General features: G+C 58.9%; 42 protein-coding genes, 5 tRNA genes, 1 other RNA gene and 1 pseudogene (2 of these 49 running past the window's edge). 37 read left to right on the top strand and 12 right to left on the bottom strand.

Annotation, left to right across the window (positions count from 1 at the left end; all coding sequences use genetic code 11):
- The 4 genes and pseudogenes from ACP26L_RS20125 to ACP26L_RS20110 form a co-directional block, all read left to right on the top strand.
- Window positions 1–4,560, top strand: partial view of an amino acid adenylation domain-containing protein gene (locus ACP26L_RS20125; protein ID WP_426445765.1) — the 3' portion only. It extends 105 nt beyond the left edge of the window; 4,560 of the gene's 4,665 nt are visible here — the last part of the coding sequence; its start codon lies beyond the left edge, outside the window; the stop codon is at window positions 4,558–4,560.
- A 51-nt stretch (window positions 4,561–4,611) separates the two neighbouring features.
- Window positions 4,612–5,961: pseudogene (locus ACP26L_RS20120) on the top strand (condensation domain-containing protein); the annotation flags it as partial.
- Window positions 5,962–6,024: 63 nt separating this feature from the next.
- On the top strand, window positions 6,025–8,496 hold the full coding sequence (locus ACP26L_RS20115; RefSeq protein WP_426455021.1) for an amino acid adenylation domain-containing protein: 2,472 nt from the start codon (window positions 6,025–6,027) through the stop codon (window positions 8,494–8,496).
- 224 nt (window positions 8,497–8,720) lie between these two features.
- On the top strand, window positions 8,721–9,305 hold the full coding sequence (locus ACP26L_RS20110; RefSeq protein WP_426445764.1) for an NAD(P)H-dependent oxidoreductase: 585 nt from the start codon (window positions 8,721–8,723) through the stop codon (window positions 9,303–9,305).
- Between the two features lie 170 nt (window positions 9,306–9,475).
- On the opposite strand, the gene ACP26L_RS20105 is transcribed toward ACP26L_RS20110, so the two are convergent.
- On the bottom strand, window positions 9,476–10,888 hold the full coding sequence (locus tag ACP26L_RS20105; RefSeq protein WP_426445763.1) for a PLP-dependent aminotransferase family protein: 1,413 nt from the start codon (window positions 10,886–10,888) through the stop codon (window positions 9,476–9,478).
- Between the two features lie 112 nt (window positions 10,889–11,000).
- Here ACP26L_RS20105 and ACP26L_RS20100 point away from each other — a divergent pair, with 112 nt between their 5' ends.
- From ACP26L_RS20100 to ACP26L_RS20080, 5 genes are all read left to right on the top strand, one after another.
- A complete protein-coding gene (locus tag ACP26L_RS20100; protein WP_426445762.1) occupies window positions 11,001–12,005 on the top strand; it encodes an aldo/keto reductase in 1,005 nt (334 codons plus the stop codon).
- 179 nt (window positions 12,006–12,184) lie between these two features.
- Entirely contained in the window at window positions 12,185–12,523 is a 339-nt protein-coding gene (locus ACP26L_RS20095; RefSeq protein WP_426445760.1) for a VOC family protein, read from the top strand.
- Window positions 12,524–12,795: 272 nt separating this feature from the next.
- The gene (locus ACP26L_RS20090) at window positions 12,796–13,185 is read left to right on the top strand and encodes a hypothetical protein (protein ID WP_426445758.1); all 390 of its coding nucleotides are present in this window, start codon (window positions 12,796–12,798) and stop codon (window positions 13,183–13,185) included.
- Window positions 13,186–13,449: 264 nt separating this feature from the next.
- A complete protein-coding gene (locus ACP26L_RS20085; RefSeq protein ID WP_426445756.1) occupies window positions 13,450–15,501 on the top strand; it encodes a fibronectin type III domain-containing protein in 2,052 nt (683 codons plus the stop codon).
- 16 nt (window positions 15,502–15,517) lie between these two features.
- Window positions 15,518–15,832: a LysM peptidoglycan-binding domain-containing protein gene (locus ACP26L_RS20080; RefSeq protein ID WP_426445755.1), complete on the top strand. Its 315-nt coding sequence runs from the start codon at window positions 15,518–15,520 to the stop codon at window positions 15,830–15,832.
- 98 nt (window positions 15,833–15,930) lie between these two features.
- Here ACP26L_RS20080 and ACP26L_RS20075 read toward each other — a convergent pair whose 3' ends face one another.
- Window positions 15,931–16,314, bottom strand: a complete 384-nt coding sequence (locus tag ACP26L_RS20075; protein WP_426445753.1) for a DUF6463 family protein — start codon at window positions 16,312–16,314, stop codon at window positions 15,931–15,933.
- 14 nt (window positions 16,315–16,328) lie between these two features.
- A complete protein-coding gene (locus ACP26L_RS20070; RefSeq protein ID WP_426445751.1) occupies window positions 16,329–17,204 on the bottom strand; it encodes an AraC family transcriptional regulator in 876 nt (291 codons plus the stop codon).
- 205 nt (window positions 17,205–17,409) lie between these two features.
- Between ACP26L_RS20070 and ACP26L_RS20065 the strand changes: the two genes are divergently transcribed.
- The 4 genes from ACP26L_RS20065 (at window position 17,410) to ACP26L_RS20050 (ending at window position 22,316) form a co-directional block, all read left to right on the top strand.
- Window positions 17,410–18,309: a LysR family transcriptional regulator gene (locus tag ACP26L_RS20065; protein WP_426445749.1), complete on the top strand. Its 900-nt coding sequence runs from the start codon at window positions 17,410–17,412 to the stop codon at window positions 18,307–18,309.
- Window positions 18,310–18,438: 129 nt separating this feature from the next.
- Entirely contained in the window at window positions 18,439–20,724 is a 2,286-nt protein-coding gene (gene metE, locus ACP26L_RS20060) for a 5-methyltetrahydropteroyltriglutamate--homocysteine S-methyltransferase (RefSeq protein ID WP_426445747.1), read from the top strand.
- A gap of 192 nt (window positions 20,725–20,916) precedes the next feature.
- Complete coding sequence (locus tag ACP26L_RS20055) at window positions 20,917–21,837, top strand: MATE family efflux transporter (protein ID WP_426445746.1); 921 nt, start codon at window positions 20,917–20,919, stop codon at window positions 21,835–21,837.
- Window positions 21,834–22,316: an MATE family efflux transporter gene (locus tag ACP26L_RS20050; protein WP_426445744.1), complete on the top strand. Its 483-nt coding sequence runs from the start codon at window positions 21,834–21,836 to the stop codon at window positions 22,314–22,316. The genes ACP26L_RS20055 and ACP26L_RS20050 overlap by 4 nt, the downstream gene beginning before the upstream one ends.
- Here ACP26L_RS20050 and ACP26L_RS20045 read toward each other — a convergent pair.
- Both ACP26L_RS20045 and ACP26L_RS20040 read right to left on the bottom strand, forming a co-directional pair.
- Window positions 22,253–22,462 carry a hypothetical protein gene (locus ACP26L_RS20045; RefSeq protein ID WP_426455241.1) on the bottom strand — a complete coding sequence of 70 codons (210 nt, stop codon included), beginning with the start codon at window positions 22,460–22,462 and terminating at the stop codon, window positions 22,253–22,255. The two genes, ACP26L_RS20050 and ACP26L_RS20045, sit on opposite strands and share 64 nt — an antisense overlap.
- Window positions 22,381–22,551 carry a transcription termination/antitermination NusG family protein gene (locus ACP26L_RS20040; protein ID WP_426445743.1) on the bottom strand — a complete coding sequence of 57 codons (171 nt, stop codon included), beginning with the start codon at window positions 22,549–22,551 and terminating at the stop codon, window positions 22,381–22,383. Before ACP26L_RS20040 ends, ACP26L_RS20045 begins: the two co-directional genes overlap by 82 nt.
- A gap of 489 nt (window positions 22,552–23,040) precedes the next feature.
- On the opposite strand from ACP26L_RS20040, the gene ACP26L_RS20035 reads away from it, so the two are divergent.
- The gene (locus tag ACP26L_RS20035; RefSeq protein ID WP_426445741.1) at window positions 23,041–23,955 is read left to right on the top strand and encodes a hypothetical protein; all 915 of its coding nucleotides are present in this window, start codon (window positions 23,041–23,043) and stop codon (window positions 23,953–23,955) included.
- 365 nt (window positions 23,956–24,320) lie between these two features.
- Here the strand turns inward: ACP26L_RS20035 and ACP26L_RS20030 are convergent, their stop codons facing one another.
- On the bottom strand, window positions 24,321–24,560 hold the full coding sequence (locus ACP26L_RS20030; RefSeq protein ID WP_426445739.1) for a hypothetical protein: 240 nt from the start codon (window positions 24,558–24,560) through the stop codon (window positions 24,321–24,323).
- A 53-nt stretch (window positions 24,561–24,613) separates the two neighbouring features.
- Complete coding sequence (locus ACP26L_RS20025) at window positions 24,614–25,483, bottom strand: LysR family transcriptional regulator (RefSeq protein WP_426445737.1); 870 nt, start codon at window positions 25,481–25,483, stop codon at window positions 24,614–24,616.
- Window positions 25,484–25,673: 190 nt separating this feature from the next.
- Here ACP26L_RS20025 and ACP26L_RS20020 point away from each other — a divergent pair, with 190 nt between their 5' ends.
- On the top strand, window positions 25,674–26,591 hold the full coding sequence (locus tag ACP26L_RS20020) for an NADP-dependent oxidoreductase (RefSeq protein WP_426445735.1): 918 nt from the start codon (window positions 25,674–25,676) through the stop codon (window positions 26,589–26,591).
- A 13-nt stretch (window positions 26,592–26,604) separates the two neighbouring features.
- Window positions 26,605–27,063: a hypothetical protein gene (locus tag ACP26L_RS20015; RefSeq protein WP_426445733.1), complete on the top strand. Its 459-nt coding sequence runs from the start codon at window positions 26,605–26,607 to the stop codon at window positions 27,061–27,063.
- Between the two features lie 179 nt (window positions 27,064–27,242).
- On the opposite strand, the gene ACP26L_RS20010 is transcribed toward ACP26L_RS20015, so the two are convergent.
- Entirely contained in the window at window positions 27,243–27,668 is a 426-nt protein-coding gene (locus ACP26L_RS20010) for a VOC family protein (RefSeq protein WP_426445731.1), read from the bottom strand.
- Between the two features lie 231 nt (window positions 27,669–27,899).
- Here ACP26L_RS20010 and ACP26L_RS20005 point away from each other — a divergent pair, with 231 nt between their 5' ends.
- The 5 genes from ACP26L_RS20005 to ACP26L_RS19985 all read left to right on the top strand — a co-directional run bounded on the left by ACP26L_RS20005 (window position 27,900) and on the right by ACP26L_RS19985 (window position 34,105).
- Window positions 27,900–28,919, top strand: coding sequence for an ROK family protein (locus ACP26L_RS20005; protein WP_426445729.1), 1,020 nt, complete (start codon window positions 27,900–27,902; stop codon window positions 28,917–28,919).
- 28 nt (window positions 28,920–28,947) lie between these two features.
- Window positions 28,948–30,174 carry an MFS transporter gene (locus tag ACP26L_RS20000; protein WP_426445728.1) on the top strand — a complete coding sequence of 409 codons (1,227 nt, stop codon included), beginning with the start codon at window positions 28,948–28,950 and terminating at the stop codon, window positions 30,172–30,174.
- 136 nt (window positions 30,175–30,310) lie between these two features.
- The gene (locus ACP26L_RS19995) at window positions 30,311–31,789 is read left to right on the top strand and encodes a sensor histidine kinase (RefSeq protein WP_426445726.1); all 1,479 of its coding nucleotides are present in this window, start codon (window positions 30,311–30,313) and stop codon (window positions 31,787–31,789) included.
- 4 nt (window positions 31,790–31,793) lie between these two features.
- On the top strand, window positions 31,794–32,489 hold the full coding sequence (locus tag ACP26L_RS19990; protein ID WP_426445724.1) for a response regulator transcription factor: 696 nt from the start codon (window positions 31,794–31,796) through the stop codon (window positions 32,487–32,489).
- 146 nt (window positions 32,490–32,635) lie between these two features.
- On the top strand, window positions 32,636–34,105 hold the full coding sequence (locus tag ACP26L_RS19985) for an S-layer homology domain-containing protein (RefSeq protein ID WP_426445722.1): 1,470 nt from the start codon (window positions 32,636–32,638) through the stop codon (window positions 34,103–34,105).
- A gap of 149 nt (window positions 34,106–34,254) precedes the next feature.
- On the opposite strand, the gene ffs is transcribed toward ACP26L_RS19985, so the two are convergent.
- Window positions 34,255–34,334: signal recognition particle sRNA small type (gene ffs, locus ACP26L_RS19980), an RNA gene on the bottom strand.
- 169 nt (window positions 34,335–34,503) lie between these two features.
- On the opposite strand from ffs, the gene ACP26L_RS19975 reads away from it, so the two are divergent.
- The 6 genes from ACP26L_RS19975 to ACP26L_RS19950 all read left to right on the top strand — a co-directional run bounded on the left by ACP26L_RS19975 (window position 34,504) and on the right by ACP26L_RS19950 (window position 38,667).
- Window positions 34,504–34,593: transfer RNA gene (locus ACP26L_RS19975), tRNA-Ser, on the top strand.
- Between the two features lie 9 nt (window positions 34,594–34,602).
- A tRNA-Ser gene (locus ACP26L_RS19970) sits at window positions 34,603–34,690 on the top strand.
- Between the two features lie 25 nt (window positions 34,691–34,715).
- Window positions 34,716–34,789 (top strand) — tRNA-Met (locus tag ACP26L_RS19965).
- 11 nt (window positions 34,790–34,800) lie between these two features.
- Window positions 34,801–34,889: transfer RNA gene (locus ACP26L_RS19960), tRNA-Ser, on the top strand.
- Between the two features lie 38 nt (window positions 34,890–34,927).
- A tRNA-Leu gene (locus tag ACP26L_RS19955) sits at window positions 34,928–35,010 on the top strand.
- Window positions 35,011–36,666: 1,656 nt separating this feature from the next.
- Complete coding sequence (locus ACP26L_RS19950) at window positions 36,667–38,667, top strand: endonuclease MutS2 (RefSeq protein WP_426445720.1); 2,001 nt, start codon at window positions 36,667–36,669, stop codon at window positions 38,665–38,667.
- Window positions 38,668–38,772: 105 nt separating this feature from the next.
- On the opposite strand, the gene ACP26L_RS19945 is transcribed toward ACP26L_RS19950, so the two are convergent.
- The gene (locus ACP26L_RS19945; protein WP_426445718.1) at window positions 38,773–40,047 is read right to left on the bottom strand and encodes a stalk domain-containing protein; all 1,275 of its coding nucleotides are present in this window, start codon (window positions 40,045–40,047) and stop codon (window positions 38,773–38,775) included.
- Window positions 40,048–40,213: 166 nt separating this feature from the next.
- On the opposite strand from ACP26L_RS19945, the gene ACP26L_RS19940 reads away from it, so the two are divergent.
- The 6 genes from ACP26L_RS19940 to ACP26L_RS19915 all read left to right on the top strand — a co-directional run bounded on the left by ACP26L_RS19940 (window position 40,214) and on the right by ACP26L_RS19915 (window position 46,880).
- On the top strand, window positions 40,214–40,669 hold the full coding sequence (locus ACP26L_RS19940) for a macro domain-containing protein (RefSeq protein WP_426445716.1): 456 nt from the start codon (window positions 40,214–40,216) through the stop codon (window positions 40,667–40,669).
- Between the two features lie 335 nt (window positions 40,670–41,004).
- Window positions 41,005–42,657, top strand: a complete 1,653-nt coding sequence (locus tag ACP26L_RS19935) for a GMC oxidoreductase (protein ID WP_426445715.1) — start codon at window positions 41,005–41,007, stop codon at window positions 42,655–42,657.
- A 149-nt stretch (window positions 42,658–42,806) separates the two neighbouring features.
- Window positions 42,807–44,312 carry a spore germination protein gene (locus ACP26L_RS19930; protein WP_426445714.1) on the top strand — a complete coding sequence of 502 codons (1,506 nt, stop codon included), beginning with the start codon at window positions 42,807–42,809 and terminating at the stop codon, window positions 44,310–44,312.
- A 26-nt stretch (window positions 44,313–44,338) separates the two neighbouring features.
- A complete protein-coding gene (locus tag ACP26L_RS19925) occupies window positions 44,339–45,499 on the top strand; it encodes a Ger(x)C family spore germination protein (protein ID WP_426445712.1) in 1,161 nt (386 codons plus the stop codon).
- 11 nt (window positions 45,500–45,510) lie between these two features.
- Window positions 45,511–45,759, top strand: a complete 249-nt coding sequence (locus ACP26L_RS19920; RefSeq protein ID WP_426445711.1) for a hypothetical protein — start codon at window positions 45,511–45,513, stop codon at window positions 45,757–45,759.
- Window positions 45,760–45,782: 23 nt separating this feature from the next.
- Window positions 45,783–46,880 (top strand): GerAB/ArcD/ProY family transporter, encoded by a 1,098-nt coding sequence (locus ACP26L_RS19915; protein ID WP_426445709.1) that lies wholly within the window; start codon window positions 45,783–45,785, stop codon window positions 46,878–46,880.
- A gap of 123 nt (window positions 46,881–47,003) precedes the next feature.
- Here ACP26L_RS19915 and ACP26L_RS19910 read toward each other — a convergent pair whose 3' ends face one another.
- Window positions 47,004–48,644, bottom strand: coding sequence for a GMC oxidoreductase (locus ACP26L_RS19910; RefSeq protein ID WP_426455020.1), 1,641 nt, complete (start codon window positions 48,642–48,644; stop codon window positions 47,004–47,006).
- 111 nt (window positions 48,645–48,755) lie between these two features.
- Between ACP26L_RS19910 and ACP26L_RS19905 the strand changes: the two genes are divergently transcribed.
- A complete protein-coding gene (locus tag ACP26L_RS19905; protein ID WP_426445708.1) occupies window positions 48,756–49,508 on the top strand; it encodes a ThuA domain-containing protein in 753 nt (250 codons plus the stop codon).
- Between the two features lie 290 nt (window positions 49,509–49,798).
- The gene (locus ACP26L_RS19900; protein ID WP_426445706.1) at window positions 49,799–50,857 is read left to right on the top strand and encodes an anthranilate phosphoribosyltransferase; all 1,059 of its coding nucleotides are present in this window, start codon (window positions 49,799–49,801) and stop codon (window positions 50,855–50,857) included.
- A gap of 161 nt (window positions 50,858–51,018) precedes the next feature.
- Here the strand turns inward: ACP26L_RS19900 and yicI are convergent, their stop codons facing one another.
- Entirely contained in the window at window positions 51,019–53,343 is a 2,325-nt protein-coding gene (yicI, locus tag ACP26L_RS19895; protein ID WP_426445704.1) for an alpha-xylosidase, read from the bottom strand.
- 122 nt (window positions 53,344–53,465) lie between these two features.
- Here yicI and ACP26L_RS19890 point away from each other — a divergent pair, with 122 nt between their 5' ends.
- Together ACP26L_RS19890 and ACP26L_RS19885 are read left to right on the top strand one after the other, a co-directional pair.
- A complete protein-coding gene (locus ACP26L_RS19890; RefSeq protein WP_426445702.1) occupies window positions 53,466–54,338 on the top strand; it encodes an AraC family transcriptional regulator in 873 nt (290 codons plus the stop codon).
- 1,860 nt (window positions 54,339–56,198) lie between these two features.
- Window positions 56,199–57,671, top strand: the 5' portion of a protein-coding gene (locus ACP26L_RS19885; RefSeq protein WP_426445700.1) for a hypothetical protein. Its footprint extends 252 nt past the window's final position; 1,473 of the gene's 1,725 nt are visible here — the first part of the coding sequence; the start codon lies at window positions 56,199–56,201; its stop codon lies off the right edge, out of view.

Genomic DNA, 57,671 nt, shown 5'->3' with positions numbered 1-57,671 from the left:
CTGCAGCCTGCCATTCCAAGACGCAATCATAACCGGCCCAGCCCCTTGTCCTTCGACCAGGAGCGGCTGTGGTTTTTCAACCGGATGCATCCGGAGTCGTTTACTTACAATGTGTACGGCGCCGCACGCCTGAAGGGGATGCTTCATCTGTGGGCTCTGGAGCAGGGGATCAACGAGATTGTCCGGCGGCATGAGGCGTGGCGGACGGTCTTCGACCGGGTGGATCCGCTGCAGCGGGTGCTTCCCGAGCTGCAGGTTACTGTCCCTGTGGCGGATCTGTCCTCCTATCCGGTGGAAGAACGGGAGGCGCGTGCACAGGAAGGGCTCCGGGAGGAAGTGCAGCAGCTGTTCGATCTCGAGAAGGGGCCGCTGATCCGTTTCAAGCTCTTTATCCTCTCGGACACGGAATCCATGCTGGCGCTTACGATTCATCACATTGTCATTGACCGGATCACCTTCAGCATCTTCTTCGAGGAACTGATGGTCCACTACAAGGCGGCCCTGGAAGGGCGGACCGCCGAGCTGGCGGAGCTGCCGGTCCAGTATGCGGATTACGCGGAGTGGCAGCGGGAGTACCTGCAGGGAGAGAATAGGGAGCGGCTCCTGAGCTTCTGGAAGGAGCAGCTGAAGGACTGCGATACGATCCTGGACATCGAGACGGATTTTCCGCGGCCGCCGGCCATGACGTACCGGGGAGCGAGGGTGTTCCTGCGCACGCCGCAAGACATCTTGAACCGGCTGAAGGGGATCGCCAAGGGGGAGAACGCCACCGCCTTCATGATCCTGATGGCCGCCTTTCAGACGCTCCTCTTCCGGTACACGGGACAGGACGATATTCTCGTCGGCACGCCTCTGGCGAACCGTTCCCGTGTGGAGCTCGAGCGGGTAATGGGGTATTTCCTGACGATGGGCACCCTTCGCAGCCGGATGGACGGGCGCATGAATTTCCTGGAGCTGCTCCGCAGCGTGCGGGAGACGGCGCTGGCCGTGTACAAGCATGGGGATATGCCGATCGGCCTGCTGCTCGATGAGCTGCGCATTCCCGCCGATCCGAGCCGCAATCCACTGGTGCAGGCGGTGTTCGTCTACGTGGATGTGCCGGAAGAGAAATTCACGCTCCCGGGTCTTGAGGTCAGTACGGAGATGATCGACGGGGAGACGGCCAAATACGATGTGACGATCGGGTTGTCGGAGACGGAGCACGGGCTCGAAGGCTTCCTGGAATATTCGCCGGATTTGTTCCGCAAAGAAACCTTCGAACAGATGGCGGCTCATTGGGACCGCCTGCTGCGGAGCATCGCTGAACATCCGGAGCGGCCGCTCTGTGAGCTGGCCATGCTGGGGGAGGAGGAGCTCAAGGAGCTGACGGAAAACCGGCAGCGGAAAGCACGCGTGCCGGCGGCGGTCTGCCTGCACCACCGGTTCGAAGAGCAGGCGGCGCTGCATCCGGACCGGACCGCTGTCATCGACGGGGAGGTCTCGCTGACCTATGCGGAGCTGAACCGGAGGGCGAACCAGGTGGCTCACACCCTGAAGCGGTCGGGCGTCGGGGCCGAAACCCTGGTCGGCCTGCTCGTGAAGCGGTCTGCTCAGATGATCGCCGCCATCCTGGGCATTCTCAAGGCCGGCGGCGCGTACGTCGCGATGGATCCGGATTTTCCGCAGGAGCGGGTCTCGGGGATTGTTAACGGTTCGGGGATGCGGTATGCGGTGACGGACGACGCGGTCCGTCTCACTCACCCTACGCTCAGCTTCGTCCTGGAGCTGGATGGCGACTGGTCCTCAATCGATGCGGAGGAAGGCGGCAACCCGCCATCCGCCGCGGAGGGCGGCACACTCGCCTACGTGCTGTATACCTCAGGCTCCACGGGTGCCCCGAAGGGAGTGGCCATGGAGCACGCGGGCATCTGCAACGCGGTCGAGGAAGCGATGGGGCTGTTCGAACTGAAGGGCGCCCAGGACGGCGTGATGCTTCAGTTCGCCTCCCCGACGTTCGATGCGTCGGTCCTGGAGATGTTCTGCCCGCTCTCCTCCGGTGCTGCGCTGTGCCTCGTCTCCCCGGAAGCCCGCGCAGGGGGAGAAGCGCTGAGGGGGCTGCTTGAGCGGCACCGGGTGACAGCGGTCCTGTTGACGCCTCCGATCCTGTCCACCCTGAAGCCTACGGAGCTGCCGGCGGCACTGCGTACGGTTGCTGCCGGAGGTGAAGTGATTTCCTTCGATGTGAGCGGATGGCTGCTTGACGGAAGACGGATGCTCAATCTGTACGGACCGACCGAAACGGCCGTGTTCGTGACGGCCCACGAATTCACGCCGGAGGGCAAGCTGCACTGCATCGGTTCGCCGATCGCCAATACGCAGGTATACATTCTGGACGCACAGATGCAGCCCGTTCCGGAGGGCGTCAGGGGCGAGATGTATGTCGGCGGAGCCAATCTGGCCCGCGGGTATCTGGGGCTCGCGGAGGAGACCTCGAAGCGGTTCCCCGCTAACCCGTTCGGTGGCGGACGGCTGTACCGCACCGGCGATTATGCCAAATGGCTGCCGGACGGCACGATCGCCTATCTCGGTCGGAGGGACGACCAGCTCAAGATCAACGGCATCCGGGTGGAGAGAGGCGAGATCGAATGGATGCTGCAGCAGCATCCCCGCGTCATCAAGGCTGCCGTGGCCCCGTACCGGCGGTCTTCGGGCGGTACAGGGCTGTGTGCGTACTACACTTCCTACACGGAAATCGGCAGCGAGGAGCTCCGGGCGCTGTTGTTCGAGCGGCTGCCCTCCTACATGATTCCGGCCCATTATATCCGTGTGGAGCAGTTCCCGCTGACCACCAGCGGCAAGCTGGATCTGAAGCGCCTGCCGGAGCCTGCAGCGCTGGACCGGAATGCGGCTGCGTACGTTCCGCCGGAAAACGAGCTCGAGAAGCTCATGGCCTCCGTCTGGGAAGAGGTGCTGGGTGCACCGGACGTCGGCCTCCACGACAACTTTTTCTCGCTCGGGGGCGACTCGATCATGGCGATCGGCATTGCTTCCCGCCTGTACAAGTCGGGGTGGGAGATCGACATGAAGCAGCTCTTCATCCATCCGGTGCTGAAGGATCTCATCGCCCATATCCAGCCCGTCACGTCCTACGCCGATCAGCTCCCCGTCACCGGAGCGATCGCGGAGACGCCGATCACAAGCTGGTTCTTCGAGGAAGCGTTCGCCGAACCGGACCACTGGAATCAGGCGGTCATCATCCGGCGTGCGGACGGATTCGATGAGAATGCCCTGCGGCAGGCGATGATCAAGCTCGCCGAGCATCACGACATCCTGCGCTGTACCGTCCTCTCGAAGTGGGACAGGGGAGGGCCGGGGTTGTACAACCGGCCGGTGGAGGAATGGGAGCCGGAGCTTCATGTCATCCGGCTGCTCGGCAACCTGCCTCCAGAGCAGGAATTGGCCGTCCATGCCAACCGCCTGCACGAAAGCATGCAGCTCGAGCAGGGCTCTTTGTGGAAGGCGGCTCTGTTCCGTGCGGAGGACGGGGATCATCTCCTGTTGGTGGCCCATCACCTCGTCATGGACTGGGTCTCCTGGCGGATTCTGCTGGAGGATTTGGATGCGGTTTACGGACAGGCCGCAGAGGGCCGGGAGATCTGTCTGCCGGCCAAGACCGATTCCTTCCAGCGCTGGGCCCGGGAGCTGCAGAAGTATGCGAGAAGCAGTGAGCTGCTCAGGCAGATTCCTTATTGGAAGTCGGTGGAGGAAATTCCCTGCCGGCCGATCCCGGAGGATTACACAGGGATCGAGAATCTGGCCATAGATGAGCGCACGCTCAGCGCCCGGCTGACCGGGGAGGAGACCGAGGCTCTGCTGAAGGGGGTCCACCATGCTTACAAAACGGAGATCAACGACATTCTGCTGACGGCCGCCGGGCTCACCCTCAAGGAATGGACGGCATCCGGCCGGATTACGCTGGGGATGGAAGGGCACGGCAGGGAGCCGATCATCAAGGGCGTCAATGTGAACCGGACGGTCGGCTGGTTCACCTCGCAGTATCCAGTTGTGCTCGAGATCAGCCGGGAAGACGACCTATCCTACAGCATCCGGTCGGTCAAAGAACAGCTTCGTCAGGTGCCTAAGGGCGGTGTCGGCTATGGGATTCTCAAATATTTGACGCCCGACGAGCTGAAAGAAGGACTGGAGTGCCGGCTCCGGCCGCAGGTTTGCTTTAATTACCTGGGGCAGATCGGCCGGGACCTGCAGCGGGAGCACTTCGGCGCATCGGCGCTGCCAACCGGCCGGCTCACTTCACTGGAGTCCGAACGGACGGCGGTTGTGCTTATCACCGCTTATGTGCAAGAAGGCTGCCTGCACCTGCTTATGGATTACAACCGCCGGATTCACAAGGAAGAGACGATCGCAGCCCTGCTGGAGAAGCTAAGAGAGAACCTGCTGGCGGTCATCCGCCACTGCTCCGTGAAGCCGCACAGCGAGGAGACGCCGAGCGATCTCGGATACGCGTCCCTGTCCCTGGAAGAGCTGGATGGACTCTATGATCTTGTCGAATCCATTGAATAATGATTCACGGGGGCTGCAGGAGGCTGTCCCCGCAGAGAACAGGAGGCTGCGATGAAACCGAGGGATAAGATCAAGCGAATCGATCCGCTGACTCCGACGCAGGAAGGGATGTTCTATACCTCGCTGGCGGATAAGGAATCCCGGCTGTATTTTGTGGAGATTGAATTGAACCTGCTCGGGGAGCTGGATGTGCCGCTCCTCGAACGGAGCATGAACGAGCTGATCCGGCGCTACGACAGCTTGAGAACGGTCTTCGTCCAGCAGAACATGGCGCGCCCGGTACAGGTGGTGCTCCATTAGCGGCAGTTCCGCCTGCATTACGAGGATCTCGCGGAACTCGGGGCGGAGGAGCAGGAGCGCTTCCTGGCGCAGTGGAAGCAGGCGAACAAGGACCGCGACTTCGATCTGGCGAAGGATCTACTCCTTCGAATAACCGTCTTCCGGACGGGGGAGGCCGCTTACCGGTTCATCTTCAACAACCACCATATCATCATGGACGGCTGGTCGTTCTCCAATCTCTTCCGCGACCTACTGGAGGGATACCGCCTGCTGAGACAAGGCCAGGACATCCCGCTGCGCGAAGAAGTCCCGTACCGGCTCTATCTGGATTGGCTCCAGGAACGGCCCAGGGAAGCCTCGCTCCGTTATTGGAAGACCTATTTCGAAGGGTACCGGGCGGCCGAGGCGCTTCCCGCCGCCCCACAGGGCATCCTGAGATCCTCCGGCGCTGCAGCGGTCAAGGAGGTGCTGTTCGAGCTCGGCGCAGAGCGCAGCCGGGGACTCGAAGGGCTCGCACGCCGGCATGAGGTGACGGTCAACAGCGTCTTCCAAACCGTGTGGGCGCTGGTCATGAGGCGGTACACCCGCTCTGACGATATCGTATTCGGCTCGATCGTCTCCGGGCGGACGGCCCCGATCGAGGGGATTGAGCGGATGGTCGGACTCCTCATCAATACGATTCCGGTGCGGATCCGGTTGAACCCGGACGCAGCATTTGCCGAATGCCTGAAAGGAGTGCAGCAGCGTGCGCTGGAGTCGATGCCGCATGATTATGTCTCCTACCGGGACATCATGCAGGAAACGGATCTGAAGCATGCCCGGATCGATCACTTTCTCGTATTCGAGAACTTCCCGGTCGACCGCGAGTCTCTGAACCCGGAGGAATCCCGCAGGCATCTTGGCTTTGAGATCTCGGCGATTCATACGGAGGAAATCAATTATCACCTAACCGTTCATATTTATCCCGAGGAAGGACAGATCAAATTCAGCTATCATCCCGGGCTGCATGAGGATTGGTTTATCGAACAGCTGAAGGCGCAGCTGCTGCACACAATAGATGCGGCGGTGCTGCAGGAGCACGATCCCGTGAGTCGGATCGGCATTCTGACTCCGCGAGAGGAAGCAAGGCTGCTCCGGTCCTTCTTCCGTGAGCCTGTACCGGCGGAGGAGGCGAAGCCGCTGCATATGCTCTTCGACGAGCAGGTCCGCCGCACGCCGGACCTCCCGGCGCTGATCTTCGAAGGCAGGGGCGTGACCTACCGCGAGCTTCAGCAGCGGGCGGACCGGCTGGCCCTCCGTCTGCGAAGTGCAGGGGTGCGGTCCGAGGAGATCGTGGGCCTTCGTGCCGTGCGGTCTCCTGATCTGGTCGCCGGCATGCTGGCCGTCTGGAAGGCGGGCGGGGCTTTCGTCCCCATCGACCCGGATTATCCGGAAGAGCGCCAGCGGTATATGCTGGACGACAGCGGGGCGAAGCTGCTGCTGTCCGGCGGCGGCCTGTCCGGCAGCGATTGGAACGGCGTGACCCTGCTCCTGGAAGAGTCCTTGGAGGTAAGCGAAGAGGCGGAGGAGCTCCCGCCGCACAGTCGTCTCGGCGATCTGGCCTATGTGATCTACACCTCCGGCACGACCGGCCGTCCCAAAGGAGTGATGATCGAGCATCGGGGCGCCGTGAATACGATGCTGTGGCGCCGGAGGGAATTCGGCTTCCGTCCGGAGGACCGGGTGCTGCAGGTCTACTCCTTTGCCTTCGATGCGTTCCTGTCGTGTTTGCTCCCGCCCCTGCTCTCGGGCGCGGCGGTCGTGCTGGCGCCGGACCGGGCGGCGAAGGACCCGCTTGCGCTTCGCAAGCTGATTAAGGAACAGGGAGTGACCCATATCGAATGTGTGCCGAGCCTGTATGCCGTGCTGCTGGAATGCCTCGGGGAGGAAGAGGCGTCCTCGCTCCGGGTTGTTACCCTGGGCGGGGAGAAGCTGCCGCAGCGGCTGGTGGAGCGCAGCAGAGAGGTGTTCCCGCACATCGAGCTTGCCGACGAATACGGCCCTACGGAGAACAGCATCATTACGACCTGCGAGCGGCACATCGCGCCCGGCGGGAAGCTCTCCATCGGCCGGCCGATTCCCGGCGCCCGGATCTATATCCTGGATGAGCAGCTCAGGCTGCTGCCGGTCGGCGTGAAGGGGGACCTGTGGATCGCCGGAGCGGGGCTGGCCCGGGGGTATCTGAACCGGTCGGACTTGACGGCGGAAGCATTCGCCGCAGACCCGTTCCAATCGGGGGAGCGCATGTACCGCTCCGGGGATACCGCCCGGTGGCTGCCGGACGGCCGGCTGGAGTATACGGGACGCGGGGACGATCAGGTCAAAATCCGGGGGTACCGCATCGAGCCAGGTGAGATCGAAGAAGTGCTGCGGGCCAGCCGCCATGTCAGGGACGCGGCGGTAACCGCCTATGAGGCTGCCCCCGAGGACAAGCGGCTATGCGCCTATTACGTGCCGGCGGATGGCTCCGCAGCTGACGGCGAAGAACAGCTGCGGGACCACTGCTCTGCCCGGCTGCCGGTGTATATGATTCCCGCCCATTTCATCCGGCTGGACGCAATGCCGCTGTCGGCGAACGGCAAAATTGACCGCCATGCGCTTCCACAGCCCGAAGGGCTGCTCATCGAGCGGAAGAACACCGCCGCTAAGAACCAGTGGGAGCACCGCCTGTCGGCTCTCTGCCAGGAGCTGCTGGACCGGCGGATCGGGGTGACCGACGATTTTTTCGAAGCGGGGGGCACTTCCCTGAAGGCGATGATGCTCGTCTCCCGGATCCATCAGGATTTCGGTGTGGAGCTGCCGCTGGCGGTCATGATGGAATCGCCTTCTCCCCGGGGGATGGCTTCCTACTTGATGGGCCGGTACAAAACCGAGCCCAAGGCCATCATGCTCATGAATAAGAAGGACCGCACGCCGCTGTTCTGTTTTACACCGATGGGCGGGCTTGGCATGATCTATCATGAGCTCGGCCGGCAGCTGCAGGACATCTCGGTCTATTCCATCGATTATATCGACCATCCGCACCATATGGAGCATTATGTAGAGCTGATCACCGGCGTCCAGCGTGAAGGGCCCTATGTCCTGCTCGGCTATTCCTCCGGGGGGCACCTGGCTTTCGAGGCGGTCAAGGCGCTGGAGGCGGCCGGACATCCGGTGTCGCGCCTGATCCTGCTCGACTGCTACCGCAAGAAGGACGCGGGCATGCCGTCGGAAGAAGATCTCGAGCTGCTCTGCCGGCATTATATGAAGCATCCGGTGTTTCAGGATTATCAGTTCAAGGAGAAAGATAAAGACCGGCTGAAGGGGTTCCTCACGTACTTTTACATGCTCGAGAACAGCGGAAGCGTGCACGCCGACATTCATCTGCTCCGCTCGACCGTGCCGGTCGAAGGGGACTATGACCGGGAGTACGCCCATTGGCAAACGGCGACGACCGGAAGCGTGAGGGAATACCAGGGCCTCGGCGGACATGATACGATGCTGAACAAAGAACATGTGGAAGGCAACGCGGAGATCATCCGGGGAATTACCCTGGGAAGCAAAGCAGGGGGAAGCATTGCAGAGGGAAGCTCGGCGGTACGCATGGGAGAAGGGCGGCTCGTTCCCGGGATCGGTTAGATAGGGAATGAGATGTGCCAGGCCGCTGTTCACGAAGCGCCGGCGCAGGGCTTGGCCTGATGCATGGGGCCAAGGCGGAACGGCTGCGCTTTGCAGACGGGAATAAACCTGATGGGAGGAATGGGAAAGGGAAAAGGTGGAAAGGATGATACTGGAGCCACTAATCGACAGGACGCTTCCTTGAGAAGCTTACCGTAGGACCTGTATCTGGAGGAAAAGTAACCATGAATCACCTGATTGTGTATGCGCACCCGCATCAAGGAAGCTTCAACAACGCCATCCTGGACACCGTCACAGCCGCCCTGAAGGCGAAAGGGCATGAGATCTGCGTGCGCGATCTGTATAAATTGAATTTCCACCCCGTGCTCACCCCCACAGACACGGCATCGCTCCGGGAAGGAAGGGCGCCGGCGGATATCAAGACGGAGCAGGAGCATCTGGCTAACGCGGACGTCATCACCTTCATCTATCCGATCTGGTGGACGGGCCTTCCGGCGATCATCAAGGGCTATGTGGACCGGACCTTCTCTTACGGCTTCGCGTACCAATACAACAGCGAGGGCGGGATCGACAAGCTGTTCACCGGCAAAAAAGGCATCCTCATCAACACGTACGGTACGCCCGGCGATGTGTATGAAACGAGCGGTATGAACGAAGCGCTGAGGAAAACCTCGGAGAGCGGCATCTTTGATTTCTGCGGCATCGAAGTCTTGGAGCACTTCCTGTTCGGCGGCGTCACTTCAGTAGCCACGGATGAAACGCGCAAAGAGATGCTGGCCCGGGTTCACGACAAATTCAGCTCGTTCTGATGCCCTCATGTGTCAGGCTACCCGCAATACCCCGCAAGGAAGACACTTCCCGAGTGTCTCCTGCGGGGTATTTTCATGAATAAGCCGCAGGATGAGCTGAATAAGGGACTACTTGTGGGAACTCGGGATATTATCGCTAAGCCGTTTCACTAGATTCACAGCACCGGCCACTAAACGGACTTCACCGACTGTACAAACGCATGCAGCTTCCGCAGCCCTTCCGCGATATCCGCCTCCGTCAGCTTCCCGTAGCCGAGTACGATCTTCCCGGGATGCCGGCCCTGCCGCCGGGCATACTCATCGAAGGAGCTCAACCGGACACCGAACGCTTCGCAGCCCTTCCAATCGACGCTCCCATACACCTCCGGCCGAAAAACCAGCTGGACATGCATGCCCGCTTCATCCCCCAGAACCTGTGTCTCCCCTCCGAACAAGCGCTGAACCTGCTCTTTTAAGAAGATGCGTCTCTTCCGATAAATCGCCCTCATCTTATGGATGTGCCGGTCGAAGTGGCCGTCCTCGATGAATCGGGATAAGGCCATCTGCGTCAGACTCGAGGCAGAGAGGTTCAGGTCGGCTTTCGTTTGAAGAATCCGATCCACCAGATGGGGAGGCACAATGAGAAAACCCAGCTTGATGGCCGGGGACAAGGTTTTGCTGAATGTGCCCGCATAGATGACCCGGTCGGGTGCAAGAAGGTGAAGCGGCGGGATGGGCGAGCCTTTGTGCCGGAACTCGCTGTTGTAATCGTCTTCAAGAATATAATGTCCGTAGGTCTCCGCCAACTTGACAGCCTGCTGCCTCCGCTGGATCGAGAGGATGCTGCCCGTCGGGTATTGGTGCGAGGGAGTAAGGATGAGCAGACCCTGGGGAGCGGAGGGATCGATCTGCCCGACGTTCATGCCCTGGGCATCGACCTCGACAGGATGAACGGTATAATGGAGTGTCTTGAAGATGTCCGCTATGAATCCTATCGTCGGCTCTTCGACATAGACCGCACGGAACATGTCCCCGAAAGCAGAGGCGAGGAGCAGGCATCCTTCCGAGGTACCGGAGGTCACGATGATTTGGTCCGGCGTGCAGCGGATGCCCTTCACCCGGAACAGATAACGGACCAGCGTCTCTCTCAGTGCTCCGGACCCTCTGCAGTCCCCGTAGTCGAGCACATGCTCCGGCTCATTGGCGGTTACATCCCGCATATATTGGCTCCACAGCTTGCGTGGAAAGTGCCGGAGATCCGGTGTGCCTGCGTCAAAGTCAATCCAATCGCCCGCATGGCGGTTTGGTACAGGAGCAGGTACAGGTGCCGGCTGCGGCGGAACACTCTTTGGACTACGAAGCTCTATGCTGTTCGCTACATAGGTCCCTGCACCGATCCGGGTGATCAGGTACCCTTCCGCTGTCAGCTGCTCATAGACTTCGATCACAATATTGCGCGCGATCCCAAGCTCCTGCGCGGCCCTGCGCGTAGGCGGGAGGCGCAGGCCCGGGGGGAGTGTGCCGTTCCCGATGTGTGCGCGCAGATGACTGCACAGCTGCTTGGTCATGGAGCCGGCGCCTTCGGCCGGGCTGAAACCGAACATGTGCAACCCCACCTCCAATTGGTTCCCGGAATCAACCGGTTTTTGGCTCTTAGAATGGCCGATAGTTCCAATTATACTGAAGATGCAGATAAGATCAAAGGAGATGAATACCGTGATGAAACGACAATTGGGAAGATCGGGAATCGAAGTGAGTGCCCTCGGGATCGGATGCTGGGCGATCGGGGGACCCTGGATCGAAGCGGCAACTGGGAAGCCGTTCGGATGGGGGGAAGTGAGTGACCGTGAGTCGATCGATGCGATTCATTGTGCCCTCGACAGCGGGATCACGTTCATCGACACCTCGGACAATTACGGCGCGGGACACAGCGAGACGGTCATCGGCCAAGCATTGAAGGGCCGGCGGAGCGATGCGGTCATAGCCACTAAATTCGGCTATGTGACTAATGAGCTGACCAAGGAGGCTTTCGGTATGGAGGCCGGTCCAGCTTATATCCGGAAGGCATGTGAAGCTTCACTGAGAAGACTGCAGACCGACTATATCGACTTGTATCAGTTTCACCTCGGCGATTATCCGGAGCATCTGGCGCCGGAGGTGATGGAGGTGCTCGAGGCCTTGGCCCAGGAGGGAAAAATCCGCAGCTACGGATGGTCCACGGATGATCCCGGTCGGGCGGAGATCTTTGCGGGCGGCAGCCGGTGCACGGCGATCCAGCATGAGCTGAACCTGTTCCGTGAGAATCCCCGGATGCTGGAGGTCTGCGAAGAGCACCGGCTGGCGAGCATTAACCGCGGGCCGCTTGCCATGGGGCTGCTCACAGGCAAATACTCGGGGGCGAGCAAGGTGGGAGATCCGAAGGATATCCGGCGGAGGAATGATCTGGAGTGGCTGGTCTACTTCAAGGACGGGGTTCCTTCCCCGGGCATGTCGGAGCGGCTGCAGGATCTCCGCGGCCTTCTGACCTCGGGCGGCCGGACGCTGACCCAAGGGGCTCTCGCTTGGCTGTGGGCCAAGAGTGAATGGACGATCCCGATCCCTGGGTTCCGTACGGTGCAGCAGGTAACGGAGAACGCAGGAGCCCTGGAGCACGGGCCCTTAACTCCGCAGGAGATGGAGCAGATTGAGCGGCTGATAACACAGGGGACGGCCGCGGAGTAAGTCAGCGAACCGGCTCCGTTTCATCGCATACGCGTCCAGATAAGATCTCCCGCAGGAGGATACCCAGTGTCCCCTGCGGGGGATATTTTGTGCACATCGTCAACTTACATAGAAAGAGCTGAATGGAAATATATTGAATTCAAGGGAGGGCTTATCACGATAAGGAGGAGACATAAGCGATGAAGCTGAACCATCTCAATCTCACGGTTACGGATGTCACGGCAGCCAGGGGGTTCCTGGAAAAGTACTTCGGGCTGCAGACGCGGCATACCCGCGGCGACGGCTTCGCCGTACTGTCGGACGACGACGGTTTTGTGTTTACCTTAATGAAGGGAGCTTCGGTCTCCTATCCGAAGAGCTTCCATATCGGCTTCATCCAGGAGAGTGAAGAACGGGTGAACGAGATCAATCGCCGCTTGAAGGAGGACGGCTACGAGGTGGAACCCCCGGTCAGATCCCACGGCTGGACATTCTATGTGCAGGCCCCGGGCGGATTTCTGATAGAGGTGCTCTGTTAAGCTGCATGTCGAAGGCTGCCGTCATGAGAATGCCGGCAGCTTTTGTGGTTCGCCACATCTGATACAGATACAGGAGGTCGACCATAGAATCACTTTGTTCACTGCGGGGCCTCCAGACACGGGTCCGATTTTTCCTGTTCCATTTTCTTCTTAGGATTATCTTTCACCTGAATCCCTTTATTATGTATGCGGGCAGGAGAAGGGGCGGACGATTCATACTCGCCGCGAAAAAGGGGATGATATCACCATAAGAGGAATATGGAGGGATCCAGTTGGAACTGCGCAAAACCCTGCACATCTTCTGCATCCTTGCGGTTCTGCTGTCAGGCTGCGGAGGTCAGATGAACATGAAGATGCAGCAGCAGCCGAGCCCGGAAGAGGAAGAGCGCAACAAGGATAAGAAAGAAGCCGAAGAGCACGACAAGGAAATGCAGGAGCTGCGGAAAGAAGACGAAGGGCAGGGGGGAGAAGAAGGAGGGGGGGAAAAGGAAGAAAGCGCAGGCACGAAAGAAGAGGGCAAGGACGGAGAAGACAAGAAAGAAGAGGGCAAGAAAGATGAAGGAGGAGACAAAAAGGAAGAGAAAAAGAAGGAGGGCTCCGGACAGGAAAAGAAAACGGGAGAAGGAGATCAGGGGGGAGAGAACCAAGGGCAGGGAGAATAAGCCGGGATAAATCCTTTCCCGGTATGGAATAACGCCCATACTCGCTTGGAGGACAGGCTGCGGCCCATCGGTGTGCGGCCTGTTTGCTGTTTTCAATTTATATTGAAACGCTTAAACAGTCTGAATTTTTAACAAACGGATCTGATTTTTAAATACTCTCCTTGGAAAATACGGTGGATAATAGGAAAAGAAAGCATTTTAAAAAAAAGGAGGGACAGGGGAAAGAAACGGTGCTTCACTTATCCATGAAGGGGAGATGATCTGTTGGTTACTTGGTCCAAAACATCGGCTGTACTGCTTGGTTTGTCGGCGGCGCTGACCTTATCGTCAGGCCCGGTTCTGCCTCCTGCTCAGGTCTACGCGGCCGAAGAGGAAGCGGTGTCATCCGCGGGAGCGCTCAGGCTGTTCGAGGGGCTTACCGTCGGGTCGGTTACCGGGACCTCCCTTACACTCAGCTGGAACGCTTCGTCCGGGGCGGATGCCTATGAAATTTACCGTTCTGACTTAGGCGATGACCGCTTTGTTAAGGTCGGGACAACTAGGGAGACGAGCTATCTGGATGAGGGGCTCGCGGCTAACGCCTCCTATCTGTACAAGGTCAAGGCTGTCCGGGGAAAACGGCCGGCCGCCGAATCCAAGGTGGTTCTCGGTCTCACCAAGCAGCATGTGGAGCTGGCCAAAGAAATCGATATTTCCGCTGCAGGCGGCGGGGCGAGGATGCGGCTGGGCGACCTGAACGGCGACGGCCGGCTTGACATTCTTATGGTCCAGCCTGATTATATGGGCGGCGCCTGGAGGGATGCGTATGTGCCGCATGGGGTGCAGGCGCTGACCGCCTACGATCTGGACGGCAACCTGCTGTGGCAGACGGGGACCCCGGACCCGAATGTGACGGGCAGCGGGTCCGACGAGCCCGCCCAGATCTATGACATCGACCATGACGGTTACAATGATGTGCTCTATGTACGGACAGTCACCGAATATGACGGCCCTCCGGAGAACAAGGTCATCAAGTCGAAGACGGACAAGTTCGTGGTCCTGGACGGCCGGACCGGCCAGGTGAAGCGGGAGCACGACCTTCCCCTCTCCCGCCCGACAGGCGATCCGCGGGTGGATATTGATCCGGTCCGTTCGCACGACGCGATTCTCATCGCGGATTTTGCCGGCGACGGCAAGCCGTCCGAGATTATCCTGAAGGACCGTTATCAATCGCTGTGGGTGTACGACGAGAATTTCAACCTTCTCTGGGAATACAACAGTGCGGATCATCCGGAGCACGGCGCTGCGGCGGGTACCGGGCACTTCCCGTGGCCCTATGACTTCGACGGGGACGGCAAGGACGAGCTCATCATGAACTACACCTTCTTCGAGAGCGACGGTTCGATCCAGTGGGCGGCGCAGGGCGTGGCCGATCATGTCGACACGATCCAGATCGGGGAGGTGGACGGGAACCGGAGCAACGGGAAGGAGATTCTGCTGGGCGGCAGCGATACGCTGCTCTATGACCGCTTCGGCAAGCAGCTGTGGATCAACAAGGATACGGTCGAACCGCAGAACGTCTATCTCGGCGATTTCCGGATCGATATTCCGGGCTACGAGATCTACGGTCTCGACCGGGTCAACCGCAGCACACCGGGCCAGGACAGCCTCTTCATCTTCTCGCGCACCGGGGAGACGCTCTTCCATGAAACTCCAGACGACTCGGGATTCGGTACCGTGCCGAAGATCGTGAACAACTGGAACGGGACGCATGCGCCCCTGATGCTGGCTTACCGGAGGGGGACGCTGAACGGCGAGGTCATCAAGCCGAAGCTGTACGACGGCTTCTTCAATCCTGTCGCCGAATTCGATTTCGATGCGAACTTCACAATTGCGGACATCGGAGGGGACAGCAGGGAAGAGATCATCGCGTATACCGCCACGAAGGCCACGATCTATTCGGGCGGACCGGTGGATCTCTCGAGCGATATCACCGGGAAGGCCCGTGCCCAGTTCAAGGAGCATTACAACTTCAGCCGTTACAATGCGAACGAAGCTCCTGAGATCACAAGCCGCACCCCGGCAGGACTGACCGCGCAGGGGGACAAGCATCACGTGGAGCTGAAGTGGATCCCGGTGCTGGACGCCCGGGAATATATCATCTACCGTGCGGACTCCCCGGACGGAAGGTTCGAGAAGATCGGCACCTCGCGCAGCGCCGGGTTTACGGACAAGAAGGCGAAGAAGGGGCATACCTACTACTACAAAGTGGCTGCATCCGGACGGGAGGGCATTTCACAGCCGAGCGATCCGGTCCAAGGCGGCTCCACCCGGTAATTCGGGCCCTTACATCATGAGGGCCGTTACACCGAAGCATGCCCGGAGCCTCGGAGGCGAGCCGATCCGTGCCGTGACCAGCCGGGCGGTAGCCCTGCATGATCCGGCGGGCAGCGGCGCCGCCAAATACGGCTTCAGTACAACTTTCGAGACATTTCCCGCGGCAGGGGCCCGTACTTATGTGGTCCGGCAGGGCGATACGCTGAGCTCGATCGCGAAGGGCCAGCTCGGCCGGGCAGGAGACTGGGTGAAGCTGTACCGGTGGAACCGGCATCTCATTCACGACCCCGATCTCATCTACATCGGGCAGGAGCTGCTGATTCGGGAGTAGCGGCACGAAGATCGGACGGACATGTGCAAGAGGCCATTCCTTATCTTTAGGATGGCCTCTTTTCTCGTTCCAGCTGCCGTACCGGCTGGAGCCGGCCGTTACTTCGCCCGCCCGGCCGCAGCGCTGCGGCGGCCCGCCGCAAGAAGGATCGCCGCCTGCGGGAAGAACAGCCAGATCCCGGAGTCCGGGGCGAGCAGGCAGCCTGCCAGTGCGAATGCGAGCATATACCATCCGGCGGCAGCCAGCACCGGTCTGCCCTCGCGCCGAATCCAGGTCTGCATCAGATGGCCGGCCGCCATCCAGGCGAATCCGGCGGCGAGGAACCAGAAGACCGCGTTACGTTCGGCGTCCATGCCGACGGTCGCCCAGAGCCCTTCCCGGACCATGCGGCCGAGGACATCCCATCCGAGCAGCAGTCCGACCGCGTTATGAATAACCCCCGTTCCCAGCAGCATCCAGCCGCTGTACCTCCACAGCTTCATGGCACCCATCTCCTTCACCGTTCTTGAGTCCATTCCAGATTACGGGAAGGAGCGCCGCCGGTCTTGTAAAAAAACGACAGAAAATCCGGCTGCTCCCGGAAGGAAGCGAGCGGCGCGCCCGCCAGACTCCGCAGCTCCCGGAGAAAATGGGACTGGTCATAATAGCCGTACTCCAGGGGGAGGAGGCCGCTTGGAGCAGCGCCGGTCTCGAGCAGCCGGATGAGGGTCCTCTGGAACCGGACCAGGCGGGCATACCGCTTCGGCGGCAGGCCGACGCGGTCCAAGAACCACCGTTCGAGCTGCCGCTCCGAGACGGCGAGCGAACCGCAGACCGCGCGGACCGCCGGCAGGTCATCCGGCTGTACCGCCCCCAGCATGGACAGGGCGCGGTCGACGGGCGTAGGGGAGGGCTGCCGGGACCCCAGCAGCTTCAGCAGCGCGTCATCCAGCAGGCGGGTGCGGCCCGGCCAATCCGGCGCCTCCTCCAGACGCTGCAGCAGTTCCCGGGAGAGGGCTCCCCAGGCATCCTCCAAGGGAAGGATGGCATCCGTCAGCTCGGCGGCGGGCAGCCGGCAGAAGAGGCGGAAGGCGCCGGGACGGAAGCGGATGCCGACGATCCCGACCGGTCCCGGCTGCCCGCCATCCAGGCCGGCAAGCAGATCGCAAGGCCTGGTCTGCGGACCCGCGACGGCAGCATAGGGGATTCGGCGGAGCTCCCCGTCCAGGGTCACGGTTTGCAGCGGCGTACGATAGTGCAGCAGCACCTCGGACTCCGGATTGGGCAGGATCCGGGGGAGGCGGCCGGAAGGCAGAGCCTCGGACTCCCAGCACCAGTACGTTTCGACGTAGGGCAGAAGACGGGGGTGGGGAAAGGTGTGGCGGACAAGCATGGCCGGAGCCCTCCTTGCTTCATTCCTGCTTGGATGAGCATGGTGCCGTAAGGGATGCAGGATGCGGAATATAGCTTCATCCTACCGGGTCCGGCACGGCGTGGCAAGGGGGCAGGGGCATGTGCAGGCTGAAGATTGCGGAGCCCCCCGCGAGAGGTATAATGGGTATGAAGAACCCAATCTTAACAGACAGAGGTGCGGGCCAGTGACGCTGCAGCAGTTGAAGTACATCATCGAGGTAGCCAGGACGGGCTCCATCAACGAAGCCGCCAAGCGGCTGTTCCTTTCGCAGCCCAGCCTCTCGAGCGCCATCCGGGATCTCGAGCAGGAGCTGCAGATTACGGTATTTGAGCGCTCGAACAAGGGCATCACGCTCACGAAGGAAGGGGTCGAATTCCTGAGCTACGCGCGGCAGGTCGTCGAGCAGACGGAGCTGCTCGAAACGCGCTATCTGCAGGCGAGACCGTCCCCCCAGCATTTTTCGGTATCCACCCAGCACTATGCATTCGCCGTGAATGCGTTCGTGGAGCTCGTGAAGGCGTACGGACAGGAGGAATATCAGTTCGCACTGCGTGAGACCAAAACCTACGAGATCATAGAGGACGTCCGGAATCTCCGCAGCGAGATCGGCATCCTGTACCGCAACGCGTTCAACGGGAAGGTCATCGGCAAGCTGCTCAAGGACGCGAATCTGGAGTTCCACAGCCTGTTCACCGCGAGGCCGCACATCTTCATCAGCATCCGCCATCCGCTGGCGGGGCAGGCGAGTGTGACGGTTGGGGAGCTGCAGCAGTATCCGTATCTTTCTTTTGAGCAGGGAGAGTTCAACTCCTTTCACTTCGCCGAGGAGATTCTGAGCACGATGACCCACCCCAAAAGCATCCGGGTCAACGACCGGGCGACCCTGTTCAATCTGCTCATCGGCTTGAACGGCTACACGATCTCCACCGGGGTGCTGAGCCGGGATCTCAACGGCAATGAGATCATTCCCGTGCCGCTCGAGTGCGACGAGTTGATCCACGTGGGTTGGATCGCGCACCGCCAGATGCCGCTGACCAAGCTGGGCACCGCTTATGTGGAAGCGCTGGGGAGAGCCATTTCCTGACCATGGGTATAGCCGCAGGCTATAACCAGACATAGCTACGGGGAGTTACCCGATAACAAGGTCTCCGTGTTATCTTTCTTGTACATCACCTGGGGCAAGGAAATCCAGGGTGCAGAAGGAGTGAATAAGATGGTACGGAGCAGTGTACTCGGCTATCCGCGGATCGGCGGCAGCAGGGAATGGAAAAAGGCGCTCGAAGCATTCTGGTCGGGGAGGCTCGGGGAAGCCGGTCTGCATGAAGCGCTGCAGGCGATCCGTCTGGATCATCTGCGAAGGCTGAAGGAGAAGGGAATCGGACTGATTCCGGTGAACGACTTCAGCTATTACGACCATGTGCTCGATACGGCGGTCATGTTCGGCATCGTTCCCAGGCGGTTCGGGTATACCGGAGGGGCCGTTCCTTTGAAGACCTATTACGGCATCGCCCGCGGATTGAAGGATGCGCCGGCCAGTGAGATGACGAAGTGGTTCAATACGAACTACCATTACATCGTGCCGGAGCTGGACGGGGCGGAGCCGGTGCTCACGGAGAATAAACCGCTCCTCGCTTACCGGGAAGCCCGTGAGGAGCTGGGGATCAAGGGGAAGCCCGTGCTGCTGGGGCCGCTGACCTTCCTGAAGCTGTCCAAAGGATACGCAGCGTCCGACACGGATGCTTGGATCGACCGTCTCCTTCCGCTGTACGTGCAGGTCCTTCGGGAACTGGCGGAAGAAGGAGTGGAGTGGGTGCAGCTAGACGAGCCCGTGCTGGTGACAAGCGTCGGCGAAGCGGATCTGGGGAGGCTGAAGCGGATCTGTGAGACGTTCGCTTCTTTAGTGCCGGGCATCCGCATAATGCTGCAGACGTATTTTGAGTCGCTGGAGTATTATAGCGACATCATCCGGCTGCCCGTTCAGGGCATCGGCCTGGATTTCGTGCACGGCCGCTCCGGCAACCTGTCGTCCCTCCGGAAGCACGGCTTTCCGGCGGACAAAGTACTCGGAGCCGGCGTCGTGGACGGGCGCGGGATCTGGCGGTCGCCCCTTCGCGGGCAGCTGGAGCTGCTCCAAGAGCTGTCCGCCTTCGTACCGCCCGAACGGATGATCGTCCAGACGTCCTGCTCCCTGCTGCATGTGCCCGTGTCGACAGAGCCGGAGACGAAGCTGCCGCCCGAACTGAAGAACGCCCTGGCCTTCGCCGACCAGAAGCTGGAGGAGGTCGTCCTGTTGGCCCGGGCGCTCTCCGGAGGCCCGGCTTCTCATGAAGCCGAGCTGGAGACAGCGGAGCGCGCGCTGGAGGCATTGCAGCGGTCACCGGCACGCAGCCGCAGGGACATTCAGCAGGCCGTTGCCGCCGCCCTGGCCGATTCGCCGGCACGCAGCCCTTTCGCAGTAAGACAGGCCGCCCAGCAGAGGAAATGGAAGCTGCCGCCCTTTCCGACGACGACCATCGGCAGCTTCCCGCAGACCGCCGAGGTGCGCAAAGCCCGGCAGCTCTGGCGCCGTGGCGAATGGAGCGGGGAACGGTATGCCGGCTATATCCGCGAGCAGATCGACCGGTGGATCGATGTGCAGGAGGAGATCGGGCTGGATGTGCTGGTGCACGGTGAGTTCGAGCGGACCGACATGGTGGAGTTCTTCGGCGAGAAGCTGGACGGCTTTGCGTTCTCGCAGAACGGGTGGGTGCAGTCCTACGGTTCCCGCTGCGTGAAGCCGCCGGTCATCTATGGGGATGTGGCTTTCACCGGCGCGATGACCGTAGTAGAAACCGCGTACGCGCAGTCGCGGACCCCGCGCCCGGTGAAAGGGATGCTGACCGGGCCGGTCACCATCCTGAACTGGTCGTTCGTCCGCGATGATCTTCCGCGGGAGGTGATGGCCTGCCAGCTTGCCTATGCGCTGCGCCAGGAAGTAGAGGCGCTGGAGCGGGCGGGCATCGGCATGATCCAGGTCGACGAGCCGGCCGTCCGCGAAGGGCTGCCCCTGAAGGAAGCGGAGCATGCGGCGTACCTTGCCTGGGCGGTCAGAGCGTTCCGGCTGGCGACCTGCTCGGTACGGGATACGACACAGATCCATACGCATATGTGCTACTGCGATTTTCACGATATGATCGGCTCCATCGAGGAGATGGATGCCGATGTGATCTCCATCGAGACGTCCCGCAGCCACGGCGAGCTCATCGGCAGCTTTGAGACGAATACGTACAGCCTCGGCATCGGTCTTGGGGTCTATGACATTCACAGCCCGCGGATTCCCCCCGTAGAGGAAATAACGGCAATGGTGGAGCGCGCCCTGCGCGTGCTGGATCCGGGGCTCTTCTGGATCAACCCGGACTGCGGGCTCAAGACCCGCGGGGCGGAGGAAACGATCGCCTCCCTTCGCCATATGGTAGAAGCGGCGAGGGTAGTGAGAGAAAGGTACGCTGGAGTCCTGTGATTAAAGGCCGGCAGGGATAAGCGGATGAGTTGGATGTGATACGGTGACTGCGGAAGACTGCCGGGGAGTTACTGGCAGTCTTCGGGCGCTCTCCATAAAATCCTTTCTTTAGGACGGAATGGAATATATGGTATGATGTAGCCGTTTCCATTGAATTGGAGCTATATTGAACAAGAAGGAGAGCCGTGACCGATGAGCAACCCACCATCCCAAGCGCAGTCATCCCTCATTGAAGGGCCGATTGCCAAAACGCTATTTTTTTTCACTTTACCGATTCTGCTAGGCAATGTGCTGCAATCGCTTAACGGCTCGATCAATGCGATCTGGATCGGCAAATACCTGGGCGAGACCGCTCTTGCGGCGACATTCAACGCGAACCTGCTGATGTTCCTGCTCGTCAGCGCCATCTTCGGTCTGGCGATGGCCGCCGTCATTCTCATCGGCCAGCAGCTTGGCGCCCGGCAGGTGGAGGAGGCGAAGAAAGTAGTTGGCACAAGCACGGTGTTCTTCTTCCTGCTGTCTCTTCTTGTTGCCGGTCTCGGGTACGCCTTCTCGCATGTCATTCTGCGCTGGATGAATACGCCGCCGGATGCCGAGGCGCTGGCCGTGACGTACACGCAGATCATGTTCACCGGAACGCCGTTTCTATTCGGCTTTAATCTGGTTATGGCCATCATGAGGGGCTCGGGCGATGCCAAGACGCCGTTCTACTTCTTAGTATTGTCGGCCGTGCTGGATATCGCACTGAATCCGCTGCTCATCGCCGGAGCGGGACCGATTCCCGCCATGGGCATTAGCGGCTCCGCCACGGCCACCTTCATCGCCCAGCTGGTGAGCTTCGTGCTTCTTATTTTGTATTTGTACTACAAGAAGTATTTTTTGCGGATTACAGGCAAGGAGCTTCATCTGCTCCGGATGGATTGGCGGATCATACGCACCACCATCCAAAAGGGTGTGCCGATGGGATTGAATCTCGTCGTCGTATCGCTGAGCAACCTGATCCTGATTCACCTGGTCAATTCCTACGGCTCCGAAGCCGCCGCCGCCTTCGGGGTGGCAAGCCAAATCTCCAACTACGTGCAGATGCGGCGATGGCGGTGGGGGGAGCCGTGACCTCCATAGCTGCGCAGAATATAGGTGCCGGACGCTGGGACCGTGTATCCCGCATTACCTGGACGGGAATCGCCTTCAATATCACGCTTACCGGCACGCTGGTGCTCTTCCTGCACTGGTTTAACCGGGAGGCCCTGGGCCTGTTCCTGCCGGAGGGCGGCAAAGCCATCGATCTCGGCATGCACATTAACGATGTAACCCTCTGGTCTTTTATTATCTTCGGCACGTTTACTGTGATGGCCGGAGTGGTGCGGGCCTCCGGTGCGGTCGTCGGTCCCTTGATCGTCTCCTTCATCGCGCTGTTGTTCGTCCGCAATCCTCTGGCGGTATTCTTCGGCCACCATTACGGGTTCAATGCGATCTGGTGGAGCTTCCCGAGCGGGTTCGCCGTCGCTACGACACTCAATTTCCTGAATTACCGGTTCGGCAATTGGCGCAAGACCCGGCTGATCGCACAGGCCCCGAACCGCGCAACGTAATTCACGATCACCTTGGAATTCTCGATCACCATCTCGGAGTACACGAGCGTGTCGTCCTGCCGGGTCAGCTCCAGAAGCAGCTTGATTTCTTCGTCGGGGATTTGCTTAAAATAAGTCTCCTGCTCATCCTCAGGGGGATGAGACAATCCAGATGGGATCGTTCAAACCGCTTGTACAGCTCTTCGCGTACTCGTTCTTCTCTGCCTGATTGCACGAATAAAGCATACCAACCCATAATCTCCCTCCGATTTCCGATAATTGTTCTGGGAATTTGAATGAGAAAAGGAAAACTATGTAACGAATAGTAGCATCGCTGCGGTAACGGGCAGGTGCAGGTCAGCATCTCTCACTGCCGGGAGATCGGGGCGGCCGCCAGGTTCACCTCCATCCGAGCAAGCGGAGCTCCGAGGCAGTAATGTATTCCGTGACCGAACGTGAGCAGATGGACAGCAATATGGTATTCGGCGTCTCCTCCTTACCCGTGCAGTGGAACTGAAGCGCATGAACCGCCTCATGATGAGGCCATAACCATTAAGACGAATAAAGGTGTCCTGATCCCATCCTCATGGGTTTTGTGGCACCTATTTTTTATGCAGAAAAGCCAGCGGTCCAGCCCCTGCCTGCACCAAGGTCGGGGATTTATTCTGGACTTCGGCAAGTTACCGCATCACCGTCTCCGCGGTACGATAAGGGAAGCGAAATTCCAAATAAAGGAGACGGTGAGATGGCTGTGGAGGCAGTACAGGATACGGTGTGGGCGGCAGAAAGAAGCAGGACACAGGTGAAGTTGTTCGAAGGAGAATTCTGGATGGTGCTGACAGGGCTGCTCGGGTTCTTGCTGGCGGGTGTGTGTGCGGTATGGATTCTGCTGAATGGGGAGGCGGTGGCTCCCGGAGGCCATGTCTCCAGAGCGTTCTCATTTAATGCGGCGCTGGGCATATTCCTGCTCTCCACAGCGGCGATCATGCCCTATGCGGGCATGGGAAACATAGGCCGGGCCTTCTTCCGGTGGTCCTATATCGTTCTCGCCTTGTATTCCTACTTCGCGGAGAACGTCCAGAACTTCCGGGGGGTCAATCCCCGGTTTGTCGAGAACGGAACCCCCTTCGACGAAGCGGTAGGGAACATTTTTGCGACAGTGGCCCTGCTGCTTGTCTTGTATTATCTGTTTTTCGCAATTTACTTTTTTCTGCCGAGAGCGCGTGCGCTTCATCCGGAGCTTGTGCTGGGCATACGCTATGCTATGGCCGCGGTGCTGCTCTCTTTCGCCGCCGGTTTATGGATCTCGGTCAACGAAGGCCGGATGGTCGGGGCGAGCGGCAATATCATCGTGCTGCACGGCCTCGGGTTTCACGCCCTGCAGGCGGTGCCGGGTGCCGCCTGGCTGACGAAGCATACGTCCCTCCCGGCTCGGAGCCGCTTGAAGTTCATCCATCTCACGGGCTTGTTCTATCTGCTTGGCCTTGCCGCCATTGGATGGCAGACGTATCTGGGTCACGGGGTTTTCGAGGCATCCGGCCTCCCGATGGTAATCCTGGGCTGCTTCCTGATCTCCTTCACGGCAGGAGGGATGGTGCTGTTCAAAACCCCGTGGTTCCGTGGGATAGAGGAGAAGGTGACGGGCAGCCGGCAGGGGTAGGGGCAGTTATAAATGCTTGAATTATTGAGCCGCCTGCGCGATGCCTGGCGGCTTTTCGGATTGCAGAGTATCCGGTATGCGGCGATACCATGGAACGGAATAAGGCGCCGGCACGCAAAAACGGAGCCCTGCGGCCCCGCTTTGACGTCATGTGGATCAGAAGCTTAATTTGGTGGTATAGAGATAAACGAAGCCGAGAACCAAACCAAGACCAATCACTGCAGCAACCAAGTAGGACCTTGCCTTCTTATTACCCAAGTCTTAATTATCCTCCTTTACTATATTATCCCATAAATATAACGCATTTCGATGAATTATTGGAGTGACAAATGTCATAATAATGTCCAGCCAGGGAACAGCGGCTGTCATTTGAAAAGGAACTGGAGTGCTTTACCCAGCGCTCTGTTCAAATCCCCGCCGTTCCACTCGGAGGCGGTGCCATAGATCAAGATGACAAAAAGGATCGCAGGAACGCCGAACTTTCTTCCAAAGAACTGCCGGATGAGAAGGGAGGCGGTTATTCCCGTGAAGACCCATAGGACGAGCAGGATGTTTATGAATGCGTGGATCGTACTCACCTCTTTTGCTTGGGATGTATCCCGCATCAGCCGTCGGCCCCTCGGCGGTTGCCCCGGCATCAACCGGCGGGGAGATCCTCTCATCCCTCGGCGTAATACTCCACCATAAAATCGCGGAACTTGCGGGCCGCCAGGGAGAGATACCGCTTGCTGCGCCACACGAGATGAAATTGGCGCTGGCAGACCGGATATTCAATGGACAGCAGATGAATCGGGGCATTCGGCGCTCCGCAGCTGCCTACAAGTGCGACTCCCAGTCCGGATCCGACCAGCCTGGCAATCGCCGAAGGTTCGTCTACCCTGCAGACATAATTGGGCGCCAGCCCAGCTGTACGGAAGAACGCGTCATTCATATGCTGAAAATGAACCCCCTCATTGTATCCAATAAAAGGTTCATCCGCTGCCTCACTTAAGCGGACGCTTGCCCGGCCGGCTAACCGGTGTCCCGGAGGAACGGCGAGGTAGACATCTTCCTTTAATACGGACACCATACCCCAATCCGGCCCCTCCATGGGCAGAGGGGTAAAGCAAAGATCCAAGCCGCCGGCTTCCATCAGGTCGGCCATCTCACCCATGGAGGCTTGCGTGATCCGCATGCTGACGTTCGGGTGAAGAGAGAAGAAGTCGCGGAGCGGCTCCGACAAACGCTCCACCGTTGAGGCGGCCAAATGAATGCTCCCATACTCTAATCCCGCGAGATCCGCAACCTCTTTTTGGCCCTCTTCCAACAAGGTAAGCGCCGCCTCCACTTTGTCCAAAAACGTCCGGCCGTACGTATTCAGCTTAATCTGTCTGCCGTCGCGGTCAAACAGAGGCACCCCCACATCCTTCTCCAGCCGCGCGATCGTCTTGCTTAGGGCGGGCTGGGCGACCCGCAGTTCCTGCGCCGCCTTCGTCATATGCTCCATCCGCGCAACCGTGCGAAAATACTGCAGCTGCAGCAGTTCCAACGTCTATCCCTCCTCCTATATACTCAAAGGAATGAATGTTATCGAGCAAAATGTATTATTCATTATGAATTATGGGGTATACAATGACACTAAGCAAGCGAACACCGCCTTCCCAGAAAGCGGATCCTGCCGGTTGAGATCGTCGGGGGGCGGATTCCCGCTGGGATGGAGTAAAGTAGGAGGGATATCTATGAGAGCAGCAGCATTCGCTTCGTTTGGAGGACCGGAGGTCCTGCGCGTAATGGAGCTTCCCGAGCCGCAGGCCGGGCCCGGTCAAGTGAGGGTTCATGTGAAAAGCGCCGGTGTACAGCATTTTGACTGCGCAGTGCGAAGCGGCTGGAAGCCGGCCTACGGGTTGGAGGTGAAGCTCCCGCAGATTCCGGGCAATGAGTTCGCGGGGATCGTGGACCAGGTGGGGGAAGGGGTTAACGGCTTCACGGTGGGCAGCCAAGTGCTGGGCTACTCCTTGTTGAACAGCTATGCCGAATATGTGGTCGTCGGGGAGGACCAGCTCGTGAGCAAGACCGTGACGATGAGCTGGGAGGAAGCGGGCGGGCTGACCGGCAACGGCCAGGGAGCTCATATCGCTTTGAAGGCGATCGGCGTCGGACCGGGATATACGGTCCTGATCAACGGTGCGGCAGGCTCACTGGGTTCGATTGCCGTGCAGCTGGCGAAGGAGTGGGGAGCAAAAACCGTCATCGGCACCGCCAGCGAAGGCAACCATGCCTTCATCCGTTCGCTGGGAGCCATACCGGTAACGTATGAGGCAGGCCTCTCTGACCGGCTGCGGCAGCTTGCTCCGGACGGCATCGATGCGGCATTCGATACGGCCGGAGGCGAAGGGCTTCATGCGGCCGTGGAGCTCGTGAAGGACAGGAACCGCGTCTGTACGTTCTATGCCTACGACCTGATCGAAGAGCTCGGATTTCGTGTTGTCCGGGGGGAACGTTCGGCCGCCCGCCTTGCCGAATTGGTGGACCTGCACCTAAAGGGCAGGCTGCAGATTCACATCAGGCAGGTGTTCCCGCTGAGCCAGGCGGGGGAGGCGCATCGGGCTCTCGAAACACGGCACGGGCGCGGCAAGATTGTTCTGATGATCGACTAGGAGTACCTCAACGATGCTGGGCGGAAACGGAAGCGACGTTCTGACGGTGAACGACACTTATTCTCAAGTATTAACAGGCGGCCAGGGGCAGGACGAGTATGTGCTCAACGGCACCAACTTGGATTTGCAATGGATTTCTGAGAATGGTGTGAAAGGGGAGCAGGACGTTGTCCGCCTTAACGGCTTTAGTAAAGATCAACTGGAGCTCTCCCGGGATGGAGGCAACCTGCTTATCGAAGCGGAGCATATGAGACTTGCCGTGGACCGGTTCTTCGTGAATGGCGGCTACCGGATCGAACGCTTCGAGCTCGGTGACTGCACTGTGTGGACGGACTCCGATATCGAGGTGATCATTCAAGCGATGGCCGCCGCTCCGGCATCCGGCGCTGCAGACGATCCGTCGGAAGAGGGCTCGTCCGCACAGGGGCTGAACCTGCTGCTGGCCGCAGGCGGGGCGCCCGGTTTGATCTAACCGGAAGGGCTCTCTGCAGGCCTGCTGCTTCCACACTGCGGCGGAAGTGTTGGTCAGCGGTCCGGCAGGCCATGCGTTCTCACTCCAGGAGGAAGAAAAAGACGGTTCACCGGTTGGTGGTGGCCGTCTTTTTCTTCCAGTCTATATCGCAGAGAGCAGATTGCAAAACCTGACACCTGTTACTGTTTGCCTTCGGTGTAGATGTGGAAGGTGATGCCGAACCGGTCGGTTACAATGCCGTACGAAGGGCTGAAGAAAGTGTCCTGCAGCGGCATTTGAACCTGACCGTCCTGGGACAAGGCGTCGTACAATTGGCGGGCCTGCGACGGGTCCGCTGTGGAGATACAGATCGTAACCTGATTGCCGCTCTGGTGCGGCTGCCCCGGGAAGGTATCCGACAGCATGAGATCGGAATCTCCGATTTTGATCATGGCATGCGAGATCAGCGATTTGGCGCTCTCCGGCAGCGGGAATTCGGGGTTCTCGGGCATTTCTCCGAACGATTGGGAGAACAGCAGCTTGGCGTCCAGTGCTTTTTGGTAGAAATCGATGGCTTCTTTCGCATTCCCGTTCATCACGAGATAGGTGGTCAGGCGCAGGCTCATACGGTAACACCTTCCTTAGTCGATTTGGTATGCCTTGGACAAGCAAGAATCCAGTTTCCATTATAACCATAATCGGGAAAGCTATAAAGCGTACGAGTAAAACTTAACCCATCTTTAACTTCCATCACTTCAACTTCCCGGTTGACAGATGCATCCAGGTGCTGTAAAGTCATAATCACTTATGAAAATACTTTTATAAAGTGATTTCGTTACTTGGAAAGGAGCGATAGCTTGGAATCGATCGGCGGCAACTCCCTGGTCATCCGGGAGGTGAATCTGAACCTGGTTCGCAGGGCGCTCAAGGAAAAGGGGCAGGCGGCCAAACGGGATCTTGCGCTGGCCACAGGACTCAGTACCGTGACCGTCGGCACCCTCCTGCAGGAGCTCGCTGCTCGGGGAGAGGTACAGGAAGCGGAGCTCGCTTCGTCGGCCGGTGGCCGGCCGGCACAGCTTTTTGAGTACAACGGAGATTATGCCCTGGCCCTCATCCTGTTCCCGCATGAAGTCAAAGGAGTTATCCGGATCCGCTGTACCGTGGTCAATCTGCTGGGCAGGGTGGTGTCGGATACGGAGACTGTGGTAGAGAACGTGGACCTGCAGGCCTTCGAGTCTCTCATTGACGAGAGGCTCGCCGCCCATCCTTCCATCGGCGCGATCGGCATCGGACTGCCGGGTGCGGAATATGAGGGACGGATGCTGGTGTCCGACTATGCCGCACTGCGCGGCATCGCACTGAGAGAACACTTCCGTGACAAGTACTCCAGACCGGTTATCGTGGAGAATGACGTCAATGCAGCCGCAGTGGGATTCTGGAAACGCAAAGGCGTAGCCGCAGATGCGACCGGCGCCTACTTGTACATTCCGGACCGGTTCCCGCCAGGGGCAGGGATCGTCATCGAGGGGAAGCTGTTCCGAGGCAGAGGAGGCTTTGCGGGCGAGGTGGCGAACATTCCGCTCGGCGTCACCTGGGGAGAGGCATTGCATCACGCGGCGCTCGAGGCAAAGCTCGCTGCCGCCGTCAAGCTGACAGCGGCGGTGTGCTGCGTCATTAATCCCGATTTTGTCGTACTGCACGGGAGCTTCATCGGCGAGGAGCAGCTTCCTGTTCTGAGAGAGGAATGCGGCAGGCTGCTGCCGGCCGGGTCTATGCCGGAGCTGTGGGTCTCCGGGGACTTTACGTCCGATTATAGGGGCGGGATGATCGCGCAGACCCTGGGTATTTTGGAATCTGGATTGCGCTTGGCCAACTAACCGAATAGACAGATGGGAGCTTCAATCTATGGTTACTTTACTGCTAATTCTGATTTATATCGCTTTTATCTCTCTGGGCCTGCCGGACTCCGTGCTGGGCTCGGCTTGGCCTGTGATGCAGGCCGAATACGGCGCGCCGCTTGGGCTGGCCGGCTATATCTCCATGCTGATCGCGGCAGGGACGATCTTCTCCAGCCTATTCAGCGGATGGCTGATCCAGCGGCTGGGAACCGGCCTCGTGACGATGATCAGCGTCATGCTTACCGCTGCGGCGCTTGGCGGTTACGCCTATGCCCCTTCGCCGGCATGGCTGTTTCTTTTTGCCGTACCGCTCGGACTCGGAGCCGGGGCTGTCGATGCGGGGCTGAACAGTTATGTGGCCGCCCATTACAAGGCGCATCACATGAGCTGGCTTCACTGCTTCTGGGGGATCGGGGCTACCCTGGGGCCTATCATCCTGTCGCAGTATGTTACCGGCGACGCGTCCTGGAGGCAGGGGTATCAGACGATCTCACTGCTCCAATGGGGTCTGGTCGCTGTGCTGCTGCTTGCCCTGCCGCTCTGGAAGCTGGCGGCCGCTTCGCGTGAGAATGCCTCCGGGAACGGCCGGCAGACAGGGAATGGGACGAAGCCGATTCATCTCCAGGAAGAACAGGAGAAGCGGCCGGCAAAACAGGGAGTAATCCTCGCACTGCTCACGTTCCTCTTCTACTGCGGGGTTGAGGCTTCCGTAGGCTTATGGGGGAGCAGTTACCTGGTCTATGTCAAAGAGCTGCCGGCATCCACAGCTGCAGGCTGGATCTCGATGTACTATGGGGGCATCACGGTCGGGCGGTTCATTACCGGATTTGTTACCTTCAAGGTCAGCAGCCGCACCTTGATCCGCGCAGGGCAGCTGATCGTTCTAGGTGGAGCGCTTCTTCTGCTGCTGCCGCTGCCGGCCGTATGCTCCCTGATCGGGCTGATCCTTGTGGGACTTGGCTGTGCGCCGATTTTCCCCTGCATGATCCATGAGACGCCGGCCCGCTTCGGGAGCAAGCATGCTCCGCGGATTATGGGCTACCAGATGGCGGCCGCTTATACGGGCGGCACGATCCTTCCGCCGCTGCTTGGAGTACTGGCCGCTTCCTTGACGGTCGGCATTTTTCCGGTACTGGTGCTGCTGTATGCCTTCCTGATGCTTGCCGCATCCGAGCGCATTAACTCCGTGCTGAAGACTCGTCTGCCTGAACAGGGAACACATCAGTCCGCCTAAAGTTAAAGAGAGACCCTCGGTGCTGGGGGTCTTTTTGTTTAGTTGCCAAACCGGCGCCGGCTGTACTACAGTGGATGAGGTACATGACACCATCCCATACAGAACACAATAGGGAGGAACAGGAAGGAGGGACGGGGTGTCTATCAGGTTCCGATTGCTGCTTTCCTTTGCTTCGGTCGTCATTGTCTCGGTCCTGCTCATCGTGCTGTCGGCGTATCTGCTGTCGGCAGCGGTGACAGGGGACTTCAAGAGCCTCCGCAGCTTTTATACGATTCACTACGGTCTTCATCCGCTGTCGGAGGAAGAGGAGAGCATCTTCCTCGATCTGAAGTACCTGGCCAAGCATGACCCGGCCAAGCTGACGGACCTGAAGCTGCTTCAGGACTATGACCTGCAGCTCAAGATGGTACAGGCCGGACTGGTTGTCCGCCGGAACGAGGCGCTGATCTACTCCACGCCGAACATGCCGCAGACCGACTTCACGGGCGTGCTCCCCGCGTATGACCTCGGGAACTACTCCATCCGCAATACGCTCAATATGAACAGCCGGTTTTTCGGATACGCGAAGTTTGACTTTTATTTCGACGAGGCCGCCGGGGTGAAAGGCAGCATCTTCGTGCTGAGAGAACGCAGTCCGTTCGCGGAGATGATCCGCACCCTGCTGCCGGTGCTTATCGGAGTCATTCTGCTCATCGTGCTCATCACCAGCTTCATTCTCTACCGCTATGTCACGCGCAAGATCGTCAAGCCGCTCGAAGAGCTCCGGCAGTCGGCGGAGAAGATCAAGGCGGGCGATCTGACCTATGAGCTGCAGGCCGAATCGAGGGATGAAGTCGGACAGCTCGTCATGAGCTTCGATGAGATGCGCAGGCAGCTGCATGCTTCGATCCAGCTCCAGCTGCGTTATGAGGAGAACCGCAAGCAGCTGCTCTCGAACATCTCGCACGATCTCAGGACCCCGATCACCACGATCAAAGGGTACGCCGAGGGGATCCGGGACGGCGTGGCGAGGACGCCGGAGAAGCTTGCGCAGTATGCGGGGGCCATTCACACGCGGGCCGCGGATATGGAGCGGATGGTGGAGGAGCTTTTCTTTTACTCGAAGCTGGATCTCAAGAAAGAGCCGTACTCCTTCGAGGAGACGGAGCTGGCTGCGCTGCTCCAGCAGATCATCCGGGAGCACGCGATCGATTTCGAGCGGCACGGCATTCAGGTGGTATGGGAGGAGATCCCCGTGCGGAAGGTGACGGTGCTCGCCGACCGGGAGAAGCTGAAGCGGGTGGTCCACAATCTGCTCCACAACAGCATGAAGTATATGAACCGCGAGCCCAAAATCATTACGATCGGCGTGCAAGCTCCGGAGGGTGCGGACGAGGTGACGGTGCGGCTGTCGGACAACGGTCCCGGCATCCCGGCGGATGCGCTGCCGCATATCTTCGAACGCTTCTACCGTGCGGAGTCTTCACGGACCTGGGCAGCTGGCGGCAGCGGTCTCGGCCTCGCAATCGCCAGGCAGATCGTCGAAGGCCATGGCGGTACGATCCGGGCGGAGAGCGAGCCCGGGCGGGGAACAAGGATGTTTTTTTCACTTCAAATCTTAAAGGAACACCGGTGAGCCTATGAAAAAAATTCTGATCATTGAAGATGATCCGTATATTGCTGAGCTTCAGAAGGATTACCTGCAGCTGAATGACTTTGAGGTGGACGTGACCGGCGACGGCGATGACGGCCTGGCGAAGGCGCTGGGCGGAGGGTATGACCTGCTCATCGTCGACCTGCAGCTTCCCGGCACAGATGGCTTCGGCATCTGCCGCAAGGTGCGTGAGAAGCTGGATATCCCCGTGCTGATCGTATCCGCGAAGAACGAAGAGATCGACAAGATCCGCGGCTTTGGACTTGGGGCCGATGATTTCGTGACGAAGCCCTTCAGTCCGGGGGAGCTGGTGGCGAGGGCGAAGGCGCATTTGTCGAGGTATGAGCGCTTCCTGGGCGGACGGCGGCAGGCAGCCGGGCTGGAGGTGATCCAGATCCGGGAGCTGTCGATTCATCCGGAGGCTCACCGGGTGTACGTGCACGGCAGGGAAGTGACGCTGACGACAAAGGAGTTCGAGGTGCTGCTCTTCCTCGCCACCCATCCGAACCGGGTGTACAGCAAGGAAGCGCTGTTCGAGCACATCTGGGGGCTGGAGTCGAGCGGGGAGATTGCGACGGTCACGGTACATATATCGAGAATTCGCGAGAAGATCGAAGGGGACCCGGCCAATCCGCAGTTCATCGAGACGGTCTGGGGCGCAGGCTACCGGTTCAATGTGTAAGTCCCTGCTGTTCGAATTTCTGTGAACATTGTTATGAGCCTGTTTAGAAAAAGTTTATACTTCCTTAGAACGGGGTTTAGCGCGGTCATTTATGATGAAGTTGTTCAGGAAAACAACCATAAACCGACCGAGAGGAAGATACCAGGATGATGAAGATGAACCGTAAGGCAGCCGTTATGGCCATAGCCCTATGGATGGGCGGAGGAAGTGTGCCTTCGTTCCAATCCACCGCCGCGGCTCAGGAGACGATGATGGGCAGCGATGCGGTCCGGCAGGCGGTTGCCCAACTGGTCAGCCAAGGCGTGCTTCACGGCGCAGGCGAAGGTGGAATGCAGGAAGAACGGCATGTCACGAATGCCGAAGCCGTCAAAATGATCGTCCTGGCCCTGGGACTGAAGCCTTCGCAGGAAGCGGCGTCTCCGTCCTCCGAGCCTTGGTACACGGACTATGTGAATACAGCTATTGCGCATAAATTGCTTGATGACGCCGCTAAATTCCTGCTGAATCAACCTGCAGATCCATCCGAGCTCGCTGTGATGATCTCCAAAGCGCTGCAGCGCGACGTGAAGTCGGTGCAGTATTGGATGAACGGCCTGCAGATCGGCCAGGAGCAGCATATCTCACGGGGGGATACGGCACGGCTGCTCGTGGCGGCAGAAAAAGCGGTCCGTTCGGAGCATGCGCAGATCGTCTCCGTTAAGGCGCTGAATAAAATCGCGTTCGAGGTGACATTCGACCGCCCGCTGACGCTTGCCGATGAAGCCTTCGCCGCCGCGCAGGCGAACTTCATCTTTGAGCCGGGGATCCAGCTGGTCAACCAGCCACGACTCAAGACTGGATCTTTCGCGACCTACATTGTTCCGGTGCAAACGATGCAGCCGGACCTTGAATATACGCTGACTTATAAAGGGCAGCAGACTTTCCGGGCAGCTTCGAGCGGGGAAATGATCCGGCTGAAGAGCACCCGTCAAGTGACGAACGATACGTTCGAAGTCGACTCGTTCCGGGAGAATGGGGTGATCGATTACGGGTATGTGATCTCTGCCTATGCCGGCGGACGCGGGGCAAATGCCGCCGTTCTTGAAGAGGACAACACGCTGCAGGGACAGGCCATGCAGATTATCCCGTCCCTGGCCACACGCCAGGCCACACTGACACCGGAGGGCGGTCAGCCGGTCACGGTGAATTATGTAGGGTTCACGCAGTCCACGGACGGCCGGCAGGAGCCGAAGTTCCGTCTGCCGGCAGGCACCGCGCTGCAGCCGGGTGTGAAATACACGGTAACCTCCGATTGGTTCGAGCTGGAGAACAATGCGTTCGTTGCCGGGGAAATCGCGCCGCTGCAGATCGCCTCGGTATCCCAGACAGATGAACGTGTCGTTGCGGTAAAGCTGTCGGCCGATCCGGGCGATGAGCTGTTCGCCTACCGTTCCATTGAGCTGAAGGGCGCGGACGGAACGGTCCTCACGGCCCTGTACAGGGTGCAGACGCGCAAAGGCGACACCGGCGTGTTCGATATCCAGAACGACGGGAAACTGCAGGCCGGAGTCACCTATGAGGTGGTCCCGGTTGGAACCTGGGCCGTGGCAGATCACGTTGTATTGACGGCAAAATAAGAAGTTGTACGTATTGGAGAGGCTGCCTGTGGGCGGCCTTTTCTTTATTGTGGCGTGGAGGATTCCTGCCCATTCATTTGAATGTGACTGTGACGCAAACAAAAAGAGAGCCCGCAATGGGCTCTCCGCTTGGAACGGCTGCTATGTAATGAAAAGAGGCACAACCGTCTGCTCTTAGCGCTGCTTCCTCCCGGACCTGACGCGGTTCGAACTTCTTGTTTGCCTCGAGTACATCTTAGCAAAGACTCATGAAGAAGGGAAGAGGGAGTTGCAGCCAGGGAAGCAACCGCCCAACAGAGGAAACAGATTGCGGTTCACAAGGGAGGGCCGCCGGGTTATAATGAAATTCCGCTGAGGGGCTGAAGGCCAGCATGCACGAGGTTCCAACAGCGTACTATGGAGAGATGTCCGAGAGGCTGAAGGAGCACGACTCGAAATCGTGTAGGCGCGCGAGCGTCTCGAGGGTTCGAATCCCTCTCTCTCCGCCATACTAACATGGAGAGATACCCAAGCGGCTCAAGGGGACCCTCTGCTAAGGGGTTAGACTGCGCAAGTGGTGCGAGGGTTCGAATCCCTCTCTCTCCGCTGATGTATTCCCTATATTTCCTGTGGCGGCATAGCTCAGCTGGCTAGAGCGTACGGTTCATACCCGTAAGGTCGGGGGTTCGATCCCCTCTGCCGCTATGATTTATTCTGGAGAGGTGTCCGAGCTGGCCGAAGGAGCACGATTGGAAATCGTGTAGGCGTCACAAGCGTCTCGAGGGTTCGAATCCCTCTCTCTCCGTTGCACCAACCCGCGGCCTGAGTGCCGCGGCATCATGAGCGGTTGTGGTGGAATGGCAGACACGCTATCTTGAGGGGGTAGTGGGCTTACGCCCGTGGAGGTTCGAGTCCTCTCAACCGCATAGGTATGATTTGCAGTAAAAGGTCCCGGTGCTTCGGGGCTTTTTTTGTTTTAGTCCGGGCCGCCGCGGACGCGGACCAAAGACAGCCAATTCATCCTGAACTTGTGGATTGCGCCGGACGGTCTATTGGTACATAATGAAGAAGGGAAGACAGCCTCTTATCCAACTGACCGCCACCGGTTTTCCGGTGGTATACATAAGCATGAATGATGAAGACCGCAGCCTCCTGGATGGTTCATTCTGGAGGTTTTTTATTTATTTTATACCTATTCAGGGCTCAATTCTGCTGGCGTGCAAGGCATCTATGAAAATAGCGGAAGTACGGTGCGTTATTTCCACATTTCGATGTTCCCGTCAGATATAAAGGAACTCAGATGCGCTATTGAAGGGAAGAGCACGGTTTTCAGGCCCGTTTTCCCTTGATAAGGCATTTGAGTTCCGTTATTTTTCGGGAAATGATGGGAAATACCTCCATAAGATACCTCACTTCCGCTATTTTAAAACGAACACACCGACGCATTGCCGAAACGATCGGTTACCGGAGGCGAAGGCTGAACCGGAGTCTGAATCGGAGCATTCCGGCTCGAGGTCGCGGAACGCGCTGCCAGAGGCAAAAAGAGCGTTTCAGCTCCGAATGCAGCGGATGCAGCTGAAATGATCGGTCACCGGAGGCGTAGGCTGAACCGCAGCCTTCCGACTCGAACGGCAGTTCGCGGATCGCGCCGTCTGAGGCAAATAGCGGTTCAGCTCTCAATGCAGCGGCTGCAGCTGAACTTACCCAAGCGTCAGGCATTCCCCGCGCCTCTGTCCCCGTATGGGCTGCGGTGAGGGAGGGATCCTGCCAGACCAAGTTAAAGAAGAGCGGTCCCGCTTGCCTCCTAGCGGTCCCATTGGAACAGCTTCATGTCCTATTTTCAAATCGCACATGACTTCAAGAGTGGCTGGAATGCTCATTTCTCCCTCTAAGCCAACGTAATGAACCGGAACGCTGATTTTAAAGGACGCCGACAGGCGTTTTTCACACGATGCTTGCCATGGATAAGAAACAACATGAACGGAAAGAATAAGTATAACGATTCCTTGCTTTGACATTTCATTTCCAAGTGCATATGATGGCAGTAGTACAAAAAGGATTGGAGATGCTTTTATGGCCGAGGTTGTTCTTAACTAATCAATTTCATAGATGCGGCTGTGCGGAAATACCTGTGACACTATACGTCTGTCCATGCTAGGGCATACGTATCCGTGAAGGTACCCGTGGGTAAGGACGGCAAGCACTCAGATAAGGTGCTTCTGTTTGCCTGCGCCGTTACAGCGGCATGAAATTAGTTAAGAACAACGGATCATATCGACTGCAAAAGCATTTTTTTGCGAGGATACCGTGCTCTTAGAGTACGGTATTTTTTATGGACAGATTCAATGGGCAGCCGCGAGACTCGTGCCTGATGAATTACTTCATCCCCGTTTCTAACAAACGGGTGGTGTAGAGGTTCCGTGCGAAAAAATCATCTCCGAACAGGGAGCAGCGTATGAACACGACGTGTTCATACGCTGCTCTTTTTTTGTATCTCACTAGGTCGATCCGATGAAATTAGAATGGCTGGAGGTATCGAATTGAAACAGAACATGGAAATGAGAAGGGAAACGAAAAGAGAAATGAAAGTGGACATGGCCGCATGCCTAGAGTATGAGAAAGTGAAAGAAGGGCTGATGGAGTATGCCAAATCGTATTTGGGCAGGGAACACATCCGAGGGCTGATGCCGATTACGGATCAGGTGATGATTGAGCGCTGGCTCGAAGAATCGGCGGAAGCCGTCAAGTTGATCGAGCACGGCGCCTCTGTGCCGGTTCCCGCGCTCGACGGGATGGAGCCTCTCGCCGCCGGACTCGGCAAAGGATTCCTGCTGACGGTCAGCGAGCTCGGGGTGATCGTCAAGTTCCTGGAGAACACCGTCCAGCTCAAGCGCTTCATGGGCCGGAAGGAATCCATCGCCCCCCAGGTAACGAGCTACGCGCTGTCGCTGTATGAGCTGAGCGAGGTCCGGCTCGAGATCGAACGGTGCATCCGGCACGGCGCCATCGATGATGGGGCGAGTCCGGAGCTGGCCAAAGTGCGCAAGAAGATGGTGATCGCGGAAGAACGACTGAAAAAGAAGCTGGAGAGCACCATGCAGCGCTATCGCAGCTATTTGCAGGAACAGGTGATCAGCATGCGCGGCGACCGCTACGTCATCCCGGTAAAGAAGGAGCACCGCAAGCTCGTCGCCGGATCCGTGCTGGATGAGTCGGCCAGCGGGCAGACTGTGTTCATCGAGCCGGCCGAGACCGCTTCGCTCACCTATGAGCTGAGCGCCCTCCGGGCGGAGGAGAGCAGGGAAGAGACGAAGGTGCTCGGGGAGCTGACCGATCTCGTCGAATGCCATACGCAGGAGATCCGGCTCAATCTGGAGACCATCGGTCATTTCGATTTTCTCTTTGCGAAGGCGAAGTATGGCCTCTCGATCGGGGGACGGCATGTGGAGATCGGCACCGGCGGCCGCACGAGAATCATCGGGGGGCGTCATCCGCTGCTTGGGTCACAGGCCGTGCCGCTGGACTTCGCTATCGGGGAGAGCTTCAGGGCGCTGATCATCACGGGACCGAACACGGGCGGCAAAACCGTCACCTTGAAGACGGTAGGCCTGCTGACGATGATGGTCCAATCCGGTCTCATGGTCCCTGCGGCCGAGGGAAGCCGGTTCAGCATCTTTCACAGCGTGCTTGCCGACATCGGGGACGGCCAGAGCCTGGAGCAGTCGCTGAGCACGTTCTCCTCCCATGTGAAGAATGTCATTCGGATTCTGAGCGAAGCGGGGCCGTCGGCCCTGATCCTGCTGGATGAACTGGCGGCCGGAACGGATCCCGGGGAAGGGATCGGGCTGTCGATCGCCGTGCTGGAGGAGCTGTACCGCCGCGGTTCGACGGTGATCGCGACCACGCATTTTAACGAAATCAAACGGTATGCGGAAGCCGCGGACGGCTTCGAGAACGCACGGATGGAGTTCGACGTGGAGACGCTGCGTCCGTTATACCGGCTGACCATCGGAGAGGCCGGACGGAGCTACGCGTTCCAGATCGCCGCCCAGCTCGGCATGCCGGCCAGCCTGATCGCCAGGTCGAAGGCGATTACGTACGGGACTGCGGACAGAGAAGCGGAAGGAGCATCCGCCGCGGCGGCGACAACCGGGGAAGGTCTCATCTCATTGAAAGAGGCCTTGAAGCGTCCTGATCAGCAAGCGGCAGAGGGTCCAGACGCGGCGCCGGAACAGCGCCAGCCGCAGCAGACCGTCCGCCGCGGGAAGAGGGAGGCGGCACGGGAGCTCCAAGCCGAGTTCGAGATCGGCGACTGCGTCTGGATCCATTCCCTGAGGCGGACCGGGATTGTGTGCGAACTGGCGGACGAACGTGGCAACCTGCTCATCCTGATCCAGAAGGAGAAGGTGAAGATCAACCGCAAGCGGCTGTCGCTGTACATCGAGCGCAAGCAGCTCTACCCGGAGGGCGACTATGATATGGACATCGTCTTCGAGTCCAAGGAGGTGCGGAAGAAACGTAAGGTCATGAGCAAACGTCATGACGAGACTGCGTTCATTATCCATCCGCCGCAGGGGGAGTAACAGCCGGGACTGGGTGCATGAATCGACCCGGGAATATGTGGTACAAATCAAAGCGCCTTTACGGAATGATCCGTAAAGGCGCTTTGGGTCTGCCTATCCGCGCAGCTACTGCTCGTCAGGAATGTAGAAATTTTTGCTGCCGATCTGGATATCCTTGAGCACCTTTGTGCCGTCGTCATCATGGTCAAAGAAGAGCCGGCGCAGCACGGTTCCATCCTGGTAGGTAAGAACAAGTGTGTTCCCACTGATTTGATACGTGCCGCTGTCACTCTTTGAGCCGGCTGCATTGGTGGTGCTCACCTGAACGTCCAGGGAAGACAGCGAGAGGTCGGTGCTCTCGAACGTGCCGTCAGACCGGAACGTCAGGTACTCCGTCCAGGACGAAGAGAAGGCGTGGATCCCGACAAGGCCCTGGTATCCGATGTTTTTGTAGGTTCCCTCGAGCTTCAGTCCCTCCGCCGCCGCAGCAACAGGGAACAGAGTCACATCCTGAATCGTCAGGTAACCGTCTTTCAAGGCAATCTTGAAGCTTTCGCCACTGCCCAAGGTCATCTTGCCGTCTGCAATCGTGTACGTCGTGCAGCCGTCCCGGGTGCAGTCGATCGTCTCCGGACCGCCCTGCGGAGGAACACCTACCAGGACGCGTTTGTCGGGGAGAAAGGTGTAGATGTCCCAGCAGGCCCCTCCGCATTCGTAGCCGCCGAAGTCATCCCGGAAGCCGTAGTACATCCCCTGCAGGGCCGCAAGATCCACCGGCTTGGAGGGGCCGGCCGTCGGAGTCTGAGGTGCCGCAGGGATTTCGGGCTTCGGCACCTCTGCCGGGGGAGCAGCAGCCGTTTCACCGTCTGAAGACGCGGAAGGAGGCTGATCCTGCTTGGCCGCATACTCGTCCAGCTTCTTCTGCATCTCTTCCTTGCTCATGCCCAGGCTCTCCAGGAGAGCAGGCGTGACGATCGTAATCTCGCTGTTCACCGCATCCCAGTGAACTAGTGCGCCTGTAGCTTCGCCGATGAACCGCAGCGGGACCATCGTACTGCCGCCCACGATCCGCGCGGGTTCGCTGAGCTGAACCTGCCGGCCATTTACAACCGCCTGGGGATCTTCAATGCGCAGCGAAATCGTCAGATCCGACTTCGAACCGGTTACGGTGCGGCTGGCTTCCTCCCACTTCACTTCCATGCCCATGGCTTCGAAGAGCGGCCGGAACTGGACCAGGGTGGTGCCGCTGACGATCAGCGGGTCAACCTCAAATGGAATCTGCTCCGTATCCACGAACACTTTGGGGGACTTCGGTTGTTCAGCGGAGGCAAAGGCGGGGGTCATACTGAAGAGGACAGCGAACAACAGGGTCATTACTAGAATGGGCCTGAACCAAGGCAAACGGTTAACCTCCTTGCAGCACGTGTTTTTCGTATCAAGGAAAGGTTACCTGATTTCCCAGCTCCGTCCAAGGGGCGAAAGTAGTTATTTCCTTCTTAGTACCGGATGTTACAAGATGTTACAATAGAAGAGGAAACAATTTGCAGAGAATGGGGAAGATCAGGCAATGGCGGTCAAGGTAGTCGAAGGAGACCTGCTTCAGGCAGAAGAAGACATCCTGGGGCACCAGGTCAACTGTCAGGGCGTGATGGGGTCCGGGGTGGCCAGAGGAATCGAGGAACGGTTTCCGGAAGTGTTCACAGCGTATAAGAGCAAGTGCAGCAGCGAGACGAGTGAAACTCTCCTGGGACAGTGTCAGATCGTCAGAAGCCAAAGCGGGAAGTACATAGCGAATCTCTTCGGACAGGACCGGTTCGGGAAAGGCACCAAGTTCACGCAGGAGGAACAGCTGAAGGGGGCGCTGATGAAGCTGCGGGAGTTTGCCCGGTCGAACGGCTTATCCGCTGCGCTCCCTTACCGGATCGGCTCCGACCGGGGCGGAGCCGATTGGGAGGCCGTGTACGGAATGATTGAGGAAGTGTTCAAGGATGACGAAGTGACGCTGTATAAGCTAAAGCCCTAGCTTAAGAGAACGAGAAGAACCGGACCGAATGCAGAGCAGTGAATCATGAGCCGGAAGCGGTGAGAAGAAGAGCCCGGATGTTCCAAGGCGAAGATCATCGAGCGAGAAAGACTCCAATGTACATTGTACATGGGGAGTCTTTTTTGACGTGTCAGCAGTGGCGCCAATGAGACACCGCCTCCATCCATTTGTCATATCCCGCCGCCTTCTATATAGGATAAAAGAGAAGAGAAGGCGGGGCAGGAGCGCCTTTCCCGGAGGATTAGAGCAAAGGAGGGGTATCCCTGAGAGTCTGGGTAGCAGGCAAGCGGGAGACGCTGAGAACGATTGCCCGGTTGAACGGCGTTGCCGTTGAGGAAGCGGCGGCACTCAATCCCCACATCGGTCCCTACGACGAGGAGCTGGCCGGGAGAACCGTCTACCTGCCGTCAGGGACGGGATATGCGAACGGCGCAGATGCTCGGCCGAAAAGCGGAGGGAGACTGCCGGTTTGCCAGGTGCAGCCCACGGCCGTCCAGAACCACTGGATCCCGCTCAAGACGCTGGAGGAAATGGCGCAGCAGGAGTACGATGTGCTGATCATCGGGACCGGCGCAGGCGGCGGATCGGTCCTGTGGCGGCTGTGCGAGCAGTGGAAGACGCAGCGCAAACGGATCGGAATCATCGAGCGGGGGGATTCCGTGATCCCGACTCACGCACGCAATTTGTCCACGATGAATCAAGACCGCCTTACGGCGTACTTCAACGGTTTATCCCGGCCGCTGCCTGGCAGCGAACCCTCATTCCAGGGAGCCAGGCAGCTGTTCGCTCTCGGCGGACGGACGTTATTCTGGTATGCCTTCGCCCCGCGAATGCAGCCCCGGGATCTGGCGCAGTGGCCTGTGCCGGTGAAGGAGATGGAAAGCTATTACGGCATAGCCGAGCAGGTCATGAATGTCACTCCATCCTTCGCGGAGGGGGCATCGTTCACGGAGATTCTGCTGCAGCGGTTGTGGATGCGGGGATACTCTCAAGCCTCGCCGCTGCCGGTGGCGGCCGATATCGTGCCGCAGCTGCATGGGGAGCTTCATACCGATATGTTCACGAGCTCAATCTCCCTGCTGGCCCGGGCGCTCAATCAGAGGCCGTATGATCTTGCCGTGAATGCAAGGGCTCTGCAGATTCTTCATGATCAGGGCCGCGTAACGGGCGTGAAGGCAGCCACGCCGGATAAGAAGGAATACACCCTCCAAGCGAAGACCGTTGTCGTATGTGCCAGTACGTTCGAGACGCCGCGGCTGCTGCTGTACTCCGGCATTCAGAACCGGGCCCTGGGGCATTACTTGACGACGCATTCCTTCGTCCAGGCGACGGGAACGATCAGCACGCTGGACTTCCCCATTCCCTGGGGAGCCTTGAATATCATGGTTCCGCAGTCGCGGGAGACCCCTTATTCCGTATTGTTAACCGGACCGGAATCGTTCTACTGGTATCCCGTTGCCTTCGAACGGCCTATTCAATCCGAAACGACCGTCAATTTCTACGGTTATGGCAAAATTCAGCCCCGATACGAGAATCACATCGCATTGGATCCTACCCGAAAAGACGAGTACGGGGTTCCGGAGGTGAAAGTAAACTTCTCGTTCAGCGACAAAGACTGGTCCGTTGTTCACGCGATGACGGAAGGGATCCAACGCATTGCCGCGGATGCCGGAATTCGTCTGGCTGCAGGTAACGGCCGTCCTCCGATCTGCCTCACCCCCTTCGGTGACCTGCATCACGATTCGGGCACCTGCCGGATCGGAGACGACCCCCGGACCTCCGCTGCCGGCCCCCACGGCAGCATACACGGCATGAGCGGTCTTTATGCCGCGGATAACAGCGTGCTGCCGTCGATCGGCGCCGAGAACAACACGCTCACGACCATCGCCCAGGCGATCCGCACGGCGGATCATATCGTGCGGCAGCAGGGAGCCGGTGCTGTTGTCCGAAGCCCCTCTTCTGAATAATCAGAGCGTCCTCTTGGCATCTTATGGGGTATAAGCCAATATTCATGAGAATCAATGCTTGACCACGCTCGTGATCTTCGGTGCCGTCCCGTCATCATCCCGCGCGGGACGGCAAACCGGTCAACCTGATCTTGAGGGGATGAAACGGAATGAACAAGAGCGCGGACAGCGGATACGATTCCATATCCTCTGTTCTTGGGAGCAATCTGAAGCGGATCGAAGCGACGTTTGCGCACTGCAGCGACCTGGCCATGGTTCACATGACGTATGGTCCCGGCCTGGGCTATTCCGCATGCTCGGTATACTATGACTCGCTTGTCCAAAGGAAAGAATACAACTACCTGAAGGAAACCCTGCAGGATCTCGTGACCACGCAGGTGGGTCAGGGGACCACCGTGCGCCCAGAGGAGCTGTTCCGCTTCTTCGAGCAGGGCGGGGCGTCCACCCACACGGCGATCGTGCTGGACAGCTTCGAGCAGGCCGTAAGAGATGTGAGCCACGGCTATATCGTTATTTTTTTCGATCTGTGGGACAAGGCTTTGAGCTACAAGGCTCTGGGGCTGGAGAAAAGACAGGTTACGGAACCGACCACCGAACCTGTCGTTCAGGGACCGAAGGAAAGCACGATTGAAGAGCTGAATAAAAACATCGGGATGCTTCGGATGCGGCTGAAATCGCCGCATTTCAAACTCGAGAAGTTTTCGATAGAGAGCGAAACGAAGACGGAGATCGCGTATGGGTATCTCGAAGGAACGGTGAATCCTGAGGTACTGGCCGAATTCAAGACCCGAATTCACAAGCTGAAGAGCGGCGAGATTCTGGAAACCTCGTATATCGAAGAACTGATTGAGGATTCCCCCTACAATCCGTTTCCGCAGGTTCGTTATACAGAAAGACCGGATGTGGTCATCGCCGAGCTGCTTAACGGGAAGATCATCGTCATGGTGAACGGGACGGGCTCTACTCTGATCTGTCCGGCCACCTTCGCCGAGCTCATGCAGTCCAGCGAGGACTACTACCAGCGCACCTTGATCTCCAGCCTGGTCCGGTTGATGCGGTTAATCGCCTTCTGCATTGCACTGATGCTCCCCAGTGTCTATATTGCTCTCAGCACGTTTCATTCGGAGCTGATCCCCACCGTTCTTCTTCTGGCCATCTTGAATTCCCGGGAGGGCATTCCATTCCCGGCTGTGATCGAGGCTTTCATCATGGAGCTGTTCTTCGAACTGCTGCGTGAGGCGGGGGTCCGCCTCCCCCGGCCGGTAGGTTCGGCCGTAAGCATCGTGGGAGCGCTTGTTATCGGGGAAGCATCTATCAATGCGGGCATCGCTTCGCCGATTCTGGTCATCATCGTGGCCTTGACGGGGATTGCGTCCTTTGCCATGCCCCAGTTCAATTTCGCCGTTGCCCTGCGCATCCTCCGCTTTCCGATGATGCTCTTCGCAGCGGCGCTCGGAGGATTCGGTCTGATGATCGCCCTGCTGCTGCTTTGGCTGCACTTGTCGAATATGCGGCCGCTGGGACAGTCCTACCTGGCCCCCTTGGCCCCCTTCAAGCCGATCGGGCTGAGGGATTTCCTGATCCGGGCGCCGCTTCAGACGCTGCTGCGCTCACCGCGCCAGATGCATCTGAAGAAACCGAAACCGAAGCCGTAACACGACACCGGGAGAGAGGGCAGGCAATGAACTGGATGAGACGAAGCTCCGTCAGCTTCCTGCTGCTGCTGCTGTTAACTGGGTGCTGGGATCAAGCCGAGCTCCCGGAGAAGGGATTTGTGATGGGCCTGGCCATCGATGAGAACGAACACGGGAAGTATCTTCTGACCGCGCAGATCTTCAAGCCCGTCCAAGCGGTCGGAGGCAAGGGCAATCAGATGTCATACCTTCATATCATGGGAGAGGATTACTCCATTGCCAAAGCCATCCGGGATATCCCGAGCCGTCTCGGAAGAAAGATGCAGTGGAGTCATTTAAGGGTGCTGATCATCAGCGAAGCGCTGGCCAAGGATAAGGGACTTTCCGATCTCCTGGAGTTCTTTTACCGCGATCACGAGCCGCGCATTATTGCACCGGTGATGATCACCCAGGGAAAGGCATCGGATGTACTTCGGATGAAACCGCTCATCGAGAATACGCTGAGCCAGCAGCTGTTTGAGGGACAGCGTGCCTCGGCTTCGCATAATGCCAAAACGCTGGACATGAACTTGCTTCTGCTCGGAAAGATGACCCTCAGCGAAGTAGGCAACAGCCTGATTCCTTACGTCTTCAAAAGCGAGATCGATCATACCCCCGTACTCAACATTGAGGGAGCCGCCCTGCTGAAGAAAGGGAAAATGACAGGACGTTTGGATGGGGAGAAGCTGGAAGGGCTGCAGATGCTCGTGAACAAATATAAAAGCGGGATGGTAAAAATCCCCTGCGAAAAAGAAGAGGATCCGATGATGAATGAATCGGTGGAAGTGCTGTCCCTGAACAGCCGCATGAAGCCGGATTTCAGCCGGCGGCCGCCCGTCATCCGGTATGAGGTAAAGGTGCAGGCCGCCATCGTGGAGCTCACATGCTCCAGGAAGGCGGAAACGGAGGACGAAGCGAGAGCTTTCGCGGATCGTGCCGGAAGGGTCATCAAGCGGAAGCTGGAAGGGACCACCGGCTATCTGAAAAAAATCAAGTTCGATGCACTGGGTCTCGGTAACGCGATCTACCGGAAAGATCCGGCCTTATGGAGGAAGTGGAAGCCGAATTGGGATGACATCTTCGCGGAAACCACTTTTCAGTTTGATGTGCAGGTTACCGTGCGAACCAGCGGGACGAATGTAGGCCACTCGGCCCTGCATACCAAGTGAGCGGAGGAGCCATGGGAGTCAAAATCACGATGCTGATCCTCATCTATTCTGCTATGGTGAGCTGCGACTTCCGCCGGCTGTCCGGGCAGAGCAGGAAGGATGCCATCGTTTATGCCGTTATCCTGCTAGGTACCCTATATATGAGTCTGCTGTACGCCCTGGACTTGAAATGGCCCTTCTTACATGATGTTACGGACAGCCTCTTCAACGGACCGGCACACCGGATCGTGGATTTCCTCAAAGCACCGCAGCCCGAGTGACGGATAGGGAAGGAGGGCCTTCAGTGAAACCAAAGGAACAGATCGGCGCTTACCAGATGTCTTTCCTGCTGTTCACCTTTATGACAGGCTCCTCGATCGTCAATATCCCAGGGCCGCTCATCGCCTATGCCAGCCATGGCGCATGGATCTCCCTTCTGCTGGCCCTGGCTGCGGGTGCGGCCATGCTGGGTTGTGTCCTGCTGCTGCACCGGATGTATCCCCGCCAGTCCCTCATCGAAGTGAGCAAGGCTGTCATGGGCAGGTGGCCGACGGTGCTGATCGCCATTCCGTTCCTCTGGTTCCAGTTCCACATGGCCGGCGGCATCGTTCTGGACATCGGACTCTTTATGAAAAGTACGATGCTGAGACAGACGCCTCTCGTTATTTTCAGCCTGTCCATTTTTATCGTCGTGGCCCTTACCGTACGTTCCGGTTTAGAAACCATGTCCCGGATGTTTGTCATGCCGATGTTTCTGGTCATCGCCTTTGTATTTCTAATTGTGCTGCTGCTCGCCGGCGATTATGACATTACGGGGCTGCAGCCGGTAATGCCGGACGGGATGAAGCCCATCCTGCTGGGAGCGTACTTTACCTACGGATTTCCTTACGCCGAATTGATCCTGTTCTCGATGCTGCTGCCTTACGTCCGTTCCCAGGAGCATCGTCTGCTGGCCAAGGGAATGTATGCCGCCCTGCTGCTTAACGGATTCTGTTTGCTGTGCGTCACCCTGTGCACAATCCTGGTGCTTGGCCCGATGGCGAGCGAACTGAAATACTCCATGTTCGTCGTAGCCCAAACCGTCGATATGATGGAAGTGATCCAGCGGATCGAATCGGTCATGGGCTTCTCCCTTATTGCGAATTCGTTTATGAAAGCCAGCATCACGGTCTTCGTGTTGAAGGAAACCTTCTGCAAGCTGTTTGAGTTCCGGGAAGACAAGCTGCTGGTGTTCCCTTTGACGATGGCGTGCTTTCTGTTCTCCATGCTGTTCATCTCCAAAGGGGAAGCGAGGTGGGTGAACGCGGTAACCGTGCTTCACCCGCTGGAGGCGACCGTTTGCTATCTGCTGCCCCTGCTCCTTGTGACGACGGCCGCTTCCTTCCGAAAAAAGCTTTCCTAGATGGGTGGATATCCCGGGGTCCCGGGACATTCACCCATTTTTTGCGCCCGGCATAACATGGGGAAGGGGATCGAGACGGCGTGTCATGGGAGACCGGGCGGGGGTTGGCGGCACATGTGCGGATCATCCCGGGAGCTGCTGCCGCGCGATATGATCCGCCGTCCGGAAGGCCAGCGCCACGATGGTCAGAGTCGGGTTCACCGCTCCGATGGACGGCATGACGCTGGCGTCGGCACAGTACAGACCCGGTACACCGTGAATCTGACCGTACCGATCCGTTGCCGATGTATAGGGGTCGGTTCCCATCCGGCAGGTCCCGGATTCGTGGTTGTCGGTGCCCGGAGGCATGATGCAGATCGAGCCGGGCGGGAAGCTCATTCCCATCACCGAGGCCGCCTGCCGCATTGCCGCATCCATCTGCAGGACGATCTCCTCGTCCTTGGCGCTGTATGAGAAGCGGATCCCAACGTCGGGAACGCCGAAGGGATCTCTTCTGCCTGGATCGATATACACTTGGTTTTCGCGGCGCGACTGCACTTTGCCCGATACGAAATAGGTGAGCTCCCAATCGTTTTTTCGCGGCTTCCGCAATTCATGATAGTGAAAATACTGCTCTGGCCCCTGGAACTGCAGCTGATATGGCTGGCCGGCGGACTGGGGAATCAGGATGCCGAGCGCCCCCAGCTCATCCGGAAAGCCCGCCGTATTCATCACGGGATTGGCTACGATATAGGAATGGTTGGTCAAGTAGCGGCCGATGGCTTCGCCGGGGATGCCCGAGTTCAGCAGCAGCCGGGCGGTTTGCGTAGCGCTGGCGGCCACAACGACCGTTTTCGCCCGGATGATATGGGACCGCATATCAGGTGTCAGCACCCGCACACCAGCCGTTCTGCCGTTCTCGGTCAGCACCTGTACGGCGGTCGTATGGACCGCGAGATCGAAGGGGCGGATGCTGAGGGCCTTCGCCAGGAACTCGATGGTACTGAAGAACACATTGGAGCGGACCCGTCCGAGCCGGGTAGGCTCCAGATTCGCCGCCATCGGCAGGTCGCCGGCACTAGGGAACCCGTTCTCCCACAGCTTACGGAGGAGGATCTGTGTGATCGTGGAGTCCTGCGTATAGGCTGTTGTTACGTGCATGGCTTTCTCTGCGAGCTTATAGTAGAAGTCCATCTCCGCGGCGGTCACAGGCCACCCGGCAAACTCGGATGCCGGCATGCGGGGAGAGACCATCCCCCACAGCAGCATCCGGCCCCCCAGCGCATAGATCAGCTTCAAGCCGGGAAATTGGGGGAGGGCGTCTCCCACCATATAAGTGGCTTCGGGGGGCCGGTAAGCCCGGAACGTCTCGAAGTCGAAGGTCGGAATGTTGGCGACATGGGTAGGCAGGAAGAGGGGGCCACGCTCGATGAGGCCGATCTTCCTGCCGTTATCCCCCCACTGCTCGCACAATCTCCAAAGCGCCGCGCCGCCGCCTGCGCCCGAGCCGATGACCAGCACGTCGTATTCTTCCGCCGCCATCTGCTCCACTGGGGTAAGGGGAATCCAGCTCGGCAGATACTGGGATTCGGCAAGGGGCGGACAGAAGGGGGCAACGTCGCGGTGTCCCGGTTCAGGCTGGCTTTGTGAAGGAAGTGAGACGACCCTTCCGGCAATATCCGTATCCGGAAGAGCGATGTGCGGATTGAGTGACAGGAGCCGTCCAAGCTCAAGGCCGAACCGATAAGCAAGATAACGCAGGGTGTCTCCGCTGCCGGCAACCACTTTTCTCAACAAGGTTCACATCCTCATCTGCGCATGTCCTTGGTAACAGTATATGTAGTGCTTCCTGCCGATTAGACGCCGGGAGTGAGGGAGCGAAAGGGGAGTAGGGGGATGAGAATGGTCATAGGCAATGGTTATTCGTTCGAGCGCAGGACGCTCCGAGTGACGGTGTGGAATGAATACATTCATGAAAGAGAGGACCCGCAGGTCGCAGCGGTCTATCCGTACGGGATTCATACGGCATTGGTGCTGGGCCTCCAGCCGTACGGGTTCCTGCTGCGGACCGCGGTTCTGGATCAGCCGGAGCAGGGCTTGTCACAGGAAGTCCTGCAGGAGACGGACGTCCTGATCTGGTGGGGCCACCTGGCCCATGGCCGGATTACCGATGAGACAGTCGATCGGATTCAGGCAAGGGTCCTGCAGGGAATGGGGCTGATTGTCCTGCACTCCGGGCACCGCTCCCGGATTTTCCAGCGGCTGATGGGGACGACCTGCGATTTGAAATGGAGAGAGGACGGCAAGCGGGAACGGCTGTGGGTGGTGGACCCGTCGCATCCGATCACCGAGGGCATCGGAGAGTACTTTGAGCTGGAGCATGAGGAGATGTACGGGGAATTTTTCGATGTACCGCCTCCGGAGAAGCTGGTGCTGATCAGCTGGTTCCAGGGCGGAGAAGTCTTCCGCAGCGGCTGCGAGTACACCCGGGGCCTCGGAAAGATCTTCTACTTCCGGCCGGGGCATGAATCGTTCCCCACCTACTATAACAAGGATGTGCTGCGGGTCATCGCCAACGCGATCCGTTATGTCGGTTCTGCTCACGGAACCGCGCTCGTCTACGGCGAGACGAAGCCTCTCGAGCCATGAGGGGGGACCTGCTGCCGGCTTCCTCTGGCAGGAAGCCCATCCGGCACAGCATTTATCAGGCACAGTATTTATCGGTGCAGCGCACACTCCCCCTGCGATGAATGGAAGGAGGACCATCTTCCGTTCAAGATTATGTCACAATTCAATATCCGAGCACTGAATATTTAACTTCGTTTAAGATTCTTTTAAGGATTCTTCTCTATATTTTTACTGTAATAATATGTAATAGAATACAAAATGTGATATCCACCAGAGAATCTGCCTGGAATCCAAGAATCCCGGAGGAAGCTATGGAAGAGTGGATTAGAATCATCGGTATGGGCCGGCAGGGCTCCCGGCATCTGACCTACGAAGAAGCCGTCCAGGCTGCCCATGCGATGGCCAGGGGCGAAGCTACGGATGCGCAAGCCGCCGCATTCCTGATCGCCATGCGGATGAAGGGCGAGTCCCCGGAGGAAATTAAAGGATTTATCGATATCTTCCGCAGGTATTCCCTCCGTTACAAGCCGTTCCCCCAGTCCCTTAACTGCGCCGGTCCCTACGACGGCCGGTTGTATTTTCCCGTAACCCTTCCGGTGTCTCTGCTGCTGGCCTCGGCCGGCTTTTCCCAAGTGCTTCACGGCAGCGAAGCACTCCCTCCCAAGCTGGGCGTTTCCATGAAAGAGCTGCTGGAGGGCCTCGGCGTGCAGGTGGAGCTCGAGGCCAAGGAATGGGAGGACCTCTTCCGCCGGCTCGGGATCGGCTTCATCTGGACCGATCTCATCTGTCCTCCGTTTGGCCGGATGAGGCCGGTCCGCAAACAGCTTGCGCTCCGCACCTTCCTCAACACGGTCGAGAAAATTCTGAATCCGGTCCAGTCACAGTACATGATCATCGGGGTCCGGCATGAGACGGCCATGGACCATCTGATCCGTCTGCTGCCTCCGCTGGGCTTCGAGACAGCCTATGCCGTCCAGGGGATCGAGGGCTCGGAGGATCTGCCAACTTATCAGCCGACTCTGGTCCGTAGGGTCACGCCTTGGGGGGATACGACCTGTACGGTGGATCCCGCGCTCTTCGGCTTCAGCGGGAAGCCGCTCGAAGCGTGTTCCAAATCGGAACAGCTGGAGCTCGTAACCCGGATTCTTCAAGGCGAGAGGAGTCCGGAGCTGCGCAACGAAAGGGACCATGTGCTGTTTAATGCCGGCCTCCGCTTATACTGGTTCGACAAGGTCGCGTCCTACGAGGAAGGCTTCGAGCTGGCCCGGGAGCTGCTCGAACGTGGAGAGCCGTACAAACTTCTCACGAAGTGGAGAGAGCTCAGCTCGCAGAGCGCACTCTTCAAGCTGGAAGCAAACGCCGTCTGGTAGCGGGCTGGTTCACCATTCCGGTTGCACTGCGGCGGCCTCCATAGCCGTCAAGGTAAGGTCTCGGTAAGTGTTCGCTTCACCATGGGAGGGCGGGACCGCTCGGAAGCCCAAACAGCCCTGCTCCTTTCCTGACAGGAAGGAAGCAGGGCTGTTTGCTTAGCTTAGAGATTGACGGTTAACCGGTTGGTGCCTGCGGCTGGCTGCAGCCTGACTCCCAGCGGTGTCGTCTCCACCGAGGCTCCCTGAGCAGCCGCGATCTCGGAGATCCCCCGGAGCAGCAGCGACCAAGGCTTCGTAGCGCCCTCCCCTTCGGAGCTCACATGCAGCAGGCCCCCGCGGCGCTCCACCCGGACACTCAGCTGCAGGGAGCCCTGCGTGTCATAGACATGGGCCGAGGCCGTGCTGCCTTCCTGCAGCTCGAAGGCATGCAGTGTGACGCCGTCCGCATAGTCGTAATCCGGCCGGCTGTCCTGGCTGCCGACGGCGATCAGGCTGCCGGGCTTCGCCAGCAGCGGGAGGTGGAAGTAATCGTAGTGCCCGCTGTGCCAGCGGCCGCCTTCCACGATCTCACCCGTCTGGAAGTCCGTCCAGCGTCCCGCGGGAAGATAGCAGCCGGCTTCCCCGGTTTCGTTGAAGATCGGGGCGACCAGAAGCGAATCACCCAGCATGTACTGGCGGTCCAGCGGATGGCAGAGCGGGTCTTCCGGGAACTCCAGCACCATGGCCCGCATAACGGGAAGGCCGCGCTCTACCGCTTCGGCGGAGGCGCCGAACAGATAAGGCATCAGAGTGCACTTCAGCTTGGTGAAGTGCCGGAGCACATCCACCGCTTCTTCGTCGAACAGCCACGGCACCCGGTACGACTCGTTGCCGTGCAGCCGGCTGTGGGAGGAGAGCAGGCCGAACGCCGTCCAGCGCTTGTAGAGATCCGGCGGTGCCGTCCGCTCGAAGCCGCTGATGTCATGGCTCCAGAAGCCGAAGCCGCACAAGCCGAGGGACAAGCCGCCCCGCAGGGTTTCGGCCATAGAGCTGTAGTTCGCCGAGCAGTCGCCGCCCCAGTGTACCGGGAACTGCTGGCCGCCGGCTGTGGCGGAACGGGCGAACAGGGCCGCTTCATTCCGGCCGAGCGAATCCTCCAGAAGCTCGAACACCGCTTTGTTATACAAGTGGGTGTAGTAGTTATGCATTTTCACAGGGTCCGAGCCGTCATGGTAGACGACATCGACCGGAATGCGCTCGCCGAAGTCGGTCTTGAAGCTGTCCACGCCCATATCGATGAGCCGCTTCAGCTTGCTCTGATACCATCGGACGGCAGCTGGATTCGTGAAGTCCACCAGCCCCATACCCGCCTGCCACAGATCCCACTGCCAGACGTCGCCTTGGGGCGTTTTGACGAGATAGCCGTGCTCCATGCCTTCATCGAAGAGCGCCGACTTCTGGGCGATGTAAGGATTGATCCAGACACAGATCTTCAGCCCCTTGTCCTTCAGCCGCTTCAGCATGCCTTCGGGGTCCGGGAACACCTCGCTGTCCCATTCGAAGTCGCACCACTGGTATTCCTTCATCCAGAAGCAGTCGAAGTGGAATACGTGGAGAGGAATATCCCGCTCCAGCATCCCGTCGACAAAGTGGTTCACCGTGCCTTCATCATAGCTGGTCGTAAAAGAAGTCGTCAGCCACAGCCCGAAGCTCCAGGCCGGAGGGAGGGCCGGCTTGCCGGTCAGCTCCGTATAGTGATGAAGCACCTCTTTGGGGTTCCCGCCGCCGATGATGAAGTACTCCAGCGACTCGCCCTCCACGCTGAACTGGACCTTGGACACATGCTCGGAAGCGACTTCGTACGAGACGTTCTCCGGATGATTGACGAATACCCCGTAGCCGCGGCTCGAGAGATAGAACGGCACATTCTTGTAGGCCTGCTCGCTGGACGTGCCGCCGTCCTCGTTCCAGATGTCCACAGTCTGGCCGTTCTTGACGAACGGGGTGAAGCGTTCGCCGAGACCGTAGACCGATTCGCCGACGCCGAGATCGAGCTGCTCCCGCATATACACCTTCCCGTCGGGGGTCTGAATGTGGGCGGAGGTCTTGATTCCGTTACCGGTCAGGCGTTTGCCTTCATAGGAGAACACGCTGCCCCAGCCGAGGCTCTTGTCGATCCGTACTTCCAAGCTGCCGCTCGTCAGCTTCACGACGTCTCCGTCGTGCATGATCCCCGCCGCGCCGGGATGCGACTTCAGCTCGAACGCCGGTCCTGTCACTTTCCTGCCCTTGTGGTGATACAGCTGCACGCGGATCACATTCGGCAGCGGGGAAGAATACCGCACCGTCAGCATCGCCCCGTTGAGCGTATCGCCTTTGCGGGTAATCTTCCGGCACGCCGCGTAGACGGTTACCGAGTCCGCATCGCTCCGGATATCCCGGATTTCCACCGGGAACTGCACGTTATACCCTTCTCTGAACATCCAATAGCCATCTGTAAACTTCACCGTGTCGTTCCCCCTTCAACATGAATGCATATGCTTCATGATAAGGTTATCCGGAGGAGAAATCTTCTGTTATAATGATCATTACTAACAGGATCCTGACATATTCGTAGGAGGTCAGCCGGGTGAATCCTTTGTCGTTGAAAGAAAACCGGATACACGGACGTCCGATGTATCCGATCAGCGTATATCATATGGAGTGCGCTCCGGGAGGCACCGTGCTCGAATGCCACTGGCACAGCGAATTCGAGTTCATTCTGGTCACGAAGGGGCGGGCCGTGTTCCAGGTGGGGGCCGGAAGCTTCGAGCTCTCCGAAGGCGAGGCGGTGTTCGTCCACTCCGGCGAGATCCATGCCGGCGATCCGGTCGGGGAGGCGGGCTGCAGTTATTCGGCGGTCGTCTTCGGCGCGGAGCTGCTGACCGGCTCGATGGACCTCGTGCAGGAGAAATGCATGGATCCGCTGCTGCAGCGCGTTTGCCGGCTGCCCGTCAAGATCACGGGCGGATCCGAGTGGGGCGCCGAGGTGGTCCGGCTGCTCGGCCGCATGCTGGAGAGCAGTACGGAGGAGACGGCCAGCCAGGTGCTGACCACGAAGGGGCTGCTGCTGCTGATCATGGCTCAGCTCTTCTCCCACGGGCAGGCGGGGGAGGTGCCGAAGGCTGCGCTGTGGAAGACGGAGCAGATCAAGACGGCGCTGCATTACATCCATGAGCACTACCAGCACACCATCCGGCTCAAGGATCTGTGCCTGCTCACGAACATGAGCGAAGGCCACTTCTGCCGCGTCTTCCGCAGCGTCATGCAGTACAGCCCGATCGATTACATCAACAAGTACCGCACCCAGCAGGCGGCCAAGCTCCTGGAAAGGACGGACCGAAAAATTGCGGCGGTCGCCATGGATTCGGGATTCGAGAATATCAGCTATTTCACCAGCGTCTTCAAGACCCATATGGGCGTGACCCCCTCCCAGTTCCGCAAGGGAATGGCGGGCTCTTGAGGCGAGCCCGTTCGAGGCAAGAGCGGAGGGAGCAGGAGTACATGACGAGAAGGCATGCTGCCCGGCAGGAAGGCCGGAAGAAGCGGGCGTATCGACGACACTTCCTCCGCGGCCGCCTAAGCCCACAATGGCGGGGCTCCTGGGGCCGGCGTCAGACTCTTACCGCTTCTCATGTGATGAAAACCATCGCAAAATGCCGGTGTAAGCCGGCTGTGCCCGGTTATCCGATGTTTTGCATCGGATGGAAGCACCGAGGCATGCTTAAAGGCCGTTTTGCCCCGCCTATGCGATGCAAAACATCGCAAAATGCCGGTGTAAGCCTGCCACGCTTGGTTATCCGATGTTTTGCATCGGATAACCGAGCTCCACAGCATGCCTCAAGGCCGGTTTGCCCCGCCTATGCGATGCAAAACATCGCAAAATGCAGGTGTAAGCCTGCCGCGCCCGGTTATCCGATGTTTTGCATCGGAAGGAGCGCCGCAGCATGCCTCAAGGCCGGTTTGCTCTGCCTATACGATGCAAAACATCGCAAAATGCAGGTCTAAGCCTGCCGCGCCCGGTTATCCGATGTTTTGTATCGGAAGGAGCGCCACAGCATGCCTCAAGGCCTGTTTGCTCTGCCTATACGATGCAAAACATCGCGAAATGCAGGTCTAAGCATTCCGCGTCTGGTTATCCGATGTTTTGTATCGGAAGGAGCGCCACAGCATGCCTCAAGGCCGGTTTGCTCTGCCTATACGATGCAAAACATCGCAAAATGCAGGTCTAAGCCTGCCGCGCCCGGTTATCCGATGTTTTGTATCGGAAGGAGCGCCACAGCATGCCTCAAGGCCGTTTTGCTCTGCCTATACGATGCAAAACATCGCAAAATGCAGGTGTAAGCCTGCCGCGCCCGGTTATCCGATGTTTTGTATCGGAAGGAGCGCCGTGAAACGGCCGCCAGCGAATGAGCGGACATAACACAACGTCAATATCATGTTGAGTGCGGCCCCTTATGCCGGCGGGGAAGGTTACTTCCTATAACGGTAAGCAAATTGGTCCTCGTTACCCAGACTCAAGGGGCTGGCCAAAGAGGCTTCCCCCCAACGGAGTTGTCGTAAGCTGCTTGTTGACCGGCTGCAACGGGAATCCCCGGTTCCACTCCCAATTGACCTCATTGGAGGAAGGCAGACCACGATAGCCGGCACGCCGCTGATCCCGCCAGGGAGCCCGCGGATGTCACAGGCCCCGTGCCATTGCTCACCTCAAGTTTGTGGGAATCATTACCGGGGAGACGATTAAGATTAACTGCTGTGCGTATATGCGCTGGACCAGCCGCCTCGGCATAGGAGCCCTTTCTGTTTCCGGAAGGAAACGGGAAGGGCTTTTTTTGCGCTGAGAACGGTGCATAGGGTGGTGCGGAGAGTCGAGTGGTGCAAGGATCTGTGCAGGGAGCGTGCAGGCAGCGTGCAGGGAGCGCGCAGGGAGTGTGCAGGGAGCGCGCAGGGAGTGTGCAGGCAGCGTGCAGGGAGTGTGCAGGGAGCGTGCAGGGAGTGTGCAGGGAGCGTGCAGGAGTGTGCAGGGAGTGTGCTGGGAGCGTGCAGGGAGTGTGCAGGGAGCGTGCAGGGAGTGTGCAGGGAGCGTGCAGGGATCAGTGCTGGGATCGGAGCAGGGAACGGTGCAGGGAACAGTGCAGGAAACAGTGCAGGAATCGATGCAGCCTGAAGGTGCAAGAGAGCGGGTTCCGGACGAGAGGGAGCAAGAGGGGAAGAACATGCCCGTATCCCCCCATTGTTATATGACCGGTTGCGTTTTACGATGAAGAAACTTGGAAGTGAGGTAACTTGGAAGAGCAAAAGCCTAAACTGAAGGAGAGAACCTATGACTTACAGACAGATTCCGGATACGCTGCTGCTCGAGGAACGCGCAGGCCATGCCCTGCACGCGATGGTCGGTATGGCCGACCGCGATTTCGGGTATGTGCCTTTTTTCAGTGCCAACCTCATGACAGAACCGCCTTATATGACCCATGGAGACTGGGATTACGGGTCCTCGCACGGACGCATGGTGGATGGGATGCTGCTCGCCCGGCATATGTCGGGGGAGACGTTCGGGGAGGAAGTGGAAGCGCGGTATAGGGCGAATCTGCTCTCCTTCTTCAAAGAGGACGGTCTGAGCTACCGGCAGATCAATCCGAAGGGCCACTGGGAGCCGAACGCCAACCTGATCGACCAGCGCGCCGTCATCCTGTCGCTGACCACCTGGCTGATGGCGACGGGGGACCCGCAGGTCAAGGAAGCGGCCGACAAGCATGTTGCGGCCCTAAAGCGGATCGCCGTCAAGGAACGCGACGTCTGGTACTACCCCGCCTCCGAGTACAAGGAAGGAGGATGGCCTTCGGCCAACGGGGTGCAGCTGCGGCTGGCTCCCGATCCCGCCGCCTTCTGCGGCCGGCTGGTCATGCCGCTGCTTAAGTATCACGAGCTGACGGGCAGCCAGGATGCGCTGGAGCTGTGCCGCTACTTTAGCGAGCTGATCATTCACCGCAGCGGCGTGTTCAACAAAGACGGCAGCTTCAACGATGCGCTCGCTTACCGCAGCGGCCACTTCCATACCCGGCTGGGCACGCTGGATGCCATCGCCCGGTTCGGCGCCTTCACTGGGGACGCCTCTATGATCGCCTGGGTACAGAAGAGCTACGAATGGGCGCTGACGAAGTGCACCGCCTTCGGCTGGACGCCGGGTGACCTGCAGGAGCAGGCGTATGAGCACGAGACATGCTCCCTGGTCGATCTGATCTCTACCGGCATTACGCTGGCCAAGAGCGGATATGTGCAGTATTGGGGCACGGTGGAGCGGTTCCTCCGCAACCACCTCACCGAATCCCAGCTTCTCGATCTGAGCTGGGTGAAGACAGGAGCGGAGACGCCGGAGAATATCCACGGCTGGCAGAGCTATGACAGCGTGGCGGAACGCACGCGGGGCTCGTTCGCCGGATATTCGGCGCCGAATGACTTCTGCTGCGACGTCAACGAAGGGCGCGGACACACCAGCGATCTCCAGCTGTGCTGTCTCGGATCGGGCACCCGGGGACTGTTCATGGGATGGAGCCATATCGTGACGGAGCACCGGGGAACGGTCAGCGTGAACCTGCTGCTCAGCCGGGGCTCGCAGTGGCTCGATGTCAGCAGCTATCTCCCCCACGAGGGCAAGCTCGTACTGGAAGTGAACCGTGATATTCCACACCTGCAGGTGCGTATCCCGGAGTGGGCCGGCTATACCAAGATCCGCTTCACGCGGGAGCTTGAGGGCACGACGACGGAGGGCAGCGGAAGCGAACCGAGCCGCTGGCTG

Source organism: Paenibacillus sp. S-38, from assembly GCF_049942825.1.
Taxonomy (GTDB): Bacteria; Bacillota; Bacilli; order Paenibacillales; family NBRC-103111; genus Paenibacillus_G.
Note: the sequence above shows the minus strand (reverse complement) of the source record. Positions and strands in the feature narration are given on the sequence as shown.

What these genes read in the sequence shown, in the direction of transcription:
- ACP26L_RS20040 (WP_426445743.1), bottom strand. Translation starts at nt 22,551, where the DNA reads ATGGGTTGGTATGCTTTATTCGTGCAATCAGGCAGAGAAGAACGAGTA.
- ACP26L_RS20110 (WP_426445764.1), top strand. Translation starts at nt 8,721, where the DNA reads ATGAATCACCTGATTGTGTATGCGCACCCGCATCAAGGAAGCTTCAAC.
- ACP26L_RS19990 (WP_426445724.1), top strand. Translation starts at nt 31,794, where the DNA reads ATGAAAAAAATTCTGATCATTGAAGATGATCCGTATATTGCTGAGCTT.
- ACP26L_RS20035 (WP_426445741.1), top strand. Translation starts at nt 23,041, where the DNA reads ATGGCTGTGGAGGCAGTACAGGATACGGTGTGGGCGGCAGAAAGAAGC.
- ACP26L_RS20015 (WP_426445733.1), top strand. Translation starts at nt 26,605, where the DNA reads ATGCTGGGCGGAAACGGAAGCGACGTTCTGACGGTGAACGACACTTAT.
- ACP26L_RS20105 (WP_426445763.1), bottom strand. Translation starts at nt 10,888, where the DNA reads ATGTTCGGTTTCAGCCCGGCCGAAGGCGCCGGCTCCATGACCAAGCAG.
- ACP26L_RS20020 (WP_426445735.1), top strand. Translation starts at nt 25,674, where the DNA reads ATGAGAGCAGCAGCATTCGCTTCGTTTGGAGGACCGGAGGTCCTGCGC.
- ACP26L_RS19950 (WP_426445720.1), top strand. Translation starts at nt 36,667, where the DNA reads ATGAAAGTGGACATGGCCGCATGCCTAGAGTATGAGAAAGTGAAAGAA.
- ACP26L_RS20080 (WP_426445755.1), top strand. Translation starts at nt 15,518, where the DNA reads ATGAGGGCCGTTACACCGAAGCATGCCCGGAGCCTCGGAGGCGAGCCG.
- ACP26L_RS19985 (WP_426445722.1), top strand. Translation starts at nt 32,636, where the DNA reads ATGATGAAGATGAACCGTAAGGCAGCCGTTATGGCCATAGCCCTATGG.
- ACP26L_RS19905 (WP_426445708.1), top strand. Translation starts at nt 48,756, where the DNA reads ATGAGAATGGTCATAGGCAATGGTTATTCGTTCGAGCGCAGGACGCTC.
- ACP26L_RS19900 (WP_426445706.1), top strand. Translation starts at nt 49,799, where the DNA reads ATGGAAGAGTGGATTAGAATCATCGGTATGGGCCGGCAGGGCTCCCGG.
- ACP26L_RS20095 (WP_426445760.1), top strand. Translation starts at nt 12,185, where the DNA reads ATGAAGCTGAACCATCTCAATCTCACGGTTACGGATGTCACGGCAGCC.
- ACP26L_RS20115 (WP_426455021.1), top strand. Translation starts at nt 6,025, where the DNA reads ATGCTCTTCGACGAGCAGGTCCGCCGCACGCCGGACCTCCCGGCGCTG.
- ACP26L_RS20075 (WP_426445753.1), bottom strand. Translation starts at nt 16,314, where the DNA reads ATGAAGCTGTGGAGGTACAGCGGCTGGATGCTGCTGGGAACGGGGGTT.
- ACP26L_RS20055 (WP_426445746.1), top strand. Translation starts at nt 20,917, where the DNA reads ATGAGCAACCCACCATCCCAAGCGCAGTCATCCCTCATTGAAGGGCCG.
- ACP26L_RS19925 (WP_426445712.1), top strand. Translation starts at nt 44,339, where the DNA reads ATGAACTGGATGAGACGAAGCTCCGTCAGCTTCCTGCTGCTGCTGCTG.
- ACP26L_RS20070 (WP_426445751.1), bottom strand. Translation starts at nt 17,204, where the DNA reads ATGCTTGTCCGCCACACCTTTCCCCACCCCCGTCTTCTGCCCTACGTC.
- ACP26L_RS19940 (WP_426445716.1), top strand. Translation starts at nt 40,214, where the DNA reads ATGGCGGTCAAGGTAGTCGAAGGAGACCTGCTTCAGGCAGAAGAAGAC.
- ACP26L_RS19930 (WP_426445714.1), top strand. Translation starts at nt 42,807, where the DNA reads ATGAACAAGAGCGCGGACAGCGGATACGATTCCATATCCTCTGTTCTT.
- ACP26L_RS20000 (WP_426445728.1), top strand. Translation starts at nt 28,948, where the DNA reads ATGGTTACTTTACTGCTAATTCTGATTTATATCGCTTTTATCTCTCTG.
- ACP26L_RS19920 (WP_426445711.1), top strand. Translation starts at nt 45,511, where the DNA reads ATGGGAGTCAAAATCACGATGCTGATCCTCATCTATTCTGCTATGGTG.
- ACP26L_RS20010 (WP_426445731.1), bottom strand. Translation starts at nt 27,668, where the DNA reads ATGAGCCTGCGCCTGACCACCTATCTCGTGATGAACGGGAATGCGAAA.
- ACP26L_RS20030 (WP_426445739.1), bottom strand. Translation starts at nt 24,560, where the DNA reads ATGCGGGATACATCCCAAGCAAAAGAGGTGAGTACGATCCACGCATTC.
- metE (WP_426445747.1), top strand. Translation starts at nt 18,439, where the DNA reads ATGGTACGGAGCAGTGTACTCGGCTATCCGCGGATCGGCGGCAGCAGG.